General features: G+C 67.6%; 55 protein-coding genes and 1 tRNA gene (2 of these 56 cut by a window edge). 28 read left to right on the top strand and 28 right to left on the bottom strand.

Annotated features, from left to right (window positions below):
• Positions 1–264, top strand: the end of a protein-coding gene (locus tag NYP07_RS03950; RefSeq protein WP_268147681.1) for an SIS domain-containing protein. Its footprint begins 306 nt before the window's first position; only the last 264 of its 570 coding nucleotides appear in the window; the start codon falls outside the window, past its left edge; its stop codon occupies positions 262–264.
• Positions 265–284: 20 nt separating this feature from the next.
• Positions 285–896, top strand: a complete 612-nt coding sequence (locus NYP07_RS03955; RefSeq protein ID WP_268147683.1) for a BON domain-containing protein — start codon at positions 285–287, stop codon at positions 894–896.
• 139 nt (positions 897–1,035) lie between these two features.
• Here the strand turns inward: NYP07_RS03955 and NYP07_RS03960 are convergent, their stop codons facing one another.
• The 3 genes from NYP07_RS03960 to NYP07_RS03970 all read right to left on the bottom strand — a co-directional run bounded on the left by NYP07_RS03960 (position 1,036) and on the right by NYP07_RS03970 (position 4,224).
• Positions 1,036–1,926 (bottom strand): NAD(P)-dependent oxidoreductase, encoded by an 891-nt coding sequence (locus tag NYP07_RS03960; protein WP_268147685.1) that lies wholly within the window; start codon positions 1,924–1,926, stop codon positions 1,036–1,038.
• 4 nt (positions 1,927–1,930) lie between these two features.
• On the bottom strand, positions 1,931–3,067 hold the full coding sequence (locus NYP07_RS03965; RefSeq protein ID WP_268147687.1) for a PilT/PilU family type 4a pilus ATPase: 1,137 nt from the start codon (positions 3,065–3,067) through the stop codon (positions 1,931–1,933).
• 113 nt (positions 3,068–3,180) lie between these two features.
• On the bottom strand, positions 3,181–4,224 hold the full coding sequence (locus NYP07_RS03970; protein ID WP_268147689.1) for a type IV pilus twitching motility protein PilT: 1,044 nt from the start codon (positions 4,222–4,224) through the stop codon (positions 3,181–3,183).
• A gap of 27 nt (positions 4,225–4,251) precedes the next feature.
• Here NYP07_RS03970 and NYP07_RS03975 point away from each other — a divergent pair, with 27 nt between their 5' ends.
• From NYP07_RS03975 to NYP07_RS03995, 5 genes are all read left to right on the top strand, one after another.
• Positions 4,252–4,929, top strand: coding sequence for a YggS family pyridoxal phosphate-dependent enzyme (locus NYP07_RS03975; RefSeq protein WP_268147691.1), 678 nt, complete (start codon positions 4,252–4,254; stop codon positions 4,927–4,929).
• Complete coding sequence (locus NYP07_RS03980; RefSeq protein WP_268147693.1) at positions 4,926–5,603, top strand: c-type cytochrome; 678 nt, start codon at positions 4,926–4,928, stop codon at positions 5,601–5,603. The genes NYP07_RS03975 and NYP07_RS03980 overlap by 4 nt, the downstream gene beginning before the upstream one ends.
• Positions 5,600–6,874, top strand: coding sequence for a c-type cytochrome (locus NYP07_RS03985; protein ID WP_268147695.1), 1,275 nt, complete (start codon positions 5,600–5,602; stop codon positions 6,872–6,874). Before NYP07_RS03980 ends, NYP07_RS03985 begins: the two co-directional genes overlap by 4 nt.
• Positions 6,875–7,086: 212 nt before the next feature.
• Positions 7,087–8,634 carry a methyl-accepting chemotaxis protein gene (locus NYP07_RS03990; protein WP_268147697.1) on the top strand — a complete coding sequence of 516 codons (1,548 nt, stop codon included), beginning with the start codon at positions 7,087–7,089 and terminating at the stop codon, positions 8,632–8,634.
• 31 nt (positions 8,635–8,665) lie between these two features.
• Positions 8,666–8,983 (top strand): energy transducer TonB, encoded by a 318-nt coding sequence (locus tag NYP07_RS03995; protein WP_268147699.1) that lies wholly within the window; start codon positions 8,666–8,668, stop codon positions 8,981–8,983.
• Positions 8,984–9,000: 17 nt separating this feature from the next.
• On the opposite strand, the gene NYP07_RS04000 is transcribed toward NYP07_RS03995, so the two are convergent.
• Positions 9,001–9,396, bottom strand: coding sequence for a cold-shock protein (locus NYP07_RS04000; protein WP_268147701.1), 396 nt, complete (start codon positions 9,394–9,396; stop codon positions 9,001–9,003).
• 107 nt (positions 9,397–9,503) lie between these two features.
• Between NYP07_RS04000 and ylqF the strand changes: the two genes are divergently transcribed.
• From ylqF to NYP07_RS04015, 3 genes are all read left to right on the top strand, one after another.
• A complete protein-coding gene (gene ylqF / locus NYP07_RS04005) occupies positions 9,504–10,457 on the top strand; it encodes a ribosome biogenesis GTPase YlqF (RefSeq protein WP_268147703.1) in 954 nt (317 codons plus the stop codon).
• A gap of 66 nt (positions 10,458–10,523) precedes the next feature.
• Positions 10,524–11,915: a wax ester/triacylglycerol synthase domain-containing protein gene (locus NYP07_RS04010; protein ID WP_268147705.1), complete on the top strand. Its 1,392-nt coding sequence runs from the start codon at positions 10,524–10,526 to the stop codon at positions 11,913–11,915.
• Positions 11,915–12,478 carry a HutD/Ves family protein gene (locus NYP07_RS04015; RefSeq protein WP_268147707.1) on the top strand — a complete coding sequence of 188 codons (564 nt, stop codon included), beginning with the start codon at positions 11,915–11,917 and terminating at the stop codon, positions 12,476–12,478. Before NYP07_RS04010 ends, NYP07_RS04015 begins: the two co-directional genes overlap by 1 nt.
• Here the strand turns inward: NYP07_RS04015 and NYP07_RS04020 are convergent.
• The gene (locus NYP07_RS04020; RefSeq protein WP_268147709.1) at positions 12,459–12,884 is read right to left on the bottom strand and encodes a DUF3592 domain-containing protein; all 426 of its coding nucleotides are present in this window, start codon (positions 12,882–12,884) and stop codon (positions 12,459–12,461) included. The genes NYP07_RS04015 and NYP07_RS04020 overlap by 20 nt on opposite strands.
• 61 nt (positions 12,885–12,945) lie before the next feature.
• On the opposite strand from NYP07_RS04020, the gene NYP07_RS04025 reads away from it, so the two are divergent.
• The 4 genes from NYP07_RS04025 to NYP07_RS04040 all read left to right on the top strand — a co-directional run bounded on the left by NYP07_RS04025 (position 12,946) and on the right by NYP07_RS04040 (position 17,010).
• On the top strand, positions 12,946–14,100 hold the full coding sequence (locus NYP07_RS04025) for an acyl-CoA dehydrogenase family protein (RefSeq protein ID WP_268147711.1): 1,155 nt from the start codon (positions 12,946–12,948) through the stop codon (positions 14,098–14,100).
• Positions 14,101–14,193: 93 nt separating this feature from the next.
• On the top strand, positions 14,194–14,550 hold the full coding sequence (locus tag NYP07_RS04030) for a YciI family protein (RefSeq protein ID WP_268147713.1): 357 nt from the start codon (positions 14,194–14,196) through the stop codon (positions 14,548–14,550).
• Positions 14,547–15,770, top strand: a complete 1,224-nt coding sequence (locus NYP07_RS04035) for an RNA polymerase sigma factor (protein ID WP_268147715.1) — start codon at positions 14,547–14,549, stop codon at positions 15,768–15,770. Before NYP07_RS04030 ends, NYP07_RS04035 begins: the two co-directional genes overlap by 4 nt.
• A 37-nt stretch (positions 15,771–15,807) precedes the next feature.
• Positions 15,808–17,010: an acetyl-CoA C-acetyltransferase gene (locus tag NYP07_RS04040; RefSeq protein ID WP_268147716.1), complete on the top strand. Its 1,203-nt coding sequence runs from the start codon at positions 15,808–15,810 to the stop codon at positions 17,008–17,010.
• Here NYP07_RS04040 and NYP07_RS04045 read toward each other — a convergent pair whose 3' ends face one another.
• Together NYP07_RS04045 and NYP07_RS04050 are read right to left on the bottom strand one after the other, a co-directional pair.
• On the bottom strand, positions 17,011–17,352 hold the full coding sequence (locus NYP07_RS04045) for a hypothetical protein (RefSeq protein WP_268147718.1): 342 nt from the start codon (positions 17,350–17,352) through the stop codon (positions 17,011–17,013).
• 113 nt (positions 17,353–17,465) lie between these two features.
• Positions 17,466–19,490: a S9 family peptidase gene (locus NYP07_RS04050; protein ID WP_268147720.1), complete on the bottom strand. Its 2,025-nt coding sequence runs from the start codon at positions 19,488–19,490 to the stop codon at positions 17,466–17,468.
• A 65-nt stretch (positions 19,491–19,555) separates the two neighbouring features.
• Here NYP07_RS04050 and NYP07_RS04055 point away from each other — a divergent pair, with 65 nt between their 5' ends.
• Positions 19,556–19,816, top strand: a complete 261-nt coding sequence (locus NYP07_RS04055; protein WP_268147722.1) for a hypothetical protein — start codon at positions 19,556–19,558, stop codon at positions 19,814–19,816.
• On the opposite strand, the gene NYP07_RS04060 is transcribed toward NYP07_RS04055, so the two are convergent.
• A complete protein-coding gene (locus tag NYP07_RS04060; RefSeq protein ID WP_268147724.1) occupies positions 19,817–20,992 on the bottom strand; it encodes a YbfB/YjiJ family MFS transporter in 1,176 nt (391 codons plus the stop codon).
• An 82-nt stretch (positions 20,993–21,074) separates the two neighbouring features.
• Between NYP07_RS04060 and NYP07_RS04065 the strand changes: the two genes are divergently transcribed.
• The gene (locus NYP07_RS04065; protein WP_268147726.1) at positions 21,075–21,893 is read left to right on the top strand and encodes a M90 family metallopeptidase; all 819 of its coding nucleotides are present in this window, start codon (positions 21,075–21,077) and stop codon (positions 21,891–21,893) included.
• 62 nt (positions 21,894–21,955) lie between these two features.
• Here NYP07_RS04065 and NYP07_RS04070 read toward each other — a convergent pair whose 3' ends face one another.
• The 5 genes from NYP07_RS04070 to NYP07_RS04090 form a co-directional block, all read right to left on the bottom strand.
• Positions 21,956–22,510 (bottom strand): protein phosphatase CheZ, encoded by a 555-nt coding sequence (locus tag NYP07_RS04070; RefSeq protein ID WP_268147728.1) that lies wholly within the window; start codon positions 22,508–22,510, stop codon positions 21,956–21,958.
• A 124-nt stretch (positions 22,511–22,634) separates the two neighbouring features.
• Entirely contained in the window at positions 22,635–23,447 is an 813-nt protein-coding gene (locus tag NYP07_RS04075) for a DUF2520 domain-containing protein (RefSeq protein ID WP_268147730.1), read from the bottom strand.
• Positions 23,447–24,211: a class I SAM-dependent methyltransferase gene (locus tag NYP07_RS04080; RefSeq protein WP_268147732.1), complete on the bottom strand. Its 765-nt coding sequence runs from the start codon at positions 24,209–24,211 to the stop codon at positions 23,447–23,449. Before NYP07_RS04080 ends, NYP07_RS04075 begins: the two co-directional genes overlap by 1 nt.
• 141 nt (positions 24,212–24,352) lie before the next feature.
• Entirely contained in the window at positions 24,353–26,377 is a 2,025-nt protein-coding gene (locus NYP07_RS04085; protein ID WP_268147734.1) for an alkaline phosphatase, read from the bottom strand.
• 10 nt (positions 26,378–26,387) lie between these two features.
• Positions 26,388–26,870: a hypothetical protein gene (locus NYP07_RS04090; protein WP_268147736.1), complete on the bottom strand. Its 483-nt coding sequence runs from the start codon at positions 26,868–26,870 to the stop codon at positions 26,388–26,390.
• Between the two features lie 203 nt (positions 26,871–27,073).
• On the opposite strand from NYP07_RS04090, the gene NYP07_RS04095 reads away from it, so the two are divergent.
• Positions 27,074–28,600 carry a tyrosine-type recombinase/integrase gene (locus tag NYP07_RS04095; protein WP_268147738.1) on the top strand — a complete coding sequence of 509 codons (1,527 nt, stop codon included), beginning with the start codon at positions 27,074–27,076 and terminating at the stop codon, positions 28,598–28,600.
• An 18-nt stretch (positions 28,601–28,618) separates the two neighbouring features.
• Here NYP07_RS04095 and NYP07_RS04100 read toward each other — a convergent pair whose 3' ends face one another.
• Both NYP07_RS04100 and NYP07_RS04105 read right to left on the bottom strand, forming a co-directional pair.
• Positions 28,619–28,918 carry a hypothetical protein gene (locus NYP07_RS04100; protein ID WP_268147740.1) on the bottom strand — a complete coding sequence of 100 codons (300 nt, stop codon included), beginning with the start codon at positions 28,916–28,918 and terminating at the stop codon, positions 28,619–28,621.
• A 111-nt stretch (positions 28,919–29,029) separates the two neighbouring features.
• Positions 29,030–29,242 (bottom strand): hypothetical protein, encoded by a 213-nt coding sequence (locus NYP07_RS04105; protein ID WP_268147742.1) that lies wholly within the window; start codon positions 29,240–29,242, stop codon positions 29,030–29,032.
• A gap of 577 nt (positions 29,243–29,819) precedes the next feature.
• On the opposite strand from NYP07_RS04105, the gene NYP07_RS04110 reads away from it, so the two are divergent.
• From NYP07_RS04110 to NYP07_RS24095, 8 genes are all read left to right on the top strand, one after another.
• Positions 29,820–31,775 (top strand): type I restriction-modification system subunit M, encoded by a 1,956-nt coding sequence (locus NYP07_RS04110; RefSeq protein WP_268147744.1) that lies wholly within the window; start codon positions 29,820–29,822, stop codon positions 31,773–31,775.
• Between the two features lie 92 nt (positions 31,776–31,867).
• Positions 31,868–33,352 carry a restriction endonuclease subunit S domain-containing protein gene (locus tag NYP07_RS04115; RefSeq protein WP_268147746.1) on the top strand — a complete coding sequence of 495 codons (1,485 nt, stop codon included), beginning with the start codon at positions 31,868–31,870 and terminating at the stop codon, positions 33,350–33,352.
• Positions 33,349–33,891 (top strand): hypothetical protein, encoded by a 543-nt coding sequence (locus NYP07_RS04120; RefSeq protein ID WP_268147748.1) that lies wholly within the window; start codon positions 33,349–33,351, stop codon positions 33,889–33,891. Before NYP07_RS04115 ends, NYP07_RS04120 begins: the two co-directional genes overlap by 4 nt.
• A gap of 449 nt (positions 33,892–34,340) precedes the next feature.
• On the top strand, positions 34,341–37,445 hold the full coding sequence (locus tag NYP07_RS04125; protein WP_268147750.1) for an Eco57I restriction-modification methylase domain-containing protein: 3,105 nt from the start codon (positions 34,341–34,343) through the stop codon (positions 37,443–37,445).
• Between the two features lie 54 nt (positions 37,446–37,499).
• On the top strand, positions 37,500–39,623 hold the full coding sequence (locus tag NYP07_RS04130; protein ID WP_268147752.1) for a P-loop NTPase family protein: 2,124 nt from the start codon (positions 37,500–37,502) through the stop codon (positions 39,621–39,623).
• Entirely contained in the window at positions 39,620–40,954 is a 1,335-nt protein-coding gene (locus NYP07_RS04135) for a hypothetical protein (RefSeq protein ID WP_268147754.1), read from the top strand. Before NYP07_RS04130 ends, NYP07_RS04135 begins: the two co-directional genes overlap by 4 nt.
• Before the next feature lie 42 nt (positions 40,955–40,996).
• A complete protein-coding gene (locus NYP07_RS04140) occupies positions 40,997–43,210 on the top strand; it encodes a DUF262 domain-containing protein (protein ID WP_268147756.1) in 2,214 nt (737 codons plus the stop codon).
• Positions 43,104–44,606 carry a TniQ family protein gene (locus NYP07_RS24095; protein WP_378990469.1) on the top strand — a complete coding sequence of 501 codons (1,503 nt, stop codon included), beginning with the start codon at positions 43,104–43,106 and terminating at the stop codon, positions 44,604–44,606. Before NYP07_RS04140 ends, NYP07_RS24095 begins: the two co-directional genes overlap by 107 nt.
• Positions 44,607–45,175: 569 nt before the next feature.
• On the opposite strand, the gene NYP07_RS04145 is transcribed toward NYP07_RS24095, so the two are convergent.
• The 7 genes from NYP07_RS04145 to NYP07_RS04175 all read right to left on the bottom strand — a co-directional run bounded on the left by NYP07_RS04145 (position 45,176) and on the right by NYP07_RS04175 (position 49,099).
• Positions 45,176–45,673: a hypothetical protein gene (locus NYP07_RS04145; protein ID WP_268147758.1), complete on the bottom strand. Its 498-nt coding sequence runs from the start codon at positions 45,671–45,673 to the stop codon at positions 45,176–45,178.
• Positions 45,674–45,682: 9 nt separating this feature from the next.
• Positions 45,683–45,910: a hypothetical protein gene (locus tag NYP07_RS04150; RefSeq protein ID WP_268147760.1), complete on the bottom strand. Its 228-nt coding sequence runs from the start codon at positions 45,908–45,910 to the stop codon at positions 45,683–45,685.
• On the bottom strand, positions 45,907–46,260 hold the full coding sequence (locus NYP07_RS04155) for a hypothetical protein (RefSeq protein ID WP_268147762.1): 354 nt from the start codon (positions 46,258–46,260) through the stop codon (positions 45,907–45,909). The genes NYP07_RS04150 and NYP07_RS04155 overlap by 4 nt, the downstream gene beginning before the upstream one ends.
• Positions 46,261–46,331: 71 nt before the next feature.
• On the bottom strand, positions 46,332–47,243 hold the full coding sequence (locus NYP07_RS04160) for a hypothetical protein (RefSeq protein WP_268147764.1): 912 nt from the start codon (positions 47,241–47,243) through the stop codon (positions 46,332–46,334).
• 7 nt (positions 47,244–47,250) lie between these two features.
• Positions 47,251–47,799 (bottom strand): DUF4755 domain-containing protein, encoded by a 549-nt coding sequence (locus NYP07_RS04165; RefSeq protein WP_268147766.1) that lies wholly within the window; start codon positions 47,797–47,799, stop codon positions 47,251–47,253.
• A gap of 173 nt (positions 47,800–47,972) precedes the next feature.
• Complete coding sequence (locus NYP07_RS04170) at positions 47,973–48,287, bottom strand: hypothetical protein (protein WP_268147768.1); 315 nt, start codon at positions 48,285–48,287, stop codon at positions 47,973–47,975.
• An 83-nt stretch (positions 48,288–48,370) separates the two neighbouring features.
• The gene (locus NYP07_RS04175) at positions 48,371–49,099 is read right to left on the bottom strand and encodes a helix-turn-helix domain-containing protein (protein ID WP_268147770.1); all 729 of its coding nucleotides are present in this window, start codon (positions 49,097–49,099) and stop codon (positions 48,371–48,373) included.
• A gap of 363 nt (positions 49,100–49,462) precedes the next feature.
• On the opposite strand from NYP07_RS04175, the gene NYP07_RS04180 reads away from it, so the two are divergent.
• Complete coding sequence (locus NYP07_RS04180; protein ID WP_268147772.1) at positions 49,463–49,828, top strand: helix-turn-helix domain-containing protein; 366 nt, start codon at positions 49,463–49,465, stop codon at positions 49,826–49,828.
• 13 nt (positions 49,829–49,841) lie between these two features.
• Here the strand turns inward: NYP07_RS04180 and NYP07_RS04185 are convergent, their stop codons facing one another.
• Complete coding sequence (locus NYP07_RS04185; protein ID WP_268147774.1) at positions 49,842–51,461, bottom strand: DUF3987 domain-containing protein; 1,620 nt, start codon at positions 51,459–51,461, stop codon at positions 49,842–49,844.
• A gap of 112 nt (positions 51,462–51,573) precedes the next feature.
• Here NYP07_RS04185 and NYP07_RS04190 point away from each other — a divergent pair, with 112 nt between their 5' ends.
• Entirely contained in the window at positions 51,574–52,137 is a 564-nt protein-coding gene (locus NYP07_RS04190) for a hypothetical protein (protein ID WP_268147776.1), read from the top strand.
• Here NYP07_RS04190 and NYP07_RS04195 read toward each other — a convergent pair.
• Positions 52,097–52,528: a hypothetical protein gene (locus NYP07_RS04195; protein WP_268147778.1), complete on the bottom strand. Its 432-nt coding sequence runs from the start codon at positions 52,526–52,528 to the stop codon at positions 52,097–52,099. The genes NYP07_RS04190 and NYP07_RS04195 overlap by 41 nt on opposite strands.
• A gap of 236 nt (positions 52,529–52,764) precedes the next feature.
• On the opposite strand from NYP07_RS04195, the gene NYP07_RS04200 reads away from it, so the two are divergent.
• On the top strand, positions 52,765–53,304 hold the full coding sequence (locus NYP07_RS04200) for a M48 family metalloprotease (protein WP_268148062.1): 540 nt from the start codon (positions 52,765–52,767) through the stop codon (positions 53,302–53,304).
• 5 nt (positions 53,305–53,309) lie between these two features.
• Here NYP07_RS04200 and NYP07_RS04205 read toward each other — a convergent pair whose 3' ends face one another.
• The 4 genes from NYP07_RS04205 to hrcA form a co-directional block, all read right to left on the bottom strand.
• Entirely contained in the window at positions 53,310–53,861 is a 552-nt protein-coding gene (locus NYP07_RS04205) for a hypothetical protein (protein WP_268147779.1), read from the bottom strand.
• Positions 53,862–53,876: 15 nt separating this feature from the next.
• Entirely contained in the window at positions 53,877–54,428 is a 552-nt protein-coding gene (locus NYP07_RS04210; protein WP_268147781.1) for a hypothetical protein, read from the bottom strand.
• 128 nt (positions 54,429–54,556) lie between these two features.
• A tRNA-Ile gene (locus NYP07_RS04215) sits at positions 54,557–54,633 on the bottom strand.
• A 35-nt stretch (positions 54,634–54,668) separates the two neighbouring features.
• On the bottom strand, positions 54,669–55,311 hold the 3' portion of the coding sequence (gene hrcA, locus NYP07_RS04220; RefSeq protein ID WP_268147783.1) for a heat-inducible transcriptional repressor HrcA. It continues 365 nt past the right edge of the window; 643 of the gene's 1,008 nt are visible here — the last part of the coding sequence; the start codon falls outside the window, past its right edge; it ends in the stop codon at positions 54,669–54,671.

Consider the following 55,311-nt stretch of genomic DNA (forward strand, 5'->3'; position numbering starts at 1 on the left):
GGCGACGTGCTGGTCATGGTCGAGCCGCTGCGCGAGCAGCGCGACGCCTGGGCCAACGCGGTGGCCGCCGCCCATGCGCAGGAGATGAGCATCATCGCGCTGACCGGCGGCACGACGGACGAGTGGCGCGGCCTGCTGCAGGACACCGACATCCAGATCCGCGTCAGCCACGGCCGCGAGCCGCGCGTTGTGGAGGCCCAGCGCGTGCTGCTGCATGCGCTGGCCGATGCCGTCGACCTGCAACTGCTCGGCAGCGACGAATAACCCCGATTGGAAATCCGATGATGAAGAAGCTCTCCCTGACCCTGACCGCCGCCGCCCTCGCCGGCCTGCTCGCCAGCGGCTGCGCGCCGCTGATCATCGGCGGCGCCATGGTGGGCGGCGTGAGCGTCGCGACCGACCGCCGCACCTCGGGCACCCAGCTCGAAGACCAGACCATCGAGGTCAAGGCCGGCGCCCGCATCCGCGAGCAGCTCGGCGACAAGGTGCACGCCAGCGTCAACAGCTACAACCGCGTCGCGCTGGTCACCGGCGAGGCCACGACGGAGGAGGCCCGCGCCGCGCTGGACGGCATCGTCGGCGGCGTCGAGAACGTGCAGAAGGTGCTGAACGAGGTGGCCGTGGGCCCGGCCAGCTCGCTGGGCAGCCGCTCCGGCGACGTCGTCATCCAGGGCAAGGTCAAGGCCAAGCTGATCGATGCGCGCGACCTGCTGAGCAACGCCTTCTACATCGTCGTCGAGCGCGGCAACGTCTACCTGATGGGCCGCGTGACCGAGCGCGAGGCCGACCGCGCGACCGAGATCGCGCGCCAGATCAGCGGCGTCAGCAAGGTCGTGCGGGCCTTCGAGATCATCAGCGAAGACGAACTTGCTCGGACCGTGCCGAAGAAGCAGTGATCTCCCGACTCAAGCGCGCCGCCGGGCCGCCCCAAGGCGCGCTTGAGCCGATGTGCTCGGGGGCCATCGCCCGCGAGCATCGGCGTCCCCTCGGGGGACCGACCAGCGCCTCAGCGCTGGGCGAGGGGCCAACGACAGTTCAGAGCCTCTTGATGAGGCTCGACGTATCCCAGCGGTTCCCGCCCAGCGCCTGCACGTCGGCATAGAACTGGTCGACCAGGGCCGTCAGCGGCAGGCGCGAGCCGTTGCGGCGGGCCTCGTCGAGCACGAGGCCGAGATCCTTGCGCATCCAGTCCACCGCGAAGCCGAAGTCGAAACTGTCCTCGACCATGGTCTTGCCGCGGTTGTCCATCTGCCAGCTCTGGGCCGCGCCCTTGCCGATGACGTCGAGCACCTGGGCCATGTCCAGGCCCGCGTTCTGGCCGAAGCGCACGGCCTCGGCCAGGCCCTGCACGACGCCGGCGATGCAGATCTGGTTGACCATCTTGGCCAGCTGGCCCGAGCCGGGGCCGCCGAGCAGCGTCACGGCCTTGGCAAAGGCCAGCGCGATGGGCCTGGCCGCGTCGAAGGCCGCCGCATCGCCGCCGCACATGACGGTCAGCGCGCCGTTGACCGCGCCGGCCTGGCCGCCCGACACCGGCGCGTCGATGAAGGCGACGCCGCGCTTCGCCGCCTCGGCATGCAGCTCGCGCGCGACGGCCGCCGACGCGGTCGTGTGGTCCACGAAGCAGGTGCCCGGAGCCATGCCAGCCAGCGCGCCGCTGTCTCCCAGCACCACCGAACGCAGGTCGTCATCGTTGCCGACGCAACAGAACACGAACTCCGCGCCCTTCGCTGCTTCGGCGGGTGTCGCGACAAAGGCGCCGCCGCACTCCTTCACCCAGGCCTGGGCCTTGGCCGCCGTGCGGTTGTAGACCGTGACCTGATGGCCGGCGCGCGCCAGGTGGCCGGCCATGGGATGGCCCATGACGCCGAGGCCCAGGAAGGCGACGCGGCGCGGGGGAATGGGGTCGTAGCTGCGGGTGCTCATGGGGTCAGACAATCGTGAGGTGCTCGGTGCCGGAGGACAGGTCGCCGCTGCGCGCGCGCTCGCTGTTCAGCTTGATCTGCAGGCGCAGGTCGTTGACCGAGTCGGCATTGCGCAGCGCGTCTTCATAGGTGACCTTGCCGGCCTCGTAGAGGTCGAAGAGAGCCTGGTCGAAGGTCTGCATGCCCTGCTCGCGGGAGCGCTTCATCAGCTCCTTGATCTCGCTGATCTCGCCCTTGAAGATCAGGTCGGAGATCAGCGGCGTGTTCAGCATGATCTCGACGGCCGCGACCCGTCCCTTGCCCTCGCGGCGCGGCAGCAGGCGCTGGCTGATGAGGGCACGCATGTTCAGCGACAGGTCCATCAGCAGCTGCTGGCGGCGGTCTTCCGGGAAGAAGTTGATGATGCGGTCCAGTGCCTGGTTGGCGCTGTTGGCGTGCAGCGTGGCCATGCACAGGTGGCCGGTCTCGGCGAAGGCGATGGCGTGGTCCATGGTCTCGCGGTCGCGCAGCTCGCCCATCAGGATGACGTCGGGCGCCTGGCGCAGCGAGTTCTTCAGCGCGGCCTCCCAGCTGTCGGTGTCCAGGCCCAGCTCGCGCTGCGTGACGATGCAGTTCTTGTGCGGGTGCACGAACTCGATCGGATCCTCGATGGTCACGATGTGGCCATAGGTCGTCTCGTTGCGCTCGTCGATCATCGCGGCCAGCGACGTGCTCTTGCCCGAGCCTGTAGCGCCCACGACGATGACCAGGCCGCGCTTGTTCTGCACGATCTCGCGCAGCACCGGCGGCAGGTCCAGCGACTGGATGGTGGGCAGCGTGGACGGGATGGTCCGCAGCACCAGGCCGACCTGGCCCTGCTGCAGGAAGGCGTTCACGCGGAAGCGCCCGATGCCGTGCGGCGAGATCGCGAAATTGCACTCCTTGCTGCGCTCGAACTCGGCCGCCTGCTTGTCGTTCATGATGGCCCGCGCGAGCTGCAGCGTGTGCTGGCCCGACAGCGGCTGGGGGCTCACCTTGGTCATCTTGCCGTCCACCTTGATGGCGGGCGGGAACTCGGCCGTCAGGAAGAGGTCGGAGCCCTTGCGCGACAGCATCAGCCGCAGCAGGTCGTTGATGAATTTCGAGGCCTGGTCGCGTTCCATATGCGGTCCTAGGAAATTTCAAATGCAACCACAGAGGCACAGAGGCACGGAGGAAACAGCCATGAACTCCTCTGTGTCTCTGTGCCTCTGCGGTTGCCTTTTGATTGAGCCGTTCAGCCCGGGAAGTTCTCGGGGAATTTCGCCTTCGAGCGGGCTTCCGCGGGCGAGATGATGTTGCGGCGGACGAGATCCGTGAGGTTCTGGTCCAACGTCTGCATGCCCTGCGAATTGCCGGTCTGGATGGACGAATACATCTGCGCGACCTTGTTCTCGCGGATCAGGTTGCGGATGGCCGAGGTGCCCAGCATGATCTCGTGGGCCGCGACGCGGCCGGTGCCGTCCTTGAGCTTGCACAGGCTCTGCGAGATGACGGCGACGAGGGATTCCGACACCATCGCCCGCACCATCTCCTTTTCGGCCGCCGGGAAGACGTCGACGATGCGGTCCACCGTCTTGGCGGCCGACGAGGTGTGCAGCGTGCCGAACACCAGGTGGCCCGTCTCGGCCGCGGTCAGCGCGAGGCGGATGGTTTCGAGGTCGCGCATTTCGCCGACCAGCACCGCGTCCGGGTCCTCGCGCAGCGCCGAGCGCAGCGCGTTCGCGAACGAATGCGTGTGCGGGCCGACCTCACGCTGGTTGATGAGGCTCTTCTTGCTCTCGTGCACGAATTCGATCGGATCCTCGATGGTCAGGATGTGGCCGTACTCGTTCTCGTTGAGGTGGTTGACCATGCCCGCCAGCGTCGTGCTCTTGCCCGAGCCCGTCGGGCCGGTCACCAGCACCATGCCGCGCGGCTTCAGCGCCAGGTCGGCGAAGACCTTGGGCGCGTTGAGTTGCTCCAGGCTGAGGATCTTGCTCGGAATGGTCCGGAACACGGCGCCGGCGCCGCGGTTCTGGTTGAAGGCGTTGACCCGGAAGCGCGCCAGGCCCTGGATCTCGAACGAGAAGTCGACCTCCAGCGTCTCCTCGTACACCTTGCGCTGGGAGTCGTTCATGATGTCGTAGACCATGTCGTGGACCGCGCGGTGGTCCAAGGCCTCGACATTGATGCGGCGCACGTCGCCATGCACGCGGATCATCGGCGGCAGGCCGGCCGAGAGGTGCAGGTCGGAGGCCTTGTTCTTGACCGAAAATGCCAGCAGCTGAGTGATGTCCATGGTGCGTGTAAGAGTGCTCGGCTGATTATGGCCATCCCAGATTCCCTCCAAGCCGTCAAAACCCGCATCGCTGCGGCATGTGTCGCAGCTGGCCGTCCCGCCGATGCGGTACACCTCCTCGTCGTCAGCAAGACCTTCCCCGGCTCGGCCGTCCGCGAGGCCTTCGCGGCCGGCGCCCGCGCCTTCGGCGAAAACTATGTGCAGGAAGGCCTGGCCAAGGTCGGCGAGCTGATCGACCTGCGCGGCCGGATCGAATGGCATCTGATCGGGCCGCTGCAGTCCAACAAGACCAAGCCGGTGGCCGAGCAGTTCGACTGGGTGCATTCGGTGGACCGGCTCAAGGTCGCCCAGCGCCTGTCCGAGCAGCGCCCGGCAAACCTGCCGCCGCTGAACATCTGCTTGCAAGTCAATATCAGCGCCGAGGCCAGCAAGAGCGGCCTGCTGCCGGGCGAGGTCGCCGCGCTGGCTCGTGATGTCGCCGCGCTGCCGCGGCTGAAGCTGCGCGGGCTGATGGCCATCCCCGAGCCCGGCCCCGGCGCGCCGGCCCAGCACCAGGCCATGGCCCGGCTGTTCGCGGCGCTGCAGGCCGGGGGCCTGGCGCTGGACACGCTGTCGCTGGGCATGAGCGCCGACCTGGAAGACGCCGTCGCCGCCGGCTCGACGATGGTGCGCGTGGGCAGCGCCATCTTCGGGGCGCGCGGGTGAAGCCCGTCTGGCTGCTGGCCGCGCTGGTCGCCGTGGCACAGGCCCAGCCCGTGCCCGACACGCTCGCCCAGCGGGCCCTGGCCTGCACCGGCTGTCACGGCAGGCAGGGCCGCGCCGCGCCCGACGGCTACTACCCGCGCCTGGCCGGCAAGCCCGCCGGTTATCTCTACAGCCAGCTGCTGAACTTCCGCGACGGCCGGCGCGACTACGGGCTGATGAGCGAGCTGATCGCGCCGCTGTCTGACGCCTACCTGCAGGAACTGGCCGGCCACTTCGCAGCGCTGGACCTGCCCTACCCGCCGCCGCAGGCCGCCACGCTGCCGGCGCCCGAGCTGGCGCGGGCCGAGGCGCTGGTCCGCCACGGCGACGACACGCGCCGGCTACCCGCTTGCACCGCCTGCCACGGCGAACGCCTGACCGGCACCCAGCCCGGCGTGCCGGGCCTGCTCGGCCTGTCGCGCGACTATCTGAACGGCCAGCTCGGTGCCTGGCGCAGCGGCCAGCGCCGTGCCCAGGAGCCCGACTGCATGGCCCGCATCGCCAGGACGCTGACCGACGCGGAGATCAACGCCCTGACGCAGTTCCTGGCCAGCCGGGCCATGCCGGCGGATTCGCACCCCGCGCCAGCCCTGGCCGCGCCCGCGCCGCTGCGCTGCGGCGGGCTGTGGCCGTGAAGCGGGCGGCGGTCGGGCTGGTGCTGCTGGCCGGGCTCGCCGCGGCCGCGGGCTCGGCGCTGCTGGCCTGGCAGCGCGGCCTGCAAGACGCCACGCCGCCCTCCGCCGCACCCGTCAGCCTGGAACGTGGCGCCTATCTGGTCGCGGTGGGCAATTGCGCCGGCTGCCACACGGCGCGCGGCGGTGCACGGCTGGCCGGCGGCCGGCCCATCCCGACGCCCTTCGGCATCGCCTTCTCGCCCAATCTGACGCCCGACGCGACCGGCCTGGCCGGCTGGAGGGCCGACGACTTCTGGCGCGCGCTGCACTTCGGCCAGGGCCGCGACGGCCGGCTGCTGCTGCCGGCCCACCCGATCACGAACACGAGCCTCGTGAGCCGCGAGGACGCCGACGCGCTGCACGCCTGGCTGCAGGCCCAGGCCCCCGTGGCCGCGCCGCGCCGCGAACACCAGCTGCGCGGGCTCTACGGCAGCCAGCTCGCCATCGCCGCCTGGCGGGCGCTGTACTTCCGGCCCGGCGTCTACCGGCCCGACCCGGCCCGCGACGCGGCCTGGAACCGCGGCGCCTACCTGAGCCAGGGCCTGGCCCATTGCAGCGCCTGCCATGCCGGGCGCGATGCACTCGGCGGCGACCAGGGCGCGGCCGACTTCCGCGGCGGCCTGCTGGCCGGCCTGGGCTGGGTTGCGCCCTCGCTGCATGACCCGGCCGAGGCCGGCGTGCAGCGCTGGACGCCCGAGGCCCTGCAGCGCTGGCTGCGCGACGGGCAGGCCGAAGGGCACTCCGCCCTCGGGCCGATGGCCGAGGTGGTGCTGGGCAGCACCGCGGCGCTGGACGCCGCCGACCGCGCCGCGATGGGCGCCTATCTGCGCGCGCTGCCCGAGCAGGCCGTGGCGCGGCCCGAGCCCGCCGAGCCCAGCCCGCGGCGCCGCGAGCGCGGCGCCGGCCTCTACCGCGAGCATTGCGCCGCCTGCCACGGCGAGCACGGCGAGGGCCGGCATGACGACGGCGGCGCCCCGGCCTACCCGGCCCTGGCCGGCAGCCGCATCGTCACCCAGGCCAGCGCGGCGAACCTGCTGCGCGTCATCGAGCGCGGCGGCTTCGCGCCGGCCACGCCCGGCCACCCGCGGCCCTACGGCATGCCGCCGTTCGCCGGCGTGCTGGCGCCGGAAGACCTGGCCGCGCTGGCCAGCCATCTGCGCCAGTCCTTCGGCCACCAGGCCGGCGAGATCGATGCGGTCGAGGTGCTGCGCCTGCGGGCCGCGGCCCATTGACGCTTCAAGCCGCAGGCGAAGAGGCGACGTGAACGACTTCACGCGAGGGCCGCGGACCCTGGATGCAAATCGTCACAGGTCGCGACACACTGCGCGCCAGCCGCCGGCCGAGGCCACAAAAACCGGGCCGGGCGGCCTACAGTCATCGCTGCAATGAAGATCGGCCGCCTGATGCCGATCCCCGAGGATCACCGGACAAGGACCTGAACCGCATGAACTTCCTGACCCAACTGCGCATCGGCCAAAGGCTGGCCGTGAGCTTCGGCCTCCTGATCCTGCTGCTGGTGGCCATCGGCGTCTTCGGCGCATCGAACGCCAACAGCCTGGCCAAGGACCTGGACCGCACCGCGAACTCCAGCCTCGTGAAGATCGCCGCCGCCAACGGCCTGGACAGCCAGATCAACATCATCTCGCGCGCCGTGCGCGACCTGCTGCTGCTGGATACCGCCGGCGCGATCAAGAAGCAGAAGAAGGCCATCGCCGATGCGCTGGACGAGGGCGAGAAGCAGCTCGCCAGCCTCGAGGGCGCCGTCTCGGGCGATACGGAGAAGGCCGCCGTCTCCGAGGTGCGCGAGCGCAAGACCAAGTTCCTGGCCGCGCTGGAGAAGTTCCAGAAGGTGCAGGCCGACGGCAGCCCCGACGAGGCCCGCGAGAGCCTCATCACCGACCTGCGCCCCGCCCAGTCCGCGCTGCAGGAGGGCCTGAAGAAGCTGGTCGACATGCAGTTCGACAGCGGCAAGGCGCTGGCCACCTCCGGCAACGAGCGGGCGCGCTCGTCGGTCGTGCTGACCTTCGTACTCGTCGCCGTGGCCGTGGCCCTGGGCGTCGGCGGCTTCCTGGTGATCTCCCGCTCCATCGTCGGCCCGGCCCGCCAGGCCCAGGCCGCCGCCGAAGCCATCCGCGCCGGCGACCTGACGCAGGACATCCAGGTCGCGGGCCGCGACGAGCTGAGCCAGATGCTGCAGGCCATGAAGGACATGCAGAACGCGCTGTCCGGCGTCGTGCGCGACGTGTCCACCGCCGCCAGCGAGGTGGCCGAGAACTCCGGCTCCATCGCCGACAGCAACGCCAACCTGGCCGACCGCACGACGCGCTCCGCCGCCAGCCTGCAGAACACCGCCGCATCGGTGGAAGAGATCGCGTCGACGCTCAAGGGCGCCAGCGACCTGACCCGCCGCGCCGCCGGCATCGCCGTGACGGCCCGCCAGGCCGCCAGCAACGGCGGCGCCGTGGTCTCCAAGGTCGTCGAGACGATGGAAGAGATCAGCGCCAGCTCCAAGAAGATCGGCGACATCATCGGCGTCATCGACGGCATCGCCTTCCAGACCAACATCCTGGCGCTGAACGCCGCCGTGGAAGCGGCCCGCGCCGGCGAGCATGGCCGCGGCTTCGCGGTCGTGGCCGCCGAGGTGCGCGCGCTGGCCCAGCGCTCGGCCGGCGCCGCCAAGGAGATCAAGGTGCTGATCCAGGAATCGACCGTCAAGGTCGAGAACGGCACGACGCTGGTCAACAACGCCGGCGTGACCATCCGCAGCGTCGTCGACGAAGTCAACAACATGGGCCAGTTGATCGAGGAGATCTCGCACTCCGCGCAGGAGCAGGCCACCGGCGTCGGCGTCGTCAACGGCGCGATGAACGAGCTCGACAAGGCAACGCAGCAGAACACCAGTCTGGTCGGCGAGCTCAGCCGCTCGGCCGACGCGCTGCGCGACAGCTCCACCCGCCTGATCGAAGCGGTCGGCTTCTTCCGCGCCGCCTGAACCTCATCCCCACTTTCCTAGGGTCGCCGCCATGTCCATCCTGCGTTCCGCCACCGTGCTTGCCGCCAGCCTGATGCTGGCCCTGGCCGCCCACGCCACGCCCAAGGTCGTCAAGAAGGTGCCGCCCGACTTCCCGCGCGAGGCAAGCCAGAAGGGCATCTCCACCGGCGTCGTCAAGGCCAAGCTGACCATCGAGGCCGACGGCAAGGTCAGCGACGTCGAGATTGTCGAAGCCGAGCCCAAGCGCGTCTTCGACCGCGCCGTGAAGCAGGCGCTGATGGAGTGGAAGTTCGAGCCGGGCGAAAAGGCCACCCACGAGGTCAAGCTCGTCTTCAAGAACGAAGACTAGCCGGCGGCAGGCGGCGGCTAGCGCCCCGCGCGGACAGGGCCGTCCGCCGTGGCGTGGGGCCACCAGTGTGCCCCGCCGGCCACCAGGAGCAGCAGCACGACAACGGCGCCGGCCGCCAGGCCCAGGCGTCGTTTCCTTTTGGCCTGGCGCACGCGCAGGCTGCCGACGCCGGCGGCCTCGCGCAGCGCCGGGTTCAGCTGCGGGCTGGGCAGGCGCCTGAGGTTCACGGCCTGCTTGCGGCCGTCACGGCCGGTCACAATTTCAAAGCTCAGCGGCTCGTCCAGCTGCGGGCCGTCGCCATCGGTCGGGAAGGCCGGCAGCGCCACGAACACCTCTTCGCCCCCGCCCAGCGGGCGGATCGTGCCGTAGCCGGCATCGTGGTTCCACGCGCTCAAAACACCTTCGAATCTCATACTGCCCTCAGACGCAAGCTTGTGATCCTGCGGGCAGCCCGAACAGCGCACGCAACCGGATGTAAGCCCGACAATCCACTTTTCGCAAGCCCCAAACTCGTCAGCGCATGCCCATCAACTGGTTCCCCGGCCACATGAACTCCACCCGCCAGGCGATCAAGGATCGCGTGAAGGCGGGGCTGGACGTGGTCATCGAGCTGCTCGACGCGCGCCTGCCGGGCTCCAGCAGCAACCCGCTGCTGGCCGCGCTCACCACCGGCCGGCCGGCGCTGAAGGTGCTGAACAAGCAGGACCTGGCCGACCCCGCCGTCACGGCCGACTGGCTGGCCCACTACAACGCCCAGCCGCACACGCGCGCCATCCCGCTGGACGCGGGTGACAAGTCGCCGGCCCGCGCCATCGTCAAGGCCTGCCGCGAGCTGGCGCCGCAGCGCGGCGACATGCACAAGCCGCTGCGCGTGCTGATCTGCGGCATCCCCAATGTCGGCAAGAGCACGCTGATCAACACCCTGGTTGGCCGCAAGGCCGCCAAGACGGGCGACGAGCCGGGCATCACCAAGATCGAGCAGAAGATCGTGCTGGAGAACGGCTTCTACCTGTTCGACACACCCGGCATGCTGTGGCCGCGCATCGGCATCGAGCAGAGCGGCTACCACCTGGCCGCCAGCGGCGCCATCGGCCGCAATGCCTTCGACGAGGCCGAGGTGGCGCTGGAACTGATCGCCGTGCTGAAGCGCCGCTACCCGGACCGCCTGCAGGAGCGCTACGGCCTGGCCGAACTGGGCGCCGAGGACGCCGTGCTCGAGGCCATCGGCCTCAAGCGCGGCGCCAAGATCCGCGGCGGCGCGGTGCAGATGCACAAGGCCGCCGAGGCCTTGCTGGTGGACTACCGCCAGGGGCTGCTGGGCCGCATCACGCTGGAGACGCCCGCGGAGATGGCGGCCTGGCGCCGGGCCGCGGCCGAGGACGAGGCACGCAAGGCCGCCGCGCACGAAGCCGAGAAGGCCGCCGACAAGGAGCGCCGCAGTGGACGCCGCGCCGCGGCCAGCGGCGACGCGTGATTCCCCGGCCTTGACCGGCCCCGGCGCCCGCCTATGCTGGGCCGACCGCCACTCGATGCGCCACCCATGACCCGACTCTCCCTGCTGGACCTCGCCTTCTTCATCGCCGAGAGCGAGGCCAGCCCCAAGCATGTGGCCGGCCTGCATATCCACCAGATTCCCAAGGGCGGCGGCGCCAACTTCGCCAAGCAGCTCTACGAGGAGTTCCTCGAGCACACCGACGTCCAGCCGCCCTTCGACCAGGTCATCAACTTCGTGTCGCCCACGCTGATGCCGAGCTGGGGCCGGGCCGAGGCCGTGGACCTGACGGAGCACGTCTTCTTCCACAAGCTCAAGGCCGGCGCCAACGACCGCGAGGCCCTGTACGCACTGACCTCCGAGCTGCACGAGCCCGTGCTGGACCGCAGCCGGCCGCTGTGGGAGGTGCACGTCATCGCCGGCCTCTGGGACCGGCAGTTCGCCGTCTACTACAAGATGCACCACGCGATGGCCGACGGCATCACGATGACGCGCTGGGGCGTGGACTCGCTGCGCACGACGCCCGACGACCTGACCGTCACGCCGGTCTGGACCTTGGCCCACACGCGCCGCGGCAGCGGCCTCAAGGGCAAGAAGCGCCTGGACCAGCAGGTCGCCGGCACCGTCTGGAAGCAGCTCACCGCCAACAGCAAGCGCGCCGTCGGCATCGGGCGCCTCACGGCCATGCTGGCGCTGGAGGCCGTGAAGCTGACCAAGAATGCGATTGCCCTGCCCTTCATGGCCAGCCGCGGCACACCCTTCACCGGCAATGCGACGCCGGGCCGCCAGTTCGCGACGGCCGCCGTGCCCATGGCCCGCATCGACGCGATCCGCCAGGTGGCGCGTGCCACGCTCAACCATGTCGCGCTGACCTGCCTGGACGGCGCCATGCACCGCTACCTGGCCGACGAGGGCATCGAGCTCGACCGCCCCATCACCATCCAGATGCCGGTCAACCTGCGCCGTGAAGGTGAAAAGGCCGCGGGCAACAAGATCGGCATCATCCTCGTCGACCTCTCGCCGCCCACCGACGACGCCTATGTGCGGCTGCGCAACGTCGGCTACTCGCTGCGCAATGTGCGGGCCATGATCGACTCGGTCGCGCCCGAGGCCGTCGAGACCTACACCATCCTGACCGGCCTGCTCGGCCAGATCGCCGGCATGCTCAAGCTGGCCGACGTCATCACGCCGATGGGCAACACGCTGGTCTCCAACGTGCCCGGCCCGGCCGAGCGCCTCTACCTGAAGGGCGCGCCGCTGCTGGAGATGCACCCGGTCTCGACGCTGCCGGCCACCCATCTGCTCAACATCACGCTGTTCAGCTACGCCGGCACGCTCTACTTCGGCCTCATCGCGACCGATGCGCTGCCCAACCTCGGCCGGCTCGCGGCCTATGTCGAGGACGAGATCGCGGCGCTGGAACGGGCCGTCGGCCTCTGATGGAGCTCATCCACGCCGACCGGATCGCGCCGACGGCCTGGAAGAACGGCGGCGGCAGCACGCGCACCCTGCTGGCGCTGCCGGCCGGGGACGACTGGCAGCTGCGCATTTCCATGGCCGATGTCGCGCGCGACGGCCCCTTCTCGCCCTACCCCGGCGTCGAGCGCTGGCTGGCCCTCGTCGACGGCCAGGGCATGGCGCTCGAATTCGAGCACCAGGCGGTGACGCTGAGACCCGGCGACCCGCCGCTGCTGTTCGACGGCGCCGCGGCACCCCACGGCCGCCTGCTGGACGGCGCCACGCGCGACCTGAACCTGATGCACAGGGGCGGCCAGGCCGCGATGCGGCAGGCGCTGCCGGGCGCTCCCTGGCGTGCGCGGCAACGCTGCTGCGGCCTCTTCGCGCTGGCGGCGGGCCGCTGGTCCTGCGCGGACGGCCGCCAGGCGGCGCTGCCCGCGCACACGCTGCTCTGGCTCGCCATGGCGCCCCAGGCGTACATGGTGTTCGACCAGCCCGGGCTGTGGCTGGAATTCAGCCCGCCCGTCAGTTCAGGAAATTCGTGAACAGCGCGATCGCCACCAGCGCCACGCCCATCAGCGCGGCGGCGATCCAGGCCCGCGACGGCTCGCGCTCCAGCACCGCGCGGCCGGGGTCGGCCGGGTCGTAATAGACCCTGACCGCCAGGCCCGCCGGGTAGCGCGCCACCAGGGCCGCCTTGTCGGCGGACTGCGCCGGCAGGCCCGCATAGCTGACCTTGGAGCCGCGGTGGGTCTGGCCGACCACCTCGTAGTCGAACTCGATGCGCACGCTGTCGTTGTCGCCGTCGGGCGCCTGGCGGTGTTCCGAGCGCACGATGGTGCCGCGCGTGTCCGGCCAGTCGGCGGCCCTGGCATTCATCGTGGCCGACCACCAGGCCGCGCCGACCAGCGCGAGGCCGCACAGGATGAAGGCCAGCTTGATCAGGGTCATGCATGCATCTCCGGAGGCGATGCGCCATCATGCCGCCTCCGCAACGCCTCCCCGCCCGGCCATGCCCCTGCCCCTCTTCCCCTCGACCTGGATGAGCGAAGCGCACCGCCTGCTGCAGCAGGCCAGCGCGCGCTTCTTCGCCGAGCGCTGGGTGCCGCGCGCGGCCGGCTGGCGCAGCGCCGGCCTGATGGAGCGCGACACCTGGCGCGAAGCCGGCGCGCAGGGCCTGCTGTGCGCGGCCATGCCCGAGGCCTTCGGCGGCGGTGGCGGCGACTTCGGCCACGAGGCCGTCATCGTCATGGAGGCCGCGCGCGCCAACCTCGGCGGCTTTGGCGGCAGCGTGCATTCGGCCATCGTCGCGCCCTATCTGCTGCACCACGGCAGCGACGAGCAGCGCCGGCGCTGGCTGCCCGCGCTGGCGTCGGGCGAGCGCGTGGGCGCCATCGCGATGACGGAGCCGGGCACGGGCTCGGACCTGCAGGCGATACGCACGCGCGCCCGGCGCGACGATGGCGACTACGTCATCAGCGGCCAGAAGACCTTCATCACCAATGGCCAGAACGCCGACCTCATCGTCATCGTCTGCCGCAGCGGCGACGCCCCCGGCGCCAGGGGCCTGTCGCTGATCGTCGCCGAGATCGACGCCGGCACGCCCGGCCTGACGCGCCGGCGCCTGGACAAGGTCGGTCTGAAGGCCCAGGACACCAGCGAGCTGTTCTTCGACGAGCTGCGCGTGCCGGCCGCCAACCTGCTGGGCGCGAGCGAGGGCCTGGCCTTCGGCCAGCTGATGGGCGAGCTGCCGCAGGAGCGCCTCGTCATCGCATGCCAGGCCGTCGCGATGATGGAGCGCGCGCTGGACGACACCATCGCCTATGCCAGGCAGCGCGAGGCCTTCGGCCAGCCGATCTGGAATTTCCAGAACACCCGCTTCGTGCTGGCCCAGGCGCAGAGCGACCTGCTGGCCGCCCGCGCGCTGCTCGATGCCGCCATCGCGGCGCATCTGCAAGGCGAGCTCGACGCCGCACGCGCCGCCCTCGTGAAGGCCTGGTGCAGCGACCTCGCGGCCCGGCTGACCGACGCCTGCCTGCAGCTCTTCGGCGGCTATGGCTACATGCTGGAAACTCCCATCGCCGAGCTGTGGGCCGACGCCCGCGTGACGCGCATCTACGGCGGCACCAACGAGATCATGAAAGAGCTGGCCTCGCGCTCGATGTAGTTTTTGCGGCGCCGATGTCGAAATGGCGGGGCGGCCGGGCGTCATTGTCGGGCGGCGCATGTCGCGCCGCCGACTCTCACCCAGGAGATCCCGATGGAATACATGCTTCTGATCCATGCCGACCCCGCCGGCTTCGCGGCGCTGGGCGACACCGAGCGCGGGGCGGCGCTGGCGGCCTATGCCGCCTACACCGAGGCGCTGACCAAGGCGGGCCTGATCCGCGGCAGCAACCGGCTGCGGCCGGCCGACAGCTCGACGACGGTGCGCGTGCGCGGCGGCAAGACCGAGGTGCTGGACGGCCCCTTCATCGAGACGCGCGAGCAGCTCGGCGGCTACTTCCTGATCGACGTGCCCGACCTCGACGCCGCGCTGGGCTGGGCGGCGCGCTGCCCCGGCGCGAGCCACGGCAGCGTCGAAGTCAGGCCGGTCTGGCCGACAGGCAGCCAGTGAACGGCGAGCCGGCCGCGGCCGCCGAGCAGGCGGCGCGGCGCAGCTACGGCCGCCTCGTCGCCTACCTCTCGGCACGCTCGCGCGACGTGGCCGGCGCCGAGGACGCGCTGGCCGACGCCTTCGAGGCCGCGCTGACCCGCTGGCCGCGGGACGGCGTGCCCGCCAACCCCGAGGCCTGGCTGCTGACCGTCGCACGCCGCAAGGCCATCGACACGCTGCGCGGCCGGCGCCGCGGCGAGGCGGCCGCGGCCTGGCTGGAGTGGCTGGCCGCGCTGGAAACGCCGGCCGACACGGGCGCGCTGCCGGACCGGCGCCTGGAGCTGATGTTCGCCTGCGCCCACCCGGCCATCGACGCGGCCGCCCGCGCACCGTTGATGCTGCAGGCCGTGCTCGGCTTCGACGCAGCGACCATCGCGGCCGCCTTCCTCGTTGCGCCGGCCGCCATGAGCCAGCGCCTCGTGCGCGCCAAGGCCAAGATCCGCCAGGCCGGCATCGGCCTGGCCGTGCCCGCGCAGGCCGAACTTGCCGAACGCCTGGGCGCCGTGCTGTCGGCCATCTACGCGGTCTATGCCGACGCCTGGACCGACGCGGCCGGCACCGACCCGCACCGGCGCGATCTCGCCGACGAGGCCATCTGGCTGGCCCGCCTCGTTGCGTCGCTGCTGCCGCAGGAGCCCGAGGCCCTCGGCCTGCTCGCGCTGATGCTCTACTCGCACGCCCGCCGTGCCGCGCGCCGCGATGCCGAAGGCGTCTACATCCCCTTGTCCGAGCAGGACGCCACGCTGTGGGAGCGCCCGCTGATCGACGAGGCCGAGGGCCTGCTGCACCTGGCCGTCAGCCACGGCCGACCGGGCCGCTACCAGCTCGAGGCGGCCGTGCAGTCGGCCCATCTCGAAGGCCAGCGCCGTGGCCGCGTCGACTGGGCGGCGGTCGAGCAGCTCTACGCCGCACTGTGCGAGCTGGGTGGCTCGCCGGTGGCCGCGCTGAACCATGCTGTCGCGCTGTCGCGGACGGCCGGTGCCGAGGCCGGCCTGGCCCGGCTGGACGCGCTGCAGGCCGAACTGGGCGGCTACCAACCCTACTGGGCCGCGCGCGCCGAGCTGCTGGGTCGCTGCGGCCGGCATGCCGAGGCGCGCCAGGCTTGCGAGCACGCCATCGCGCTGGAGAGCGATGCGGCGGTGCGGCGATTCCTGCAAGATCGCGCGGCAGCCTGGTTCTGAATCGCACAATGGGCGCGACATAGTCCAGAGGTTCACCATGTTCGACGCCTATCTCTACGACCACTGCCGCACGCCGCGCGGCAAGGGCAAGCCCGAGGGTGGGCTGCACGCGGCGACGCCGATCTGGCTCGTGCGCACGCTGCTGCAGGCCTTGCAGCGGCGCACGCTGCTGGACACGGCCCTCGTCGACGATGTCGTGCTGGGCTGCGTGACGCCCATCGCCGAGCAGGGTGGCGACATCGCCCGCATCGCCGTGCTGGATGCCGGCTGGGCCGAAACGGTGGGCGGCATCACGCAGTCGCGCTTCTGCGCGTCGGGGCTGGAGAGCGTCAACCTCGCGGCCGCCAAGGTGGCCAGCGGCTTCGAGCAATTGGTGGTGGCCGGCGGCGTGGAGAGCATGAGCCGCGTGCCCATGGGCAGCGACGGCGGCGCCTGGCTGCAGGACGCGCGCGTCATCGAGGCCGTCGGCTTAGTGCCCCAGGGCATCAGCGCCGACCTGATCGCGACGCTGGAAGGCTTCTCGCGCACCGAGCTGGACGCCTACGCGGCGCGCTCCCACCAGCGCGCCGCCGCGGCCCGCGCCGAGGGCCGCTTCGCGCGCGCCCTCGTGCCCGTGCACGACGTGGACGGCACGCTGCTGCTGGCCCAGGACGAGACCATCCGCCCGCAGACGACGGCCGAGACGCTGGCCGCGCTGAACCCGTCCTTCGCCAAGCTGGGCGCGAAGTTCGACCCGCTGGCGCTGCGCAAATACCCGCAGGCCGCCGCCATCGAGCACCGCCACCATGCCGGCAATTCCTCGGGCATCGTCGACGGCGCGGCCCTGGTGCTGGTCGGCTCCCGCGCCGGCGGCGAAGCGGCCGGGCTCAAGCCCCGCGCCCGCATCCGCGCCGCGGCGGTGACGGGCAGCGAGCCCACCCTCATGCTGACCGGCACGACACCGGCCTGCCTGAAGGCGCTGAAGCAGGCCGGCATGCAGGCCACCGACGTCGACCTGTGGGAGATCAACGAGGCCTTCGCGGCCGTGCCGATGAAGACGGCGCGCGACCTCGGCCTGGACCTGGCGCGCGTCAACGTGAACGGCGGCGGCATCGCGCTGGGCCACCCGCTGGGCGCCACCGGCGCGATGCTGCTGGGCACGCTGCTCGACGAGCTCGAACGGCGCGATCTTCAGACCGGCTGTGTGACGCTGTGCGTCGGCGGCGGCATGGGCATCGCGACCGTCATCGAGCGCGTCTGACTACAGGCGCACCCAGCCGCCCACGCGCAGATGCCAGCGCCCGCCGCTGCTCTCCCAGCGGTGCGGCTCGTAGCGGTAGCCGGGACGCGGCCGGTCGTAGAAGCCGTTCACCCACTGGTGGCGGCCACCGCTCCAGCCCCAGTAGCCGCCGATCCAGACAGCCCCCGGGTAGGGCATCACGGGCACGACCTCGGCATAGGGCGCCGGCGGCGGCACGTCGACGACGACGACCGGCGCCGCGGCATAGCCGCCGTCGTAATAGCCGCGGTGCGCCGGCACCACCACGCAGGCCGACAGCAGTGCGGATGAAGCCATTGCGAGGGCCAGGGTCAGTCGTTGCATCGTCGATCTCCAGGCCGCGGGCTGCGGCCACAGCCCTCTAACTGCCGCGCGGCCCCGGCGGATGACGGCTTCACACAGAATTACCTGGCCGGGCCGGCCATGGCCGCGGGGCGCTACTTCGCAGCGGAGGTCTGCTGCGGTTTCAGGTGGCGGTCCATCCAGGCGATGAAGCGCGTCTCCCAGTCGCGCTGGTAGCTGGGCAGGGACAGGCCGTGGAACTGGCCCGGGTAGATGACCAGTTGGGTCGGCACGCCGAGCGCCTTGAGCGCCTGGTACATCTGCTCGCCGCCGGCGATGGGCACGTTGAAGTCCTTCTCGCCGCCGAGGAAGAGCGTCGGCGTCTTGATGCGGTCGGCCTTGAAGAAGGGGTAGGACACCTTGAGCCAGCGCTCGCGCTGCGTCCAGGGCAGGCCGATCTCGCGCTCGTACTGCACGGCGTACTGGTCGCTGCCGAACATGGCGAGCTGGTTGCCGCTGCCGGCGCCGCTGACGGCGGCCTTGAAGCGCGTGTCGGTGGCGATCAGGTAGTCGGTCAGCAGGCCGCCGTAGCTCCAGCCGCCCACGCCCAGCCGCGCCGGGTCGGCGATGCCCTGCCTGACAGCCCAGTCGAGCGCCGCATGCAGGTCCTGCACCTCCAGATGACCCCAGTCGCCGAAGATCGCTCGCTGATAGGCTTGGCCCCGGCCGCTGCTGCCGCGGTAGTTGACGAGCAGCACCGCATAGCCCGCCGCCGCCAGCCGCTCGCGCAGCGCGGTGCGGGTCGACAGTTCCTGCGCGTCCTGCCCGTTCGGGCCGCCGTGGATCAGCAGCACGGTCGGCAGCGGCTGCCGGCCTTCGCGCGGCAGGGCCAGCAGGCCGTGGACCTCGGCGCCGTCGGCGCTCCTGGCGCTGAATTCGCGCAGCATCGACAGCGCGATGCCGCGGCGCCAGTCGTCGTTGTGCGCCGTCAGCGCGCGCGCCGACGCGCTGCCCGGCTCCAGCAGCTGCAGCTCGGCCGGCCTGGCCCAGTCGCCGCCCAGGAAGGCGATGCGCCCGTCGGCCGCGACGCTGGCCTGGCCCGCCACGCCGGCCCCGCTCAGGCGCTGCACCCGGCCGTCGGCCAGCGCGATGCGCGCGAGCTGGCCGTGGCCGTCGTCGTCGACGGCGCCGACCAGGGCCGCGCCGTCCGGCGTCCACGCGAGCCGCGGCTGCCAGCCGCGGTCCAGGCCCGCGCCCAGCAGGCGCGAGGTGCCGCCGGCCGCGTCGTAGAGGCCGACCCGCCATTGCTGGTAGGCGCTCCATTTGACGTCGTCGCCGGTCGGCAGCGCGATCAGGCGGCCGTCCGGGCTCCAGGCCGGGCGGGCCTCGTCGTCGGTCGTCAGCGTCGCCAGCGCGCGCGCCGCCGCGCCCGGCTCGGCGGGCATCACGAACAGGCCGGTGGCCTCGGTGCGGTCGCGCTCGGGCGCGCGGTTGCTGAGGAAGGCCAGCTGCCGGCCGTCCGGGCTCCAGGCCGGAGCCGCCTCGCCGAACTCGCCGCTCGTCAGCGCGACGACTTTGCGGCTCGCCAGGTCCAGCAGCCGCAGATGCTTGCGGCGCCCGTCGAGATAGCCCTCGCGGTCCTGCTTGAAGTGGAAGCGCTCGATGACGATGGGCAGCGGCGTCTTGCGCTTCCAGCCCGCGGCCTGCTCGGGGTCGGGCTCCTCGTCCATGACGACCAGCGCGGCGCGGCGGCCGTCCGGCGCCAGCGCATAGTCCTCGACGCCGCCCTTGATGTCGGTCAGCTTCTCGGCCTCGCCGCCGGCCAGCGGCAGGCGCCACAGTTGCGGCCCCTTCTTCTGCTCCTCGTCGCTGCCGCGTGCGGCCAGGAAGGTGATGGCGTCCGCGCCCTGCCAGTGCGGCTTGCCGGCGATGTCGCCGCCGAAGCTCAGCCGCCGCGGCCCGGCGCCCGCGCTCGGCGCCAGCCAGAGGTCGGTCAGGTATTTGTCCTTGCCGACGTCGGCCACGCGCAGGCCGTAGACCACCCAGCGGCCGTCGGGCGAGATCTCGGGCTCGACGAGGCGCTGCAGGCCGTTGGCGGCATTCGCGTCGAAGGGGCGCTGCGCCAGCGCCGGCGACAGCATCATCCAGATGAGGGATAGGGTTGTCAGCAGGTGTCTCATGTCATGTGGTTGGGGCGTCAGGCAGGCGCTATTCTGCGGCGCCTTCAGACCCGATCACCACCGCCATGAAACGATCTCTGCTGCTCCTGTCGCCCTTGCTGCTCGCCGCCTGCGCCTCCGCGCCGACCGATCCCAAGCAGGATGTCGCCGCGGCGCCCATAGACAAGGACACGATCTGCGAGCGCGAGACGCGCACCGGCACGTTGATGCCGACACTGCGCTGCCGGACGGCGGCCCAGCGCGAGGCAGACAAGCGCGACGCGGAAGCGGTCAGTGACGCCGTGCGCCGCGGCGCGCCCACCCCGGCGCCAAAGAACGGGTCCTGATCAGCGCGCGTCGCGCAGCACTCCGAGCAGCGCCAGCATCCCCAGGGCCAGCACGGCCGCCGTCAGCCACAGCGCCGCATCGAAGCTGCCGCTGGCCTCGACCATGCGCCCCGTCAGCGCCGGCGCGCTGACCTGGGCGACGCCATAGCTCAGCGTCAGCCGGGCCATGGCCTTGCCCGGGTTGGCGGGCGAGCGCCGGCCCACCAGGGCCAGCGTCAGGCTGACGATGCCGATGAAGGTCGCGCCGTAGAGCAGGGCGCCCGCCAGCACCGCCGCAAGGCCGCCGGACAGCGCCGGCAGCAGCACGCCGACGATCTGCACGCCGAAGGCGATCAGCAGCGCGCCGACATCGCCGGTGCGCCGCGCGACGCGGTCCCAGACGAAGACGGCCGGCGTCGCCGCCAGGCCCACGAGCAGCCAGGCCCACGGCCCCTGGCCCGCCAGCAGCGGCTGCTTCTCGACGATGGCAACCGTGAAGGTCGCATTGATGACGAAGCCCCAGCCGGCGCAGAAATAGGCCGCCACCATCAGCGCCATCCAGCGCCGGCTCGGCGCCTGGCCGGCGACTGATTTCAGCGCCGGCGGCGGCGCCGGCGGGCGCCACCGCCAGGCCGGCAGCAGGAAGGCCAGGCCGATCAGCGCGAAGCCCTGCCACTGCGCGGCCCAGCCCAGCCCAGCGCCCGTCATGCCCATCGCGCCCAGCGCCGACACGACGATCCCAAGTCCCAGGCCGATGAAATACAGGCCCAGCTCCGGCCTGTGCCCCGAGCGCATCAGCCAGCCCTGCACCAGGCCCGAGCCGAGCAGCATGCCGGCCGCGCCGCACAGGCCGCCGACATAGCGCGACAGCGCCCAGGCCGCGAAGCTGCTGCTCCAGCCCATCAGCGCGGTGATGAGCAGGGCCAACGGCAGGCCCCAGCTGTACAGGCGCTGGCGCCAGACCGGGCTTTCTATCCAGGCCGCCAGCAGCGCGCCGCTCATATAGCCGGCGTAGTTGATGGCCGCGAGCAGGCCGCCGTCGGCGACGCCCAGGCCGGCCTGGGCATGCATCTGCGGCAGCAGCGGCGTGTAGGCGAAGCGTGCCAGGCCGATGGTCAGCACCAGCGCGCAGATGCCGCCCAGCAGCACCTGCCAGGCCTGGAGATGGGTCGAGGGCGGCGCGTCGGCTTCGGGCATGGCCGCAGAGGTTACGCGAGCCGCGCGCGCCTCGGGTTCCACGGGGCTTGCAAGCGTCTCCGCCGGCCTCAGTTGGCCCACCATGCCGCTGCTGATCTGCTTCCTGCTGGCCCTGCTGGCCGCCGCCGCCGTGGCGCTGTGGCCGCTGTGGGTGCGGCGGCGACGCACACGCATCGCGGGCCGGCCCTTCCCGCAGGCCTGGCGGCGGCTGCTGCGCCGCCATGTGCCGCTGGTGGCGCGGCTGCCGGCGCGCCAGCAACTGCGGCTCAAGGGCCTGATGCAGGTCTTCCTGGCCGAGAAACCCATCATCGGCTGCCGCGGCCTGCGCGTGACGGATGAGATGCGCGTGACCATCGCGGCGCTGGCCTGCCTGCCGCTGCTCGGCGCGGCGCGCGGCGTCTACCCCGAGCTGCGCCAGGTGCTGCTCTACCCCGGCGCCTTCGTCGTCGAGCGGCCGGTGAGCGAGGCCGGCGGCGTGCTGTCGGAGCAGCGCCGCGTGCTGGCCGGCGAGAGCTGGAGCCAGGGCCAGGTGCTGCTGGCCTGGGACGAGGTGAGGCGCGGCGCCGCCACGCCGGGCGACGGGCACAACGTCGTCATCCACGAGTTCGCCCACCAGCTCGACCAGGCCGGCGGCCCGGCCAACGGTGCGCCGGCGCTGCCGACGGCCGCGGCCTACCGGCGCTGGTCGACGGTCATGCAGAGCGAGTTCGACGCGCTGCACTGGCGGCTCGCTCGCGGCGAACCGGGCCTGATCGACGCCTACGCGGCCACCGCCCCGGCGGAGTTCTTCGCGGTGGTCAGCGAGCTGTTCTTCGAGCGGCCCGTCGAGCTGGCCGCGGGCCATCCGGCGCTGTATGCCGAGCTGAGCGGCTATTACCGGCTCGACCCGGCCAGTTGGTAACCCGCTGAATCAGTTGAGGTCGGAGCATGCCGCTGCGCGGCAAGGTCCGACCCGCAAGCTCATCAGAATCCCAGCGACGCCAGCAGGTCGTCCACGTCGTCCTGCTTGAGCGCCTTGTCGGGCGTCTGCACGCCGCCGAGCTCCTCGGGCGCCGCGGCCTCGACCGGCGCGGGCAGGGACTGGATCAGGTCCTTGAGCGGCGGCTCGGCGCGCTCCAGCATCCTGCTGACCTTGTTGATGACCTGGCCGGAGAGATCCTGGAAGTCCTGCGACATCATGATCTCGGTGTGCAGCGACTTCTCGCGCGCCGCAAAGCTGGCCGCGTCGGCCGCGTAGGCGGCGCAGAGCTTCATCAGCGCGCGGGCGCGCTCCTGGCTGATGTTGGTGGACAGGGCCAGGCGGTTCAGCGCGTCCGACAGCTCGCGGCCCTTCCTGCACACGGCCTCGGCATCCTGCTGCGCGGCCTCGACGAGGTTGAGCACCTTGGTGGCCGCCTGCTCCGTCATGCTGCGCACATAGGCCAGGCGCTCGCGCGCATCGGGAAGTTCGTCGACGACGTTGTGCAGGATCTGGGCGGCATCGGCCCTGATCAGGGTCTGGATGGACGCGTCGGACATGAGGGACCCCCTGGCTGCACCCATCAACATCGACGGGGCTCCCGGCAGTTTAGGATCCGCAATCCGCACCGCATCCCCGCCGGCCGACCCCGGCGCGGCCTTTGTCACGCAGTTGCAAACGCATTCACGAGGAGGCCGCCAGCAAGGCCCGCAAGGCCGTGACCTGCGCCACATCCAGCCGCCCCGCGGCCTGGGCCAGGGCCAGCTGGCGCAGGCCCAGCGCGCACAGCAGGTCGACATCCAGGCCGGCGCCGGCCAGCGCGTCGAGGTGGCGGGCCAGCACGCCGGCATCGCCGCGGGCGATGGGGCCGGAGACGGCGCCGGGCAGGCCGCGCGCGGCGGCGGTGTCCAGCGCGCCGCGGGCCAGCGGCAGCAGCGCGGCCAGCAACTGGTCGCCCTCCAGGCCCGCGGCGGACCACAACGCGCCGGCCTCGGCCAGCACGGCCAGCACGCCGCTCGCGGCCAGGTTGGCCGCCGCGTGGTAGGCCGCCCGCGCCTGGGCCGGCATCGGCGACGGCAGGTGCAGCGGCACCAGGCCCAGCGCCCGGGCCAGCGCCTGCAGCGCCGGCCGGTGCGCCGTGCCGGCCTCGATGCCGACATGGGCGCCGGCCAGCCCGGCGTCGCCGGCCAGCAGCTTCAGCGGGTGAAAGCCGGCCGCGGCCGGTGCCGGCGCCAGCGCGGCCAGCGGCGTCGCGCCGCTGCAGTGCAGCGCGAGCTGGCCGGCGCGCCAGCGCAGGGCCGCGGCCGTCGCCGCGATGTGGTCGTCGGGCACGGTCAGCCAGACCCAGTCGGCGGCCTGCGCCGCGGCCTCGGGGCTGGACTCGCCCTCCGCCGGCGCACGCCGGCCGACGACGACCTGCTCGCCCGCCGCGCGCAGCGCCGGCACCAGCGCGCGCGCCAGCCGGCCGTAGCCGATGACGGCGTGCCTACGGACCATCAAGGCTTGACGAACTTCAAGGTCATGCGGTCGCTCTCGCCGATGGCCTGGTATTTCGCGCGGTCCCTGTCCTTCAGCGCATAGGTCGGCGGCAGCGTCCAGACGCCGTCCGGATGGTCGGCATTGTCCCTGGCGTTGGCATTGACCTCGCTGCGGCCCGCGAGCCTGAAGCCGGCCGCCTCGGCGAACCGGATGACGGTGGCCTCGTGCACATAGCCGGTGGGCGCCTTGGCGTCCTGGCTGCGCGAGGCCGGCAGGCGGTGCTCCTCGACGCCCAGCACGCCGCCCGGCTTCAGGGCCTTGAAGGCCGCATCGAAGACCTCCTGCGCCTTGCCGGCATCCATCCAGTTGTGCACATTGCGGAAGGTCAGCACCGCGTCGGCGCTGCCGGGCGGCGCGATGTCGAGCAGGCCCTTGGCCGGGTCGAAGGCGCTGATCCTGACCTTGCCGTAGACCGCCATCGAATCCATCTTGGCCCTGAAGCGCGCGCTGCCGCCGTCGGCCGCGTAGAGCTGGCCCTGCTCGCGCAGATAGGGCGCCAGGATCTCGGTGTACCAGCCGCCGCCCGGCGCGAGCTCGACCACGGTGTCGGTCGGCCTGATGCCGAAGAAGGCGAGCGTCTCGTAGGGGTGGCGCCAGGCGTCGCGCGCGACGTTGCCGACACTGCGGTGCTCGGCCGCGACGGCGGCCTTCAGCGGGTCGGTGCCCTGGGCCTGCGCGCCGGCGGCGGCGAGGACGAGGGTGGCGGCGAGCCAGATCTTCATGGGTGGAGTCTCCGTGTGGGGCAGCCAGTATCCGGCGCTGCCCCGCCCCTGACGAAGGTCAGCGCGGCGCCCAGCCCATCCAGCCGGCGCCACGGCCTGGCCTGGCCGTGGGCGCGGGAACCGGCGGGGTGTCGTCGGGACTCAACGCTTGGGCTTGGGCGGCTTCCGGGCGCCCGACGTATCGGCCGGTGCGACGACGCCCTTCACCGCGGCCTGGGCCAGCTTGAAGAAGACGTCGGTGTTGTCGATGACGCCGGTGAAGGCCAGCGCGCCGGGGCCGTAGGCCGACAGCGGCACGTCGGTGGCCGTGTGCACGGCCGATTCGCCGGGCACCTGGCCGGTGACGAGGTAGTCGCCCACCGCGTCGTCGCGCTCCAGCGCATTGGCCGGGTACCACTTCAGCGGCGCCTCGCTCGCAAAGGGCTGCTGCGGGTCGCGCTGCGGCGTCTTCCGGGTGCGCCAGTCCTCGTAGCGGTCGGCGTTCGCGCCATAGCCCACAAGCAGGCGGAAGTCGATGTCCGTCGTCTCGGGATAGCCGTCGGCGGCGATCTTGTAGTGCGGGAAGCCGGCCTTCTCGTAGACGCCGACGACGCTGTTGCGCAGGTTGGCCACGCCCTTCTTCGTCGCCAGCTCGGCGAGCTTGGCGTCCGTCACGACCGAGCCGCCGATCAGCGCGGCGCCCGAGCACTCGTGGTCGGCCGTCACGATGACGAGGGTGTCGCCCTGCTCGGCCGCGAAGTCCTGGGCCACGCGCACGGCGCGGTCGAACTCCAGCGTGTCCAGCATCCAGCGCTCGGTGTCCATGTTGTGGGCCTGCTTGTCGATGGACGCGCCTTCGATCATCAGCACGAAGCCCTTGGGCGAGTGCTTCAACACACCGATGGCCTTGGCCGCCATCTCGTCCAGCATGGGCTGGTCGGGCAGGCCGAAATCGTCGACGACGCTGCCGCCCTGCAGGCCGTTCCTGTCCGTGCCGCGGCGGCCATTGATCTTGTCCAGCGCCACATTCATGTTGGAGAAGGCGAACAGGCCCAGCAGCGGCCTGGCGGCGTCGGCCTTGTCGAGGTCGGCCTTGGTCGCGGCATAGCTGTAGCCGGCGGACTGGAACTCCTTGATGAGGTCGCGGCCCTTGTCCAGGCTGCCCGCGGCCACGCCCCAGCGCTTGACGATCTCGGCCGTGTGCGGGTCGGTCGCGGAGAAGGCGTAGTCGCTCGTGTCCGTGCGGCCCGAGCCCGGCGTGCCGGCCGGCAGGAACCACTTGCGGCCGCCGCCCATCAGCACCGTCAGGCCGGTGTGGCTGCGGTCGTCGAAGAACTGGTCGACGATGCCGGTGCCCGCGCCGCGGTTGCTGGTGTGCACGGCATTGCCGGCGGGCGTGGCGTCGAAGACATCGGCCGTCGTGACGATGCCGAGCTGCTTGCCCTGGGTGCGGTGCAGGTACTCGCTGAGGTATTCGATGCGCGGGTTGTCGAAGGCGTCGACGGTGTCGTCGGGGAAGACGCCCTCCTCGTTGTTGTTGTTCTTGTTGCCGCTGACATAGCTCGTCATGCCCGGCGACGAGTCGGTCACGATGGAGTTCAGCGACGAGGTCTTGACCATGGCCGTGGCCGTGAAGCCGTCCATCGCCAGCGGCTGCAGCGCCTTGCCCTGGGCGTAGCCGTGCACGATACGCGCGGCCGTGCGCTGCGAGGCGCCCATGCCGTCGCCGAGCAGGATGATGATGTTCTTGACCTTCGGGCCCATCGCCGCCGTGAAGGGCACGACCTCGAAATTGCCCTTGGCCACGACCTTCTGGCCGTCGGCCTGCGTCGCCTCGACGCTGAACTCGTGCCTGCCGGCCGCATCGCTGCTGACCGCGCGCACCGTGGCGATGGCCGTCTCGGCCGCCAGCCCCTTCACGCAGCCGCTGGCGCAGTCGCGCAGCGCGACGGTCGCATTGACCGGCTTGCCGTCGATGAAGAAGCGCGCGGCGGCGATCTTCTGGCCGGCGTCGGGCCTGACGGTGGCCTGCAGGTCGAAGCGCTGGCCGGGCAGGAAGCGGGCGATGACGGGGTCGGCGCGGCCGCTGGAGAAGAGTTCGCTGGGCGGCGTCAGGCGGCTGACGCTCGGCGCGGCCAGCGCGGAGCCGGCCGCCAGTGCGATCAGGAGCAGGGCGTGGTGTTTCATCGGGAAAAGCTCAGTGCGGATGGGAGGAGGCGGCCGCCGGCTGGGCGGCCAAAGCGTCGGGCGCGAGATGCAGGCGGACCCAGCTGATGCGGCCCGAGGCGTCTTCGGCGGGGCCGTATTCCAGGCGGCCGGTCAGGGCCAGCGGCCCGGGCCGGTGGGCGACGAGGCGCTCGCGCTGCGCATCGGGCAGCAGCACGGTGACGGTGGACGCCGGCAGATCGTCGGCCTCGCCGTCGGCGTCTTCGGCCATGGACACGGGCCGCGGCGTCAGCAGGAACTGCCCGGCCCGGGGCCGCTCGCGCTGCACCATGAAGCCGACCAGGCGCACCTCATGGCCGCTGGCCGCCTGGAGCCTGGCCGTAGGTTCCAGGCCGCGCGGGCCGATGGGTCGGACGAAGAAGTCGGAGAAGCCCAGCGCCAGCGGCGCTTCGGCCCGTGCCGCCGCAGGCAGCGCGATCAGCCCGGCCAGGGCCAACAGGGGAATCAGTCTCATGCCATGCAGGCCCGCAAAACCGGCGATGCTCGCCGCGGTGCATGACAAGACTGTGACTGGTAGGCCGTATTGGACTTGAACCAATGACCAAAGGATTATGAGCGCCCGGCGCGATCTCCGCGGCCATCCGTCGCCAGGCTCGAGGACGCGCCCAAGCCGTTGATTCACATGGGAATCAGCCGCCAGGGCGTGGAGCCGCCGTTTTGCCCGATCCCGGATCAAATGGGATCTTTCCCGATCTTGCGGGGGCCACGCGGGGGCCATGGGGGCCATGGGCGCGCTACGCTCCGGGCCACCAAGAGGGAGGCCCCATGGAAGACGCTGCGGAGCTCAAAAACCGCGAAGAGCTGCTGACGGACAAGGTCGCCGAGAACGCCCCATCCCCAGCCTCCGGCGACTACACGATCCGCGACACGAAGCAGGCCGGCCTGGCGCTGCGGGTGTCGCCGGGGAGCAAGACCTGGATCGTCCGCCGCAAGATCCTCGGCCGCTCGGTCCGGCATGTGCTCGGGCGCTACCCCGACATGACCGTCCACAAGGCCCGGGCCGAGGCCACCAAAGCCTTGGGCAAATTCGCCGACGGCGTCGACCCGACCCAGGAGCGCGAGAAGCGCAAGCAGGCCGCCACGGACGAGTGGATGCGCACGAAGTTCACCGTCGCCGACATGTGGAGCCGATACCGCAACCAGACCCGGGCGGCGAAGCCCTTCTCCCAGCACAGCATCAACGACTTCAACCGGCTGGAGAAGCGCATGGCCGGCGATCCGCTGTGGCGCGCCTCATTCCACGGCCTGACCGAGGACCAAGTCCTCAAGGCTTTCCAGCGGCAGTCGGCCTCGGCGGACCGGCGCGCAACAAACGGCGGCAAGACCACCGCCAACCACTTCTTCCGGCTGCTGCGCACCGCCGCCCAATACGCCATCAAGAAGGGCCACGCCCCGAGCAAGGCCAACATCTTCTCGCTGGCCTTGGAGAACAACTGGCACAAGAACAACGCCCGCAAGCGCACGATCGTCGTGGACAAGGACTCGCTGCGCCGCTGGTGGGAGGCGGTCGATGCGTTGCGGGCCGCATCAAAGGGCGACAAGCGCAGGAGGTCCGGCGCGCTGATCGCCGAATTCCAAGTGCTCGCCCTGCTGTGGGGCGGCAGAAAAACCGAGACGCTGACGCTCGAGTGGGCCGATGTGGACTTCGAAGCGAAGACGGCGCGCTTTCGGGCCGAGATCACGAAGAACCGCACCGAGCACCTGTTCCCGCTGTGCCCGCACGCCGAAGCCGTCCTGCGCAGGCTGCGGGCCCTGCAAGCCGAGTGGGGCCTGTCGACTCCCTACGTGTTCCCGTCGATGCGCACTGGACACAAGACCAAGGCCAAGACGCACATCAAGGAGCCCAAGGGCGCGATGGAGAAGGTGGCCGAGGCGGCGGGCGTGCCGTTCAGCGCGCACGACCTGCGACGCACGTTCTCGAACCTGCTGTCGTCGGCCTCCGCGGTGGGCGCCGAGCAGGCGTTCGTGAAGATGGCGATGAACCACACGGCGGCCGACGACGTGACGGCCACGCACTACCTCGACAAGGTCGAGCAGCTCCGGCCGATCTACGAGCGCTTGGAGGAGGTGATCTTGGAGAAGGTCGGCGTGCTCACGCGCAAGACCGTCACCGTCGACGCCGACGCCTTCGCCCGGTTCTTGGCCTTCGAGGCTGCCAACCGCCAGCAGGCTGCAGCGCGATGACTCACCGTGTCCCTGGTATCAAGGAAGGGTTGCCCAAAGCGCCACGGCCGAGGCGCGGGTCGGCTTGTTCAACCGGCCGTAATTGACGGGCTGGCTCTTAAACCAAATGCTATCCCAGGGCAAATAGACCGCCTTGCTAAGGTCGAAACGCGTCGTCTCGTCAAGCCGAGCTCCGGTAACTCCGGCGGGATCGGCAGGGCACTCAATTTCGAAGCGTTTAAGCGGCGCTGCGGACGCCTGCGCAGAGTTGTGCTGCCCGGTCCCGTAGCAGACGGTAACGATCGTGCTGCCGTCAGGCTGCTTGTCAGAAGAAATCACGAGAACCCGCCTGAACTTGACGCCAGGCTTGGTCAGATCAGGAAGGTGCGGGAAAAAACACCCGACTACGCTCCAACTTGAAGGCGCGGTAACCGCTAGTGCCGCCACGCGTCAGTCGACGGTGGGTGCTGATGGCTTGAACCCGGCCGGCGCATGAATGGCACGCATCTTGGCCACTTCTTCATCCGTCAGATCTCGCTCAACTTCCTCGACGGCGGCCGCCGGATGGCGGCGGGCCTCGCGATTGGGCGAAGCCCCACCCGCCACGCGAGCTGGGTTCGGTGGTTTCCCAAAGGGCGAATCGAACTTAAAGAATCCGGACATGAGAGTCTCCTGACGGTAGCAAACCACGGCCAGAGGCCCTTGTAAACACCGCAGCCATCATTTTCCCTCAAAGGCGGCCAGTCCGCTCGGCTTGCCCAGAAAAGCCGCTGAACGGTGACTGACAGCCAGGATGCCGCACGCCGCACGCCGCACGCCGCAGTCTTGCGCAACACCCGGACCTCGCAACAAAGATGGAACCCCAAAAAAAATCCGCCTGGCTCGCGCTCGGGCGGACTGGAACCATCGCGGTCGTGATGGCCCGCTCAGGGAGGAAAAGCGGGGAGCCGAAGCCCGTCTTAATTATGCCAAGCTTTGGCTTCCACTGGGCCAGTAGGACCGCCTCGGGATGGCTCGGTAGGGTGGCCACCAGTGTCAGCAAGCGCGCCCGGGCGCGAAGATGCTCAGGCTCACGTGGTGAGCTTGCTGAGCCCGATCATGGGGCCTCGGTAGGTATGATGGTTGGCCGCCGGACGCGCACGGGCAAGCCCCTCGCGACCGGCGTTTTTGCATTTGCATCGCGGCCTCGGCGCGGAACAGAACGGTGAGAGAGTCAAGAATGTCTTCTACGGAGACGGCCATGAAGGCCGCCAAGCCCGTCGTGGCGGTGATCGTCCAGCAAGGCAAGGTGCTGGACTTCATCGACGGCCAGACCCAACGAGAAGAAACGCCAGAGGAATACGTCCGCCAAGAGATCGCCAAGTCGCTAGTCCGCGAATACGGCTATCCGAAACGCGACATCGCGGTGGAGCTGGTCCTCCGGCTCGGAACTCGAAAGCCACGAGCCGACCTGGTCGTCTTCGGTCCAGAAGAGGACCATGAGCAGGCGAACGCTCGAATCATCATCGAGTGCAAGGAGCAGCGGATCAAGGGCAGCGACCGCAAGGAAGGCGTCGGGCAGCTCCAAAGCTACATGGCGGCCTGTCCCAACGTCGTCTATGGCATGTGGACGAACGGGCTAGAGCGCTTCTGCTATCGCCGCGTCGACGTGCGAGGCAAGGTCAGCTTCGAAGAGATCCCGGACTTGCCGAGCTTCGGCCAAACCGGAGACGAGGCAGAGCGCCCGGCGTTCGACGAGCTCAAGCCCGCCTCGTCCGACGCGTTGCTTTTCGCCTTCCGGCGCTGCCACAACTACATCGCCGGCAATCAAGGGCTCCAAAAGCCGCAGGCATTTTGGGAACTGCTCAAGCTGATCTTTTGCAAGATCCACGACGAGCGGGAAAGCGTCGCTGTCGAGTTCTACGCCGCTGGCAATGAGCGCGCCGGCCTCAACGGCCCACTGAAAGTCAAGAAGCGCATCGACACTCTGTTCGAGCAGGTGAAGGCTGACTACCCCGCCATCTTCCAAGCTAACGATGTCGTCGCGTTGACCCCGCAGGTCTTGGCCTACATCGTCTCTCAGCTCCAGATGTATTCGCTGCTCGAAAGCGACGTAGACGTGAAGGGGCACGCCTACGAAGAGATCGTTGGATCCAACCTTCGGGGCGATCGAGGCGAATTCTTCACGCCGCGGAACATTTGCAACATGGCCGTGGCCATGCTCGATCCCAAGGAAGGACAGTTGCTTCTGGACCCAGCCTGCGGCACGGGTGGGTTCTTGATCGCCGCGATGAACCATGTCATCGAGAAGATCCGCGCGGCGGAGCTCGAAAGATGGAAAGGGGACGCCGTCCGCGCGGATCCGAAGATCGCGGCTCGCATCTCGAAGTTCGCCGGTTCGTCGATCGTGGGCTTGGACTTCAATCCGGAGCTCGTGAAGGCGACCAAGATGAACATGGTCATGAACAACGACGGCGCGGGCGGCCTCTACCAAGCCAATTCGTTGGCGAGCCCGGCCACATGGGACGAATCGCTGCGCGAGCGCGACCTCATGGGTCGGGTTGACCTGATCTTCACGAACCCGCCCTTCGGCTCCAAGATCCCGGTCGACGACCCTGCCATCCTCGAAAAATACGACCTAGGCCACTCTTGGTCATACGACACGAACGTCGACAGATGGGTGATGGGCGCAAGCACGCAAAAATCGCAGCCACCCGAGATCCTCTTCATCGAACGCTGCGTCCGCTTCCTCAAGCCCGGATCGGGGCGCGTAGCGATGGTTCTTCCCGACGGCATCCTTGGCTCACCGGGCCTGGGCTACGTCCGCGAATGGATACTCGCGCAGACGCGCGTCCTGGCATCGATCGACCTGCATCCAGACACCTTCCAACCCAATGTCAGCGTCCAGACCAGCATCCTGGTGCTCGAACGCAAGACCGAGCGGCAAATTGCTCTGGAGGAGGCCGCCAACCGAAAGAACGACTATCCCGTCTTCATGGCCGTCGCCAACCACGTGGGCCACGACAAGCGCGGCAACCGCACGTATGTCCGCGACAAGAAGGGCAACGAGATTGTTGAGGAAGCGGAGGAGACGGTGAAGGAATACGAAGACGGCAAGCCGGTCTACAAGAAACAAAAAACGCAACGCAAAGTCGTTGACGACAACACGCTGCAAATCGCGCAGGCATTCAGAAAATGGCTCTCCGAGCAAGACTGAGCGCTCCAAAGGAGCTGCAATCCGACTGGCCGTTTCACCATGCCAAGTGGACGGCGATTTCCTCTTCCATCATGTGGGGAGGCGATCGGCGCATGGAGGCGGAGAACTACCTGTCAGGCGGCTACGGCATTCGCTTGGCGATGGACGCTCGAACCAGCGGCCGCGGGCGGCTGGCTGACTTCGCCCGCGTTTGGCAGCCATCGCGCTTGAAGGGAATTCAGGTCTCGCCTAGCTACGGCACGCCCTTTTTGGCCGCGACCCAGGTCTTTGACATGAGGCCCGCGCCTCGCAAGTGGCTGTCGCTTGAGCGAACCGACAACGTGGCCGACCGCATGGTGTCATCGGGCCAAATCCTCGTGACGTGTTCAGGGAGCGTCGGGCGAGCCACCTTGGCGCACAAGCCCCACGAGGGAATGCTCATCTCGCACGATCTGCTGCGCGTCGACCCAATCGACGAGGCGCACCGTGGCTGGGTGTATGCGTTCCTGCGCAGTCCGCAAGGTCGAGCGATGATGGGCGCGGTTCAGTATGGGCACATCATCAAGCATCTCGAAGTCCCGCACGTGGGCGGCCTGCCGTTGCCGCTCCCCCGCGAGCAAATCCTCGCCGACTTCAATGCGCGGACGCGGCGCATCCTTGAGTTGCGCATCGAGGCGCACGAGAAGGCCCGCAAAGCCGAAGAGAAGTTCAAGTCTCTTTTCCCCTCCTTGAAGGAGCCGCGCAGCTCTCATTTGGGCTTCGAGGTTTCGGCCTCTACCCTCTTCGGCACGCGCCGTCGGTTGGATGCCAGTTGCTTCGTCCCGACCGTCGACGCCATCGAAGACGCTTTCGCCGCCGATGCCGCGCGGGTGGAGCCGCTCCACAAACTGGTCGTCAAGGCATTCGCCCCAGGACGGTTCAAGCACATCTATGGCGATGGCGGCATGCCCTACTTGGACAGCGCCGACATCCTGGAGGTCAACCCGGACATCACGAAATTCGTGCTCTCGCTCTCATCCGAAGAGCAGAAGGAATATCACGTCGAGCCCGGGTGGATCTTGATCCCCTGCTCGGGCCAGGTCTACGGCAACGTCGGGCATGCGGTCCTGTCCACCGAATACCACGTGGGCAAGGTTCTCACCAACCACATCCTCCGGGTGGCGCCGAACAACAAGATTCGCAGCGGCTACCTTCAATGCGTGTTGGGCCACCCACAGCTGGGGCGTCCGCGGGTCGTGCGCTTCGCGTTCGGATCGAGCGTTCCCGAGATTGCGGCGGTCGACGTGCTCACTGCGCCGATCCCTCGCTTCTCAAAAAAGGTTGAGGATGAGCTCGCTGATCTGATGGAGTCTTCGGCCGTCGCGCGCGATCAAGCCGACGAACTCGAACAAGAGCTTGCCACCGAGGCAGAGTTGCTCATCGATGCCTTCATGGAGGGCGACACCGAGCGTTTCGTGTCGGACGTTGTCGAACCGAAGCTGCGTTTGGTGGGTCTCCCCTCGGGCAGGGCGGAGGGCGATCTGTCATATGAGACGGTCGATGCCATAAACGCCGCGCATGCGCCCGCTGGCGAAGTCACGGTGCACTCCTCCCTATGACAGGCGCACCCAAGGGGAAGCTGCCGGAGGGTGGCGACGTGGTGTCATGTTGGTTTCCTTACGACGAGAAGCCCGACGAGCGCGGAGGCAAGTTGCGACCGGCGCTGGTCGTGACCGCCGAATCCGATATCAACGGCCAGTTTCTGCGTGTCGCATACCCGACTGGGCAGCGCACACCGGACAAAAATGCGGCCCCTCTCCCGCCGCACTGTTTCACCGTCGATCCGCGAGGCGGGCTCACCCAGCAGACTGTCTTCGACTTCTCCCGAGTGCTGCGATTGCCGTTCACGGACAAGTGGTTCGAGCCATGGTCTGGCGTGCCGACGATCTTGCTGTGCAAGCTGACGCCTGACCAGCTACCCAGCGCTCGTTCAGCTCGACTGGCCGGCGAAGCCATCACGGCGGCCCGGCTGGCCACCAAGGCGGCGAACACGAAAGCCGCTGCTGCTCCCGTCACTGTGACCATAAAGCAACCGAAGCGCATCGTGCAGGTTCCACGTAAGAACCCGACGGCAGAGGGCCGGAACGACGGGCAATAGCCGGACGGATTTGACTGCTTGCCTCCCGTGCGCTTCAATGTTCTGAGGCAATACAGGAGTCTGACGTGGAACCCCGGTCCCCAGCGGCGCAAACGGAATCGGAAAAGGCTGCAGGCCCGTCCGTGCGCGCTGACGATCAGGCTTCCTCCTCTTTGCGCCAAGACGCGGCCTCACCTTGCACCGATACCGATGCGAGTCCAGAGCTCAGCTACGCCGCCGTCGATGCCATCAACGAGCGTTATAGACCTGCGAAAGGGCTGCGAGTTCGTTCGTCGCTTTGACGTGCTACTTGCCGCCTGTGCCCTTTCACCGCATGACCGTGCAGACGCAGTCCTTGTGACCTGCAACCCGCCACCTTGATCAAGTAGAACGGGGCCAACCGGTCCAGCGGCTGGGATGCGTAAGCCCATTCACGCACGCTCATATTCCGCCATCCGGCCAACATCGCATTGCGTGAAGCTTTGTCATCGGGCGCGCTGACCTCCCAGGACTACTTCAAGGAACTGCTGCGCCTGGTCTACCGGCAGATCTTCCTGCTCACCATCGAGGAGCGAGAGATCCTGCACCCACCCGGCGCTGACTCGCAGGCAGTGGCACTCTACGCGCAGGGCTACGGTCTGCGGCGGCTGCGCGACCGCGCCGTCCGCCGCAGCGCTCATGACCGCTACGGGGACCTCTGGCAAGGGCTGAAGCAGGTTTGGATGGGGCTGGCCGTAGGTCAATCCGTTCTGGCTCTTCCACCGCTTGGAGGCCTGTTCGAGACCAGCCAATGTCCGCATCTCGATGCCGCGCGGCTCGAAAACCGCCATCTGCTGCTCGCACTGTTTCATCTTGCCTGGTTGCGTGCTGAACCCAATGCGCCGCTCTCGCGGGTAAATTGGCGCGACATGGGGCCCGAAGAGTTGGGCAGCATCTACGAAAGCCTGCTCGAGCTGGTTCCGCTACTCAGTCAGGAGCATCGACAGTTCAGCTTCCAGACAGGTGCCGCTGCGCGCGGCAATGCGCGGAAGACCACCGGCAGCTATTACACCGCCGACCCCCTTGTGCAGGAGCAACTGGACTCGGCGCTGGAGCCGGTAGTCGCAACCATCCTGGCCACCCACCCGACCGGCGATGGCGCAGTACAGGCGCTCCTTTCCATCAGCGTGATCGACCCGGCTTGCGGCAGCGGGCACTTCCTGCTCGCTGCAGCGCGTCGCATCGCCGGACATCTCGCGCGGGTGCGCGCACAGATGCGTGACGCGCTCGCGGGCAACGGCGGCCAGCCTACGCCCGACGACTACCGCCATGCCCTGCGTGATGTGGTGACGCACTGCGTGTACGGCGTGGACATGAACCCTATGGCGTTGGAGCTGGCGCGCATGGCCCTGTGGTTGGAGGCCTACACGCCCGACGCACCACTCGGCTTCGTCGACCACCACTTCAAACTGGGCAATGCACTCCTGGGGGTAATGGACCCCAAGACGCTGCTCGAAGGCGTTCCTGACGAGGCGTACAAGGAACTCACCGGCGACGTCAAGGCACTATGCCGTGACCTCAAACGGCGCAACAGGCAAGAGCGCGACGGCTTGAATCGCATGCGCGCTGCCGCCAGCTTCAGCCAGAGTCTGCAGGCGATGGAATTGAGCATCACCGCCGGGCCTCTGCAGCAGCTGGATGCACTGCCCGACGCCACGCTCGCCGACATTGCAGCCAAGAGACAGGCCTACGCGGCATTGCAGCAGGGCGCTGGAGTCGACGGATTGGCTCTCGCCCTTCATCTCTATTGCGCTGCATTTTTGCTGCCGAAGCATGGCACCGAGAGCAGCACGGTGGTACCGACCACTCAGGACGTGATGAACGCGCTGATGGGGCAACCAGTTGCGCCGCAAAAGGCGGCTGCTGCCATGAGTTTGGCTGAACGCACACCACTGCTGCACTGGCGCTTCGCCTTTGCACAGGTCTTCGCGCGGGGTGGATTCACGGTGGTGCTCGCTAACCCACCCTGGGAGCGTATGAAGCTGCAGGAGGAGGAGTACTTTGCCGCGCGTGCACCTGCCGTGGCAGCTGCACGCAACAAGGCTGAGCGTGAGAGAGCCATCAACGCATTGGCTGCGCATGAGCCGGGCACGCAGGAGAGGCAGATTTACGACGGCTTCGTCACTGCCAAACAGCAGGCGGAGGCAAGCAGTGTGTACTGCCACGGTCCGCGCTTCCCGCTGACCGGCACCGGTGACGTCAACACCTACGCGCTGTTCGCGGAGACTTCGCTACAGATCCTTCATTCCCAGGGTCGAGCCGGTCTTGTGCTGCCGAGTGGAATCGCGACCGATGAATCGACGAGCGCCTTTTTCGCTGAAATTAGCAAGGGGCGCATTGCGCAGTTGATCGACTTTGAAAACCGCGAGGCGATCTTCCCGAGTGTTCATCGAAGCTACAAGTTCTGCCTTCTGACCATCGGTTCCACGCCGGACGCACGCTTGGCGTTCTTCCTTAGTAATACCGAACAACTCAATGACGCTCGACGCATTTTTACTCTGAGTGCGGAGGACATTGCTCGACTTAACCCAAATACGCGGACCTGCCCGGTTTTTAGAAGCAAGGGAGATGCCGAGTTAACCAAAAAGATCTACACAACCGTCCCTGTGTTGCGCGACCATGCCGCGGAAAATTCTTGGTCGATCAAACTGAACCGTATATTCGACATGGGAAAACCTACGGATCAGCTGTTGGCTGAAGCGGCGCGCGCGAGGCCTGATGAAAGTGTTCGAATGTATGAGGCGAAATATTTCAGCGCGTACGATCACCGACTCTCAACATTCTCGGGCAACGATAGGCCGGTTACGGACGAAGAAAAGAGCAATCCAAGCTTCAAAATCCGTTCGAGAGAGGTAATGTCTCGGAGCGAGGTCGAAAGCCGACTCACTCGAAACGGGTGTCGGACCGGTTGGCTTGTGGCATTTCGAGACATCTGTCGAGCGACTGATGAGAGGACTGCCATCGCGGCGATCCTTCCACGGGAAGGAACGAACTATACAGTGCGTCTTGCAATAACCCAGCTATCGGCGGGTCATGCGGCAGGGTTGCTTGCATGCTTGAATAGCCTAGTTTTTGACTTCGTTGCAAGACAGAAATTCGGTGGTACGCATTTGTCGGACTACATCACCGAACAGCTGCCGATCCCACACCCCAAGGCATTCACCGATACAGTTTTGAACGAAGTTGTCCCTCGGGTTTTGGAGCTATCGTATACCGCACATGATTTGCAGCCTTTCTATATGGACGCAGTCGCGGAGAACCCCTTGTGGGATCTGCGAAACGGAACTCAGCGCGGACAGCCATGGCGTTGGGATACGGAGCGGAGAGCTGTATTGCGGGCTGAAATTGATGTAGTTTGCGCGCGATTGTACGGCTTGGGGAGAGATGAGTTGCGATATGTTCTCGACCCCACCGAAGTAATGGGCAACGACTACCCGAGTGAAACCTTCCGCGTACTCAGGGACAAAGAGATTCGGCAGTTCGGGGAATACCGGACTCGTAGGTTGGTGTTGGAGGCGTGGGATCGCTCCTCTTGATCCCGCCGTCATTTGCACCCAAAACCGGCTGGACTTCAAGGAACGGGAAAGACGATGCGAATTGAAACAGGCAACGTGGTGGCGGCCAAGATGAACGCCCATCGTCACCAGTGGAACGGCACGGTCTGTTCGCAGCCGCAGTCGTGGAACTGCGGGGCGGAAGCTGACTTTCGGGCCAACTTTTGCGACACAGGGGTGCCTCGTTGCTTCCACCTGGACGTCTTTAAGCCCAGCGGGCCCAAGTTCATCACCCCGGACAGCAGTGTGGTGTTGTCTGCGCAGCAGCAGCCGAGCATGTTGGATGACCAGGTGCTGGTCTTTTATGGAGGCCGGTTTGGCACGCAGCAGGGGGTCGCGCCAGGGGACTATGAGCAGACCCTGTTTGGCTTTTACCGTGTCAAGCATGCCAAGCTTGACACCGCCCGCACGCCGTATCGGCTGATCATTGAGCCCCACGTCGATGCGTGGGCGATATTTCCCAGGATGCATCTCAGGCCGGCGGCGCTGCGCGCGATTCAGGGCGTTGCGTACCTGAAGCAGATGCGGACGAAGGGATTGAAAGATGCCATCGATGAAGCGCTGGAGGCGGCTGAATCCCTTCCAAAGTCTGACGGTTGGAGCATCGAGTTTCAGCGGCGCCTGAAGCGTGCTGGTGATGCATTGCCTAGTTGGCAGCAGAAGGCGGAAGAGGCGCTTGCCAAGCTTCCACCCCCCAGCGAAGCCCCGCGTATGTCCGCTTCGTTCGGGAACCTTGAAGGAACGCTGTCTGCCAAGTTAAAGGGAATCAGGATTTCGACAGCGCCCGCGCCTGCTGTGCCGGCCGACGCTGGAACAGCAAGCTCCGCAGGACCGGCGCCGACGCCGGAGGCGGTGGTGCCGCCCCCTGTCGAAATGACAACTCCCGTGCTGGAGCCTCTTGGTGACACTCCCGCTGCGGTCGAGTTAACAAGCGGCGTTGAGGCCGGTCTGGCGGAAGCAACGAATGTCGAGGAAGCAATCACCTCAGCACAGGCCCCCGCAGATAAGCCGCCAGAGGGAGAAGCAAAGGCGGCCGAGTCGATGGCGCAGGACTCGGCCGTGGCCGAAGAGGCGCTCAAGTCCGTATCCGTGGCGGACACGCCGAATGTTGGCGAGCCGTTGGCCGCGACTGTCGTAGACGCACCGTTGGATGGCTTAGATCTTGGGGGATTGGTCGAAGGGCTGCCCGTCCATGCGGTGCCCGAGCCACCTGGCAAGCAGATCCTGGAAGAGCAGTTCGGCAGCCAGCTCGTCGATGCTCTCAGCGTCGCCTTCATAACCAAGAGCCTCGTCATACTGACCGGCGCACCGGGCGCAGGAAAGAGTTGGATCGCCAGCCGTCTGCTCGACGATAGCGCACGAGACCGGACCGTCGTCGTTCCTGTCGCGTCAACGTGGCGGGGCCGCGAGGACCTGTTGGGCTATGTCAACCCGATCAACGGCTGCTTTGAAGCGACCGAATTCACACACTTCCTGTGCGGCGCTCAGGAAGCCTGGGAGGCGGGTGACCGAAGGTCGCGCTTGGTCATCTTCGAAGAATTTAATCTGAGCCAGCCTGAACACTGGCTGAGCGATTTGCTGGTTCGTCTGGAGTACGACGCCGACCAACTTGCAGACAGGACAGTTCGGCTCGGCGGCAAAGAGATTGCCGGCCGCCCTGGGCGTGCGTGCAGCGTGGTGCTGGTACCTAGCCTTCGCTTCGCAGCCACGCTCAACAACGACCACACGGTCAAACCACTATCACCACGAGTACTGGACCGAGCTGCGCTGATCGAGGTCACCAGCAGTGGTCGGGCGGCGCTGTCCCGGGCAGGTGTTGAATTGAGCGATGACGTCGAAGACGTCATTGACGAGCTCAACGATCTTTTGGAGCCGCGGGGCGCCGCCTTCTCGGTTCGTTCGGCCCGTTCACTGCAGCGTGCGATGGAAGCTGGCAGCACGAATGGCATGGGCCTCGCCCGTGCGCTCGACCTGGTGCTTGTACAGGAGGTGCTGTCGCGAGTGCGTCTGTTGGCCGGTGATCCGCGAGACGAGCAGTTGCTTTCCCGGCTGCAGGCGTGGACGCAGAAGCCAGGCTGCGCAGAACTCGCCGCGTGTGCCGCCCGGGTTGCTGACTGGGCAGACCTGTTGAGCGCGGGCCGGGACGTTTTCCAGGCATGAGCTACGCGCCGCCGCGTTGGCTGCCCACGGTCGTCGCGGATCTGCGAGCGGTTTCGGCGGATCTGTTGGAGCCTGGGCTCGCGCCAGCCGCCCCGATTGGTGCGATGGGCGGGCATGGGCCGCTGCTGCGCGGTTTGCTGATGGCGGCTGATGCGTTTGCAGCACTGACCCCCAGGCTTCTTAGTGAACTCGATTTGACGGCGGATGGCACATCAGGCGAGTGGCGCTCGACTATGGTGCCGCGCGGGGCACGTCCGTCGACGGCACCTCACGACTTTGTGGTCTCCTTGGGGGTGGCACTTCCACTGCGCTGGTTGCGCTTCGATGCCGAGCAGCGCCCCGACGCCGGTGCGCTGCGTTGGATGCTCCACCTCTGTGACCAACTTCGACAGCAGCTGCACACGCACGGCTTGCGGCTCGGGCGACAGCTCGAGGAAGCTTTGCTGGTTCGGTCTGGCGAGAGCACCTGGGCGGTACAGGACTCGCAAACGCTCAGAGGCCTGGCGCAAGACGTGCAGCAGCGACTCGTGTCAATGCGACAGACGGAGGTCGGCATTCGCGCTGCGGCGGGACGCCAGATCTTCGGCAGCGATCGTGCGCCGGTGCCCTATCCGCAGCAGCCCGCATGGTCACGCCTGAAGCGGCTTGCGCGGGAGCTATTGAACCCGCAAGCGATGCTCGGAACGATGCTGAACGACCTGCTGGCCGAACCCATTGCGCTTGCCGACGTGCCCTTCCTTTATCAGCGGTGGTGCGGTCTGCATCTGGTTCAAGCCTTTGAGCGCCTGGGCTGGAAACGCCGCGGCGATCTAACGGGCGCACTCTTCCTCGGTGGCCGGGTTGAGCTTTCGGGTGTAGGCGCGGGGCAGCTGACGATCTGGATTGAGCCGAGAGTGTCGCGAGCGACGATGCCCCTGACCGGCTGGGGCTGCGCATCGATAGGCGATGAACTGACGCCGGACTTTCTCATCACTTGCGGAGAGGCCGGCATGCGCGATGCGTTCGTGCTGGACGCCACCCTCGCGACGTCGGACGAGGTGCTGAACTCGAAGTCGAAGTACCGCTTAGGCATTGTTGGCATCGACACGCTGCTGGTTGCTGGTGTTCCGGTGGCGCGCCGTCCCCTGCGTTCCTGGGCGATTGCGCCACTGGACAGTACGCTGTGCCGACTGAACGATCCTGAGGGCCGCACCGGTGGTGTGCCGCTGCATCCCGGGCGGCGCGATCTGCGTGCTCTGGATTCGTGGGTCGCCGACGTGTCTTTGCACGCACAGCGTCAGGCCGTTCGCGCGGTCACCTCGTCTATGGAGCTGGAGGGAGCAGTGCAGTGATGAAGCAGGACAGCAAGGCGACTCAGAACAGGAAGGGAATCCATGAAGGCTGAAGACACCTCGTTCTTGAACTTGCTAGGTGGGGGCGCACGACAGTTTGTGATTCCGGTCTTCCAGCGCCAGTACAGCTGGACGGAGACGCAGTGCAGCCAGTTGCTCGGCGACGTGGTGCGTGCGGCTAGGCGTCCCCAAGGTGCCACGCACTTTGTCGGGTCAGTCGTGTACGTGGCCAGCGGCGACCACAGTGCCGTATTGCCGCAGTGGCTGGTGATCGACGGCCAGCAGCGGCTGACCACTTGCACCATCTTGCTCGCAGTGCTGCGCAATCGACTGAAGTTGCGTGAAGGTGAGGTCCCGATCACGGACTCGCCGGCCGCGCTTGACGAGCAGTTTCTGCTTAACAAGTTTGCACCGCCGTCCCTGCGCGCGCGCTTAGCGCTGCGCGGGACCGATGACGCCTACCTCCAGAGTCTGCTGATCGGCCAACCTCTGCCTGAGGACCCGACTAACCGCGTGGCGGCCAATGCTGCCTTCTTTGAGCAGGCCTTGGTCAATCACGACGAGCTCGAGGTGCTGGCGGGCCTGCGCCGGCTCATGGTGGTGTCGGTGTCATTGAAGGCCGGCCAAGACAACCCGCAACTGATCTTCGAGAGCCTGAATTCAACGGGAATGACGCTTACGCAGGCGGACCTTGTGCGCAACTACGTGCTGATGGGCCACGCCGAGCCACGGCAGACCGAGTGGTACCGGACGTACTGGTTCCCCCTGGAACAGGCCTTTGGCGTCCACTACCGCGCTTCCTTCGACAATTTCCTGCGCGACTTCCTGACCCTAGAGCTGAACCCGCCCCGACCGCTGAAGCTGGACAGCGTCTACCGAGAGTTCCGCAACTGGTATCCGGCACAACTGGCCGAGGACCACGATGCGTACGCCGTCGCCAAGCTGGAGCGCATGTTGCGCTTCGGCCGTCACTATTGCACCTTCATGTTCAATCCGCAGTCCGGCGGCGCCGCCGAGGTGGGTCTTCGGCGTGTTCAGCGGCTGGTGGATGTGGCTGCTCCTGCAGTGATGGTTTTGCTGGAGCGCCGCTGGCACGATAAAGCAATCGATGACAAGGAGCTCGTCCAGGCGCTGGACTTGCTCGAGAGCTACGTGCTTCGTCGTTCGATGATCGGTGCCGAGACGCGCAGCGGGGGGCAGGTGTTCTCCGCGTTGGCGCAACGCATCACGGTCGACGAGCCGCTGGCGCGCCTGAAGGCAGCACTGGTCAGACAGCCGAAAGGTGCCGAGTTTCCCGACGACGTGACCTTCTCCCATGCGCTGCGGACCCAGGATCTGTATGGGCGACGCAACCTGAAGTTCTTGCTGGAGCGGCTGACGAACTCCGGCAAGGAGAAAGTTGTCACCGACAATCTCACGATCGAGCACGTTCTGCCGCAGAAGGAGAACTTGGCGCCGGAATGGAAAGCGATGCTCGGCCCCGAATGGACTGCAGTGAGGGCCCAGTGCCTCCACAAGCTGGGCAACCTAACGCTGACGGGCTTCAACAGCGAACTGGAGGCTCGTCCGTTCGGCGAGAAGCGGCAGCACCCGGAATGGGGCTACATCAATAGCCCCGTGTGGCTCAGCAAGAGCATCGCGTCCGAGGATAGCTGGGGGCCGGAACAAGTCGACAAGCGCGGCGAGCTGCTGGCTCGGAAGGCGGTCCAAGTCTGGCGTCCTGTCGTCGCGGATCCAGCGATGCTCAAAACCCTAGAACTAGAAGATGAGAAAGAGCGGTCGTCCGCCTTCTCGCTGGACGGTCTGAAGTGGGCCACGGGGGCCCGCGAATGGTTCGACGACTTGCGCGAGACTGTGCTGGCCTGCGCCGAAGGCGCGCTGGAGCTGCCACGCGCCAAGTCGGTTGTGTACCGAGCGCCGGACTGGATCGTTGAGGTTCTGCCACGGGCCAAAGGATTCACGATTCGCTTTGCGGCAGACGCTAGCGACCTCATTGAGGTCTCACCAGAGGTCCAGGATGCGGCGGCCTGGGTGTACATCGCAAACAGTACGGTGTCGGGCGGCAGCCTGTACACGGTGTCTTCGCCCGCGCAGCTGGCTGTGGCGAAGGCACTGGTACCCTGGCCGAGTGACCTTGTTGCCCTTGAACATGGTCCCCTTCGACGCAAAAGTGGACGGGCTCTTGAGCGCGTTTGGCTTGACCTACGAAGAGGCTCTCAGATGCCTTACGACCTACCCGTACTGGCAGTGCTTTGATGCAATTTCGGGTAAGGAGCTTCCAGGAGCTCCGGACCTGACCTTAATCAGAGGCCCATCCGGAGAACCCTCGGGACTGCAACACTTGGGCATGCAGCGTAGCTTGGGCATATCTGCGCACATCCGCTACTGCAGCGATTGCCTTCAGGAGGATCTTGCCCTTCACGGGGAGGTCTACTGGCACCGCAGCCACCAACTGCCGAACGTGTTCCACTGCCCGAAGCACCAGACCCGGCTGCGGATCGACTGTCCGGCCTGCAAGCGAAGGGTCGGATCGAATGGCTGGTTCATTTCTGCTCCAAGGGAGGTGTGCCTATGCGGGCGCGACCTGCGGCTGCGGGACCGCGGCGCGCGGCCTAACCCGGAGCAAGTCCTCCTTGCGCGCCTTAGCGTACAAGCGCTGGAGTCAGGCATCGTTGGGCCAGGCTGCGAAAAAGTACTTGGCTTCTTCGCCGGTCTCCTAAAGGTAGGCGACCGTTCGCCCGAGCAGGCCTATAGGGAGAAGGTCGGAAGAGCTTTTGGACTCGTTCAGCTTGGAGGACTGATGGTCGACGCAAGCAGTTCGACGAGAGTTACAGAGGAAACCTTTCGCGTGACTAGCCAGTTCGCGCGAATGCGTACTCCTGATTTCTTGGCTACGCTGGCCGCGCTACGTGTGCCGTTCAAGGACGCCGCGGTCGGAGCACTCACCGCTGAGCCTTGGCTTCCAAGATCCCATAGGGCCTGGCCAAATACATGGACCATCAAATCAGCGCGAGTTGCGATTAGCGCTGGGGATGTCACAACCGATGCACGCCGGGCCCGACACGGACGACTGCCCTATTGGTTCCTCCGGCTGAACGATCCCAAGTGGCTCGAACAATATTTCCCTGAAGCATCAAGGCCGATACCCAGCGTCGCAGCGGATCGGCGTGAACTGGGACGGAGGTTTGCCGAAATGGCCGCTCAGGCCGCCATGGCTTGCGGTGCTGGTCACCGTGCACGCCTTCGGGACAAGGACTGGCTGATCTCCAGATGGCCAAAGGCTGAACGCCGGGGCAAGCACCAGCTAAGTCTGGTCGACGCGCGATCTGCAGCGATGCTCATAGAGCTTCAACATATATTGAAAACCGAAGGTCGGCCAGCTCATATCTATGCTTGGCAACTAGGGGCCATTACGGGGCTAACTCGATCGCAATCCAATAGTTCTGTAAGTCCGGCACTTTCCGCGGCGATCAATCGTGCCAATGCGGACAGACCGCGCCGGGCGTTGCACTGGGCGATGAAATCTCTGCTTGACGAGGGCCGACATCCCTCCATGGCAGCGACTTTTCGCCGATCCATGTTGACGGGAACAAAGGACAACGTTCAGCTGTACCGGACCCTATACGAGGAACTCCGGCAGGTCCGAGGCTGAAAGCGGCTTCATCCAATCGCCGAACGGGCTGGGGAATGCTGCCAAGCTGACACCCTGAAGGACGGCTACAGTCAGCTCGGACGCAGGTATCGCGCCTCGCGATATGTTGCGCAGGCCCGATCCCGAGTGCGGTCAGAAGCGGCTTGAGCGGACGATGCAACTTGTCTAGACAAGACTGCCGAGTAGATGCAAAAACTTCCCTCCACTCAGTAGCATTGCAAACTTCGCGGCCAACGCTAAGCCGAAACTTCCCACCTCTATTGCAAGACAAGGGGAACTCGGTGTTGCGGCTCAACCGCCATTTCGACGGCAAGGAAACGTGGGACGAGCAGGCCATCGCTGAGCGCGGCAAAGCGCTAGGCGAGGCGCTATGCCGGATATGGCCTCGGCCGAACCCGGCGGGGTGAACTGACATCAGCGCGGCATCGTCGCCGCTGACATCAGCGCGACGGAGCCGGCAGGTCAAAGGCCCGCCGATCGGGCCCGTCCGGACTGCTCGATTGAACGGGGCGATTTGCCGCGCGACTCAAATCCAGGCCGGCCATTGGCTGCTTCGACTGGCCTGCCCGTCAGACGAACTCGACCGCGCCGCGAAGGCTGGCGAGGTGATTGTTCAGAGTCGACAGCGCCTCCCTGTTTTCCCGGACGACCTTCCTGCCCAGCCACGCGAAATAGAGGACGACCGCTCCCACCAAGAAGGGAAGGGTAAGCAGCCCGACGATCCAGAAGGTCAGGTTCAGGGCTTGGAAGCACCAAAAAGCGACGATGCCCGGCCCTTGGACGGGCCGCATCGCGTAAGCCTTGCCATCCACCTTCAGCGCGACGAGCGGGCGGCCTGCATTGGGGATGTAGACCTCCCCGATCTCCAACTCTACGGGCGAGCGGGACGCGATCGCCTTCTCCAATTCCTTGCTGATGCCGGAGGTGGCGAAGAAGGGGCCGCAGAGGCCGTTGCAGCCGACGAACGACACGCTTTGATAGCCCAAGCCGTCCGAGAACGGCTTGGGCCGCTCGGCATAGCTCCATCGCTTGTCATGGATGACCCCTTTGTGGATGGTCGTCTGCATGGGGGCCTTTCAGTTCGATTGGGCCAAGCCCGCCAGGCCGCGGGCGGACCACCTCGCGAGGATGGGCTTTGGAGCGCGGTGGCCGGACCCGCCATCGCGCGGCGCCGGCTCGCAGGGTTGCCCCCAGGCCAGAGCCTCGATGTCGGCCGCCCGCAGGCCCTTGGGCTCCATCCGCCAGACGCAGCGGATCGCCCAGGCCAGCAGGGCGATGCCCGCCGCGATGGCCAGCGGGCTCATCGCTGCGCCATCCATCCGTCGCTGCCTTTGACCAGGCGGATCGATGCCGGCGGCGCCTTCACCGTCTTGCCGCCTCGGCTGACCTCGACCTCCACGTCGCAGCGGTAGGCCTTCTCGCCGTCTTCCTTGCAACCGAGCTTGTGGGCCGAAACGACCTCCACGCGCGATTGGGCGGACAACTGGCGGACCATGTCGGCGGCCGGCCCGCTGCCGGCGGCTAGGGCCTCCGCCTGGGCCTCGGAGCGCTTCTGGTCGGCTAGAAGCGCCGCCTTGATGTCGCCGTCGGATGGCGCGCCGGAGCACGCGGCCAGGGCCAGGGGGAGCGCGGCCGCCAGGGCGGCCCGCTTCATTTGTCGTCCTCGGATTTCCATCGTCCTCTCCTTGCTTCTTCAAGTTGCGGCCCGCGCGGGCCGATGCTTCGTCAAATGGATGCCAGGATCGCCAACATGCGCCGCAGCTTCTCCCGCTCCTCAGGCTGCGACCTGGGCATCTGGTAGTCCAACGCGGCCCGCAGGCTGCCCAATTTGCCTTTGCCGCAGAGCCGCGCGTATGCGCTCAGCCGCTCGTCCAAAGGCTCGCTGACGAAGTGGATCCAATTGGGGACGCAAGCGGCCGGCTCGCTGAACATGGAGGGATCGAGCGAGGCAGCGATCCGAGGATTCCAAGGCTGGGTGTGGAGCAAGCGCCCCATCACGCCTTCGTCGCTGATCGGGACCTTGATTTGGGAGAACCAAGCCACCGCTTGCTCGTCGCCTTGGCCGATGGCCTCCTTGAGCCCGTTGTGGCTGACCGAGTAGCCTCGCGACGCCAAGGCCCGGCGGGGATCGCCCTCCGCCCCGACCAGGGCATCGAGCTTGGCGTTGGCTTGCCCCACGCCGGAGCTGATGTCAGAGAGCCCCGCGCGGATCGACAGCAGCTCTTCTTGAAGGCTCCTGACCGCCGGGAACTGGCTGGCGGCCAGGCCCCCGACGCTCGCCTTGGCCACCGACGCGAAGCCCACGATGGAGACGACGCAGAGCATGGCGAAGCCGAACTGCCAGCCGCCGCGCCGCCACAGCGGCTCGTGGCTGGGGGCCGGCCCGAAGAAGCGGGCTTGGGCCTTGGCGGCCAGGCTCGGCACGACGGCGGCGGCCAGCATCGCGGCGGCCAGCATCGCCGTGCAGGAGTAGACGATCCTTGGCAGAAGCCAGAGCTTGGGGGCCATGAAGTCCAAGGCCCCGACCGCGAAGCACGAGAACGCGATCAAGTTGTTGACGACCACCAAGTGGCCCTTGATGAACTCGTAGAGCCCGGCGAAGGGGTTCGCCGGCGCATCCGCAGCTTGTCCAGCCATGGCCGCCTCAGTCGCGGTTGATCGATTGGCGCAGGATCTCCATCCAGCGCGCTTGTTCGTCCACCGCCGGCATCTCGACGCGCCACTTGGGGTTGTCGATGTCGCGCACGGTCACGAAGAATCCCGTGCGGGCCGCCGCAGCCCCGGCCGCCGCCCCGCTTTGCAACGCGGCCATCGCGCCCAGGGCCAGCCCTCCGCCAACCGGGACTGCTTGGCCGGCCGTCTCTTTTGAGGACGCCCATTCGCGCACGTCGCCGAAGCTGTAGGCCTTGCTCAGGCCCTTCTTGGCCAGCGCGATCTTCCCCGCCGCTCCGATGGCGATGCCCGTCTCGCCCCGGACGTGGACGAAGGCCCCCGCGTCGCCCTCCTTGGCGCCGGCCAAGGCCAGCAGCTCAGCCCGCAGGTTGTCTTGGCGAGCGTCGGAGGCCTGCGCGGCCCACAGGATCAACGCCAGCAAGGCGCCCATGATCAGCAGCGGGTAGAGGCTTTCGGCCCCGATCGTCCAGAACACGGCGATCGTGATCCAGACGCCTGCAAACGCGCGGTATTTCTTCATCGCTCTCCATCCTCTGTTTTGGGCCCGCGCCGATCGCGGGGCCCTTCGCGGCAGGCGCTCGGCGCGCCGGGCTGCAACGCAATGTCAACTTCATAGGTTGACAGTCAACCTTATACATGAAGACCAATCCGGCGCGCTCCACCGGACCGAGGGGGCAGGCAAGGCCTGGCCCTTCATCCGCCGGCCATCGGCTCGATGGTCAGGCAGGCCAGCGAGCCCGGCTTTCCGAGGCGGCGCTGGTAATACGCGTGCCCTGGCTTGGCGACATCGATAGGCTCCAAGGCCCGCCCGCCAGGCAGTTCGACCAGCTCGACGTGGACGCTGGCCCCGCGATCCTCGAAGGCCTTCACGCGGACGAGCTGCTCGCTCGCGTGGCATTTGGGAGGCTTGGGCAGACGGGCCGCGGGCTCGCAGGCCGCCGGCGCGGCCGAGCTGGCCAGCAGCAGCGCGGCGAGCCAAGCGATGGGGTCCAAGCGGCGGCGTTCCATGCCGGCATGCTCGGCTCCGAGAGCCGCCGCGTCTTGAATCCACGCGCCAGGGCCGCGCGTGGAAACGCGGGAGAGTGGCTTGCTCAGGCGGCGAGCATCCGGGCGATCTGCCCGGGGGTCAGGCCGCTGGCGGCCTTGAACGCGCGGGCCATGTGCGCCTGGTCGGCGAACCCCGCGAGCGAGGCCACTTGCCCCAGGCTGCCCTCCCCGGCCTGGATCAGGCGCAGGGCCACGGTCTGGCGGCAGGCCATGCGCAGCTCGGTCAAGCTCAAGCCTTCGGCCGCGATCTGGCGCTGGAGCGTCCGAGCGCTGGAGCCGAGGGAGGCCGCCAGGGTCCGAAGGTCCATGTCGCCATCGGCCTCCAGCAACCGGGCGACCTCTGCCGAAGCCTGCCGCTCGGCCCCGAGGTAGCGGGCGGCCCGCCAGCCGGAGATCATCCAGTCCTCGGGCGGCCGGGCTGCCTTGGAGGCCACGTCGCGGCCGATCCAACCGACGACGGCCAAGCTTCCCGCCGCGCACAGCTCGTCGTCCTTTGCGACGCTCGACGGCATGCGGCGCGTCCCGCCCTCATGGACTTCGGTCCGCACGCCCAGCGGCACCGACCGGTTGTAAACGTTGTATAGGCCGACCACGGCCTCGCGCGAGCGCGCCGCCCGGATCGACTGCACCGCTGGGTTGAGGTCCGTTTGCAGCCATTCGTAGACGGCGCGGGCGACCGTGTCCTCGCTCCAACCCTGCGCGCGCCGCTCCGCGGCCGCCCGCCGGTATTCGATGTGGGCGACGTGCCCCGAGACCGCCGCCTTGATCGCCAAGGCGAAGCGGCCCTTTGGGTCGCCCCGAGAGCGGTCCCGCATGGCCGAGACGACGGTGTGATATGCCAGCCCCTGATCCGACATGTGCGCCCTTGTGTTTTATCGATCGCGCGCCGCGGATCTTCCATCCCCGCGCCCCAAGGCGCTTTGAATCCGCGCGCCAAAACCGCAAGGGATATCCCTGCCCCGGCGCGCCGGGACAGCCGCGGGCAAGCCAGGCTGGCGGCAGCTCGTTTGCCCGCTTTGGATTGGAGAGCCGGCCGCGGCGCGCCCATTATCAACCTATAGGGTTGATATGCAACCCGCCAAGTCCTTCCTCTTGAAAACACGGCACTCGACCATTCGGGTTGACAGGAGCCAGGCATGCAAGACGACGCAAGAAAGCGCCTGGCGTCTCGGATCGGATCCCGCATCGCGCGCGCCCGGACGAACGCCGGCATGACGCAGGATGACGCGGCCGAGAGGCTGGAGATTGGCAAGGAAGCGGTCTCGCGCATGGAGCGCGGCGTCGCGATGCCGACGATCGATCGGCTCTACGAGTTCGCGGAGCTCTACGGCTGCCGGGTGGACGAGCTGCTTCTGGAATCGAGCCGGCGGGATGCCGACCTCGGCGCGGCAATCGCCCACAGGCTCTCGGGCCTCTCCCAGGCCGACCGGGAAATGCTCGCGTCGCTCATCGAGCAGCTCAGCGAGCACATGCGCAAGCGCAAGGGCAAGCAGGCCTTTTGAGAGGCCGCCAGCATCAGGGCAGTTTTGCCCCGTCCGGGCGTTGGCTGGCCGGGGCAGCCTTCTGCTTCGGCAGCACCGCATAGCGGGCCAGGGTCGGATCGGCATCCACCGCCGCCTGCATGAAGCCACGCACGTCTTCCGCGCTTGAGCCGCGCAGGCTGCGGATCTTTGGCATCAAAGTGCGGGCGTCGATCGGCGCTCCATCCAGATCCCTCAGGGCGGCGAGGAACTCCGCGACGCGGGCGGCCCGGTCGTCCGTCTTGGTTCCGCCTTTGCCTTTTCCATTGCCGTCTGGGTTGTAGAGGTCGAGCACCTTGCGCAGGTCGCGCATCGACAGCGCGCAGAGCCTGGCGGCGAACGCGAAGTCCTCGGTGTCGAGCCGATCTGACTTCTTGCCCAAGAGCACGTGATAGATCAGCGCGTATTTCACGCCGCGATGGGTGATGCGCTTGATGAAGCTCAGCTCCAAGTCCTGGGCAAGGCCTCGCTGGAGCAGGATTTGGAAAGCCTCTTCGAAGGCGGCGCGCGCGACTTCGTCGACGATGTATCGCTCGTGGAAGCCCGCCCGGGCGATGGCCTGCCAAGACGCCTTGATGATCGGGGCCTTTTTGGCGAAGTCATAGAGCGCCCGCAGCTTCCGCCCGGGATCCCTCTCGGCGACGACGAACGCGAAGCGCTGGGCGAACCCGTCCTCCAGCATTTCCCGGGTCAAGTATTTCTTGACGGTCGACAGCACCGTGCTGCCGAAGATCGTCAGCGCGGGGTCGATGACCTCCACGGTTTCGGCCTTGGTCGAGCGCGAGATCTTGGCGCCGTCGTAGCAGCGCAGCAGGTAGTCCTTGGTGGCCGCCATGGCCTCGCCCGTTTCCATCGCCTTCAAAAACTGGGCGAACTCATCGCGCACCCACAGCCCGCGGTTGTGGTCGCGCAGGTTCTCGGCGAACTTGGCGGCCGAATCGGACTCGGGGAACATCTTCACGACGCCGTCCAAAACTTGGCCGACCCTCGAAGAGGCGAAGCTCTTGCCCGTCCCCGACTCCGCCAAGCAGATGGTCCAGATGTCCGGCCGCCAGACTTCCCCGACGATCGAGATGCCGACATGCCGCTGCAGCAGCAGGCCCGACACGTAGTGCATCGCCGCGAACATCGGCAGCTCCCGAGGAATGTCCGTCGTCGCGAGGAACACCTCGTCGATCAGCTCGAGCAGGCTGTCCTTGGGGATGCAGTCGTCGATGGTGGGCCACTCGCCGCCAGCCAGCATCGACATGGCGACGCGCACGTTCTGCTCGGCCTCGGCCTTCCCCTGCGCGAGCGCCTCGAAGTAGGCCTGCCGGACCTCGGGCTTGGCCAACTCATACAAATCCGGGTTGGAGTGGGCGTTGGGCGTCAGCAGCTCGGCCATGACTCCGGCGATGGCCTCATCCTTCGCCGCCCCGTCTGCCAAAGGGTTCTCGGCTGTGGCGCCCGGCCAGGCAAAGGGATCCGGGGGCGGCAACCCCTCAGCGGGCGGCGTTGTCGCCGCGATGGCGATGTTGGAGGGCGTGTCCCAGGCCGGATCGTCCGGCGCGCGTCTCCTGATCGCCTCCAGCTCCTCCTCATCGGCGCGCTGGCCTTTGGGGTCCATGTTCGGCATCTTGGCTCCCTTCCCTATGGATGCGGACATTCTCCCCATCCGCCGGCGCCGCGCCACCGAATAATCAGGACTTCGACACTTGGACCGCGCGGCTTTCAACCGCGCCGCAACGATGGTCAAGCTCACCGCCGACGACGAAGCCCAGATCCTCACCCTCTCGCCGTCTGATGCTCTGGACCACACGCAGGCCATCCTTGCCCAAATCGCCGCGCGCCATAGCGTCGATTGGCGAACCTGGCTGAGCTGGCAGTCCAGCGACAGGTGGACGAAGCTGTTGCCATGGCTGGCCAAACAATACAGAAGCCCTGCTTACGAGGCGATGGTGGGATTCGCGTTCAAACGCGCATGGCCGATGGAAAGCGATGCGGAACATATTCCCGACGTTTTCGATGCGTTCGTGGACTCAATTCACGCGCTGGGTTTGGAAGCGGCGGGCAACGACAACACCGTGGAGGCGGCCGAACATGCGCGGCGGGGGTTGGCCGCGATGTTCATCTCGGTCGGCCCAGCGGCCGCGCGATTTGCCTATGTCGCGATGCGCAGAGAGTTAGCCGGAAAGCGGCAGGACTGGCTCGATCATGCATGGGGTGTGGCCGCCGGGCAGTCCGAAAACATAGTCATCGGCGACGCGATGGTCACAACGAACGCCGTGTCCGAGCGTTCAGATTCGATTTGACCTCTGGCACCGCCTCGGCAAGGTTCGCGCGCCGCGCGAAGATGATGAGCATCGGCCTGTTCTCTCGCGCCCAGTTGTTGAAATCGGCTTGGTTCTCAAAGACAACAGGATTGGAGCCAGGCAATCGCACCCGAATGCGCAACTCGATCTCCCGATCAGGAGGCTTGCGCTTGTTTTGGAAATGGACTTCCGCGCCGACCTTTTGAGCGATGCTCACGAATACGCCGGCGTAAAACTCGACGCTGCGCCTGGCCATCCATTCGACATCCGCTGGCGCATAGCGGCCCTTGTTGTCTCTGGCCAGCTCGGCTTGCACATGCTGCCGGGTCAGCGTGTCGAAATCGGCCCACTGATCGTCATCGGGCGATGGCTGGGGGAGCGCGGCGTCCATTCGAACAGCCTCTCTCCAGGGCCTGACAGGGTCAACGCCGGCCGGAAGGCCGTCAGCAGCGTCAGCGCCGTCAGCACTGTCAGGGATGCCAAGTCTGTCGAGAAAATGCGGTCCATCCAACAAACCGCGACACCGACATCGCGCATCAGGGAAGGCTCAAAGTGACAGATGAAGAGTTCTTGGAGCATTGGCGTGACGATTTGCGAGATATCGCCCTTCGGTCGCCGTCATGGGCCATGCGCAGATGGCGACCGGGAATCTCCGTCGTGGAAACAACGTCGTCGTCAGGCTTCCAGGCGAACACATCGTGGCGAACCATTTTTATCGACCGCGCAGCCCTGAGAAGCAGCAGTGAAGCCCGCCGGTATCTGCTTGCTCACGAGCTGGGGCATCTTGAAGGGTGGCACTCCGTCATCACGGTTTGCGCGGGGTTGTTCATTGTTCTTGGCATTGCCGGAGCGATCCGTTCCGCCGCCGCCGGAAATTTGCTGTCGGCGGCCTTGTTTGCGCTGGCAAGCTTCGCGGCCCTGGCTGTCCTATGGATGTATGCCAAGACGATGGTCTTCGAGTGGGAAGCGGATCGGCGAGGCGCGCGCATGCTTGGCCGTGACGAGATGCTGCGCGGAATGGATCAGGTGGCGGCATCGAGGCTTTCGTCCCAGCAGTCCTACTACGAGTGCAAACGTCGAAAACTGAACGGATGCGAGAAGGGGCGCTTCGGCGTTCAGGAGCGACGCGACGGCAATGCGCCGGGCGGCCTTGCTGGAGGAACCTGAAACTCTTAGCTTGATCCGACATGCCTCAACAGGCTGCGGAGGCGAAGCTTGAGATTTCTTCTGATCACGGCCATCGCCTGCCTGCTGTCGGTCGCGGCCGGCCTGCTGCTGGATTTCAACCGCGTCATCGGTGAAGGCGTGTGGACGTTTGAACTCTTGCTGCTCTGCGCCGCTTGCTCCGCCGCGATGCAAGGATGGGCGCCGAGACGGCAAGGGCTCCAACTCGCGATCGGAATCGGATCCCCCGCTGGCTTGCTCGCTTTGCTTTGGCTTCCCTCGACGCTGGCCATCGCCCGCGCCGGAGTCTTGCTGCTGTTCGCGATCCTCGGGACGACGGCGGCGATTCGGCTCTGGATCGCCGGCCGCCGTGGCTTGCAAAACTGAGCGCGCCACTCTGTCAGCGCCGTCAGCGCCGTCAGCAGCGTCAGCAGCGTCAGCGGCGTCAGCGCCGTCAGCGCCGTCAGCGCCGTCAGCGGCGTCAGCACCGTCAGCACCGTCAGCGGCGTCAGCGGCGTCAGCGGCGTCAGCACCGTCAGCGGCGTCAGCGGCGTCAGCAACGCCGCCAGCCCTGCTCAGGGGAGGTTGCCGCCCCCGGCGATGTCAGGCTTTCGCAGGCCAATGCCGATTTCATCCGCCTCGGCCTCAGCGAAGCGCTGGTTGGCCTGCTGGCGGAAGCCGTCAAGGATGTCGCCCATGGGCATCCAACGGACCTCGACGATGTCGAGCTGGCGGCGCACCGACTCCCAGAAGTCCCACAGGCCGCCCGCCTCGTCGATCGCCACCAAGTAGCGGTCTTGGATGGCCCCGCTCGAGAGGAAGTCGCCCAGCGATTGGAACCGGCTCACGTTGGCCATCGACGTGTTCGTGAACGTGCGCTCGTCGCGCCACTTGCGCACGCCGCCCAAGGGATAGCGGACTTGCGCCTTCGGGCCGCTGCCCATCTTCACGAACGGAGGCCCTTCGCCAGTCACCCGCCAGTTCGCGAGCTGATCCGTGGTGGTCTGCAGCACCGCGCCCGTCTGCGGCGGCGTCAGCGCGAGCTCGTCCGACAGCGTGTGGAGCTGCCGCGTGACCTCCTCGGGACTCATGAGCCAAGGGGAGTCGTTCGCGCTCTTCGCCGCCATGCCTAGGCTCCTTTCAAGCCGGATCTTGCCTGTTCTTGCCCGATCGTCTGGAGGCCATGGAGGGGCCATGGCGGCCGGCCGATGCGTCGGTCGAAAACGCGACCGCGCCGGCTTCATAGGAGAAATGTTGGTAGGCCGTATTGGACTTGAACCAATGACCAAAGGATTATGAGTCCTCTGCTCTGACCAACTGAGCTAACGGCCCCCCCGGAAGGAGGCAGGATTCTAGTCAGCGCCGGCTCAGCGTTGAGAAAGCGCCTGCCCCACCATCCGCGACGTGATGTCGACGATCTGGATCATGCGGTCGTAGGCCATGCGGGTCGGGCCGATGACGCCCAGCGTGCCGACGACCTGGCCGTCGACCTCGTAGGGCGCGCTGACGATGGACAGTTCCTCGTAGGGCACGACCTGGCTTTCGCCGCCGATGTAGATGCGCACGCCCTCGGCGCGGCTGGAGGTGTCGAGCAGGCGCATCAGCTGGGTCTTCTGCTCGAACAGGTCGAACAGGCGGCGCAGGCTGCCCATGTCGTGGCTGAAGTCCTGCACGGTCAGCAGGTTGCGCTCGCCGGAGACGACGACCTGCTCGTCCTGCTGGGCCATGGCCTCGGTGCCAACCCGCACGGCGGCGCTCATCAGGCCGGCGATCTCGCCGCGCAGCGCGTCCACCTCCGAGCGCAGGCGCTCGCGCACGCCCTCCAGCGTCAGGCCCGCGTAGCCGGCGTTGAGGCGGTTGCTGGCCTCGGCGAGCTCGGCCTGGCTGAGATCCTGGGGCGTGAAGATGACGCGGTTCTGCACGTCGCCGTCGGGCGACACGAGGATGACGAGCACGCGGCGCTCGCCCAGGCGCAGGAACTCGATGTGGTGGAAGACGCTGGGCTTCTTC

The organism is Pelomonas aquatica, from assembly GCF_026712205.1.
GTDB lineage: Bacteria > Pseudomonadota > Gammaproteobacteria > Burkholderiales > Burkholderiaceae_C > Pelomonas > Pelomonas aquatica.

Bases quoted from the DNA above. Each gene is read 5' to 3' on its own strand.
- NYP07_RS03955 (WP_268147683.1), top strand. From the start codon at position 285: ATGAAGAAGCTCTCCCTGACCCTGACCGCCGCCGCCCTCGCCGGCCTG.
- NYP07_RS03960 (WP_268147685.1), bottom strand. From the start codon at position 1,926: ATGAGCACCCGCAGCTACGACCCCATTCCCCCGCGCCGCGTCGCCTTC.
- NYP07_RS03965 (WP_268147687.1), bottom strand. From the start codon at position 3,067: ATGGAACGCGACCAGGCCTCGAAATTCATCAACGACCTGCTGCGGCTG.
- NYP07_RS03970 (WP_268147689.1), bottom strand. From the start codon at position 4,224: ATGGACATCACTCAGCTGCTGGCATTTTCGGTCAAGAACAAGGCCTCC.
- NYP07_RS03975 (WP_268147691.1), top strand. From the start codon at position 4,252: ATGGCCATCCCAGATTCCCTCCAAGCCGTCAAAACCCGCATCGCTGCG.
- NYP07_RS03990 (WP_268147697.1), top strand. From the start codon at position 7,087: ATGAACTTCCTGACCCAACTGCGCATCGGCCAAAGGCTGGCCGTGAGC.
- NYP07_RS03995 (WP_268147699.1), top strand. From the start codon at position 8,666: ATGTCCATCCTGCGTTCCGCCACCGTGCTTGCCGCCAGCCTGATGCTG.
- NYP07_RS04000 (WP_268147701.1), bottom strand. From the start codon at position 9,396: ATGAGATTCGAAGGTGTTTTGAGCGCGTGGAACCACGATGCCGGCTAC.
- ylqF (WP_268147703.1), top strand. From the start codon at position 9,504: ATGCCCATCAACTGGTTCCCCGGCCACATGAACTCCACCCGCCAGGCG.
- NYP07_RS04010 (WP_268147705.1), top strand. From the start codon at position 10,524: ATGACCCGACTCTCCCTGCTGGACCTCGCCTTCTTCATCGCCGAGAGC.
- NYP07_RS04015 (WP_268147707.1), top strand. From the start codon at position 11,915: ATGGAGCTCATCCACGCCGACCGGATCGCGCCGACGGCCTGGAAGAAC.
- NYP07_RS04020 (WP_268147709.1), bottom strand. From the start codon at position 12,884: ATGACCCTGATCAAGCTGGCCTTCATCCTGTGCGGCCTCGCGCTGGTC.
- NYP07_RS04025 (WP_268147711.1), top strand. From the start codon at position 12,946: ATGCCCCTGCCCCTCTTCCCCTCGACCTGGATGAGCGAAGCGCACCGC.
- NYP07_RS04030 (WP_268147713.1), top strand. From the start codon at position 14,194: ATGGAATACATGCTTCTGATCCATGCCGACCCCGCCGGCTTCGCGGCG.
- NYP07_RS04040 (WP_268147716.1), top strand. From the start codon at position 15,808: ATGTTCGACGCCTATCTCTACGACCACTGCCGCACGCCGCGCGGCAAG.
- NYP07_RS04045 (WP_268147718.1), bottom strand. From the start codon at position 17,352: ATGCAACGACTGACCCTGGCCCTCGCAATGGCTTCATCCGCACTGCTG.
- NYP07_RS04050 (WP_268147720.1), bottom strand. From the start codon at position 19,490: ATGAGACACCTGCTGACAACCCTATCCCTCATCTGGATGATGCTGTCG.
- NYP07_RS04055 (WP_268147722.1), top strand. From the start codon at position 19,556: ATGAAACGATCTCTGCTGCTCCTGTCGCCCTTGCTGCTCGCCGCCTGC.
- NYP07_RS04060 (WP_268147724.1), bottom strand. From the start codon at position 20,992: ATGCCCGAAGCCGACGCGCCGCCCTCGACCCATCTCCAGGCCTGGCAG.
- NYP07_RS04065 (WP_268147726.1), top strand. From the start codon at position 21,075: ATGCCGCTGCTGATCTGCTTCCTGCTGGCCCTGCTGGCCGCCGCCGCC.
- NYP07_RS04070 (WP_268147728.1), bottom strand. From the start codon at position 22,510: ATGTCCGACGCGTCCATCCAGACCCTGATCAGGGCCGATGCCGCCCAG.
- NYP07_RS04075 (WP_268147730.1), bottom strand. From the start codon at position 23,447: ATGGTCCGTAGGCACGCCGTCATCGGCTACGGCCGGCTGGCGCGCGCG.
- NYP07_RS04080 (WP_268147732.1), bottom strand. From the start codon at position 24,211: ATGAAGATCTGGCTCGCCGCCACCCTCGTCCTCGCCGCCGCCGGCGCG.
- NYP07_RS04085 (WP_268147734.1), bottom strand. From the start codon at position 26,377: ATGAAACACCACGCCCTGCTCCTGATCGCACTGGCGGCCGGCTCCGCG.
- NYP07_RS04090 (WP_268147736.1), bottom strand. From the start codon at position 26,870: ATGAGACTGATTCCCCTGTTGGCCCTGGCCGGGCTGATCGCGCTGCCT.
- NYP07_RS04105 (WP_268147742.1), bottom strand. From the start codon at position 29,242: ATGTCCGGATTCTTTAAGTTCGATTCGCCCTTTGGGAAACCACCGAAC.
- NYP07_RS04110 (WP_268147744.1), top strand. From the start codon at position 29,820: ATGAAGGCCGCCAAGCCCGTCGTGGCGGTGATCGTCCAGCAAGGCAAG.
- NYP07_RS04115 (WP_268147746.1), top strand. From the start codon at position 31,868: ATGGAGGCGGAGAACTACCTGTCAGGCGGCTACGGCATTCGCTTGGCG.
- NYP07_RS04120 (WP_268147748.1), top strand. From the start codon at position 33,349: ATGACAGGCGCACCCAAGGGGAAGCTGCCGGAGGGTGGCGACGTGGTG.
- NYP07_RS04130 (WP_268147752.1), top strand. From the start codon at position 37,500: ATGCGAATTGAAACAGGCAACGTGGTGGCGGCCAAGATGAACGCCCAT.
- NYP07_RS04135 (WP_268147754.1), top strand. From the start codon at position 39,620: ATGAGCTACGCGCCGCCGCGTTGGCTGCCCACGGTCGTCGCGGATCTG.
- NYP07_RS04140 (WP_268147756.1), top strand. From the start codon at position 40,997: ATGAAGGCTGAAGACACCTCGTTCTTGAACTTGCTAGGTGGGGGCGCA.
- NYP07_RS24095 (WP_378990469.1), top strand. From the start codon at position 43,104: ATGGTCCCCTTCGACGCAAAAGTGGACGGGCTCTTGAGCGCGTTTGGC.
- NYP07_RS04145 (WP_268147758.1), bottom strand. From the start codon at position 45,673: ATGCAGACGACCATCCACAAAGGGGTCATCCATGACAAGCGATGGAGC.
- NYP07_RS04150 (WP_268147760.1), bottom strand. From the start codon at position 45,910: ATGAGCCCGCTGGCCATCGCGGCGGGCATCGCCCTGCTGGCCTGGGCG.
- NYP07_RS04155 (WP_268147762.1), bottom strand. From the start codon at position 46,260: ATGAAGCGGGCCGCCCTGGCGGCCGCGCTCCCCCTGGCCCTGGCCGCG.
- NYP07_RS04160 (WP_268147764.1), bottom strand. From the start codon at position 47,243: ATGGCTGGACAAGCTGCGGATGCGCCGGCGAACCCCTTCGCCGGGCTC.
- NYP07_RS04165 (WP_268147766.1), bottom strand. From the start codon at position 47,799: ATGAAGAAATACCGCGCGTTTGCAGGCGTCTGGATCACGATCGCCGTG.
- NYP07_RS04170 (WP_268147768.1), bottom strand. From the start codon at position 48,287: ATGGAACGCCGCCGCTTGGACCCCATCGCTTGGCTCGCCGCGCTGCTG.
- NYP07_RS04180 (WP_268147772.1), top strand. From the start codon at position 49,463: ATGCAAGACGACGCAAGAAAGCGCCTGGCGTCTCGGATCGGATCCCGC.
- NYP07_RS04185 (WP_268147774.1), bottom strand. From the start codon at position 51,461: ATGCCGAACATGGACCCCAAAGGCCAGCGCGCCGATGAGGAGGAGCTG.
- NYP07_RS04190 (WP_268147776.1), top strand. From the start codon at position 51,574: ATGGTCAAGCTCACCGCCGACGACGAAGCCCAGATCCTCACCCTCTCG.
- NYP07_RS04195 (WP_268147778.1), bottom strand. From the start codon at position 52,528: ATGGACGCCGCGCTCCCCCAGCCATCGCCCGATGACGATCAGTGGGCC.
- NYP07_RS04200 (WP_268148062.1), top strand. From the start codon at position 52,765: ATGCGCAGATGGCGACCGGGAATCTCCGTCGTGGAAACAACGTCGTCG.
- NYP07_RS04210 (WP_268147781.1), bottom strand. From the start codon at position 54,428: ATGGCGGCGAAGAGCGCGAACGACTCCCCTTGGCTCATGAGTCCCGAG.